Source organism: Marinobacterium jannaschii DSM 6295, assembly GCF_000620085.1.
GTDB classification, from domain to species: Bacteria; Pseudomonadota; Gammaproteobacteria; order Pseudomonadales; family Balneatricaceae; genus Pontibacterium; species Pontibacterium jannaschii.
On record NZ_JHVJ01000010.1, the window covers coordinates 229,482 to 285,522 of the forward strand.

General features: G+C 57.7%; 54 protein-coding genes and 1 pseudogene (1 of these 55 running past the window's edge). 26 read left to right on the forward strand and 29 right to left on the reverse strand.

Features of this window, described 5'->3' with window-relative positions; genetic code table 11:
- Positions 1-108 precede the first annotated feature (108 nt).
- The 3 genes from dinB to Q354_RS0108935 all read left to right on the forward strand — a co-directional run bounded on the left by dinB (position 109) and on the right by Q354_RS0108935 (position 3,422).
- Positions 109-1,164 (forward strand): DNA polymerase IV, encoded by a 1,056-nt coding sequence (gene dinB / locus Q354_RS0108925; RefSeq protein WP_027857304.1) that lies wholly within the window; start codon positions 109-111, stop codon positions 1,162-1,164.
- Between the two features lie 27 nt (positions 1,165-1,191).
- A complete protein-coding gene (locus tag Q354_RS0108930) occupies positions 1,192-1,746 on the forward strand; it encodes a nucleoside deaminase (protein ID WP_027857305.1) in 555 nt (184 codons plus the stop codon).
- A 119-nt stretch (positions 1,747-1,865) separates the two neighbouring features.
- A complete protein-coding gene (locus Q354_RS0108935) occupies positions 1,866-3,422 on the forward strand; it encodes a SulP family inorganic anion transporter (protein ID WP_027857306.1) in 1,557 nt (518 codons plus the stop codon).
- An 83-nt stretch (positions 3,423-3,505) separates the two neighbouring features.
- Here Q354_RS0108935 and Q354_RS25145 read toward each other — a convergent pair whose 3' ends face one another.
- Complete coding sequence (locus tag Q354_RS25145) at positions 3,506-4,663, reverse strand: HD domain-containing protein (RefSeq protein ID WP_051559999.1); 1,158 nt, start codon at positions 4,661-4,663, stop codon at positions 3,506-3,508.
- Positions 4,664-4,806: 143 nt separating this feature from the next.
- Between Q354_RS25145 and Q354_RS0108945 the strand changes: the two genes are divergently transcribed.
- Positions 4,807-5,034 (forward strand): DUF2164 domain-containing protein, encoded by a 228-nt coding sequence (locus Q354_RS0108945; RefSeq protein WP_036229096.1) that lies wholly within the window; start codon positions 4,807-4,809, stop codon positions 5,032-5,034.
- 30 nt (positions 5,035-5,064) lie between these two features.
- Here Q354_RS0108945 and Q354_RS0108950 read toward each other — a convergent pair whose 3' ends face one another.
- Positions 5,065-6,150, reverse strand: a complete 1,086-nt coding sequence (locus Q354_RS0108950; RefSeq protein WP_027857308.1) for a ferredoxin--NADP reductase — start codon at positions 6,148-6,150, stop codon at positions 5,065-5,067.
- Positions 6,151-6,314: 164 nt separating this feature from the next.
- Between Q354_RS0108950 and Q354_RS0108955 the strand changes: the two genes are divergently transcribed.
- Positions 6,315-6,545 carry a YdcH family protein gene (locus tag Q354_RS0108955; protein ID WP_027857309.1) on the forward strand — a complete coding sequence of 77 codons (231 nt, stop codon included), beginning with the start codon at positions 6,315-6,317 and terminating at the stop codon, positions 6,543-6,545.
- 88 nt (positions 6,546-6,633) lie between these two features.
- Here Q354_RS0108955 and Q354_RS0108960 read toward each other — a convergent pair whose 3' ends face one another.
- A complete protein-coding gene (locus tag Q354_RS0108960) occupies positions 6,634-8,157 on the reverse strand; it encodes an aldehyde dehydrogenase (protein ID WP_156948276.1) in 1,524 nt (507 codons plus the stop codon).
- A 138-nt stretch (positions 8,158-8,295) separates the two neighbouring features.
- Positions 8,296-9,261, reverse strand: a complete 966-nt coding sequence (locus Q354_RS0108965) for an NAD(P)-dependent oxidoreductase (RefSeq protein WP_027857311.1) — start codon at positions 9,259-9,261, stop codon at positions 8,296-8,298.
- A gap of 226 nt (positions 9,262-9,487) precedes the next feature.
- On the opposite strand from Q354_RS0108965, the gene Q354_RS0108970 reads away from it, so the two are divergent.
- The gene (locus Q354_RS0108970) at positions 9,488-10,393 is read left to right on the forward strand and encodes a LysR substrate-binding domain-containing protein (protein ID WP_027857312.1); all 906 of its coding nucleotides are present in this window, start codon (positions 9,488-9,490) and stop codon (positions 10,391-10,393) included.
- A 101-nt stretch (positions 10,394-10,494) separates the two neighbouring features.
- Here the strand turns inward: Q354_RS0108970 and Q354_RS0108975 are convergent, their stop codons facing one another.
- Positions 10,495-11,949 carry a two-component system sensor histidine kinase NtrB gene (locus Q354_RS0108975; protein ID WP_027857313.1) on the reverse strand — a complete coding sequence of 485 codons (1,455 nt, stop codon included), beginning with the start codon at positions 11,947-11,949 and terminating at the stop codon, positions 10,495-10,497.
- 260 nt (positions 11,950-12,209) lie between these two features.
- On the opposite strand from Q354_RS0108975, the gene Q354_RS25150 reads away from it, so the two are divergent.
- Entirely contained in the window at positions 12,210-12,647 is a 438-nt protein-coding gene (locus Q354_RS25150; RefSeq protein WP_051560000.1) for a GNAT family N-acetyltransferase, read from the forward strand.
- On the opposite strand, the gene Q354_RS0108985 is transcribed toward Q354_RS25150, so the two are convergent.
- The 5 genes from Q354_RS0108985 to Q354_RS27320 all read right to left on the reverse strand — a co-directional run bounded on the left by Q354_RS0108985 (position 12,637) and on the right by Q354_RS27320 (position 18,916).
- Positions 12,637-13,338: a glutamine amidotransferase-related protein gene (locus Q354_RS0108985; RefSeq protein WP_027857314.1), complete on the reverse strand. Its 702-nt coding sequence runs from the start codon at positions 13,336-13,338 to the stop codon at positions 12,637-12,639. The two genes, Q354_RS25150 and Q354_RS0108985, sit on opposite strands and share 11 nt — an antisense overlap.
- Before the next feature lie 28 nt (positions 13,339-13,366).
- The gene (locus Q354_RS0108990) at positions 13,367-14,536 is read right to left on the reverse strand and encodes an iron-containing alcohol dehydrogenase (protein WP_027857315.1); all 1,170 of its coding nucleotides are present in this window, start codon (positions 14,534-14,536) and stop codon (positions 13,367-13,369) included.
- Complete coding sequence (locus Q354_RS25155) at positions 14,533-15,948, reverse strand: aldehyde dehydrogenase family protein (protein WP_051560001.1); 1,416 nt, start codon at positions 15,946-15,948, stop codon at positions 14,533-14,535. Before Q354_RS25155 ends, Q354_RS0108990 begins: the two co-directional genes overlap by 4 nt.
- 20 nt (positions 15,949-15,968) lie before the next feature.
- Complete coding sequence (locus Q354_RS0109000; RefSeq protein ID WP_027857316.1) at positions 15,969-17,348, reverse strand: glutamine synthetase family protein; 1,380 nt, start codon at positions 17,346-17,348, stop codon at positions 15,969-15,971.
- Positions 17,349-17,632: 284 nt separating this feature from the next.
- The gene (locus Q354_RS27320) at positions 17,633-18,916 is read right to left on the reverse strand and encodes an NYN domain-containing protein (protein ID WP_027857317.1); all 1,284 of its coding nucleotides are present in this window, start codon (positions 18,914-18,916) and stop codon (positions 17,633-17,635) included.
- A 450-nt stretch (positions 18,917-19,366) separates the two neighbouring features.
- Between Q354_RS27320 and Q354_RS0109015 the strand changes: the two genes are divergently transcribed.
- The gene (locus tag Q354_RS0109015; protein WP_027857319.1) at positions 19,367-20,956 is read left to right on the forward strand and encodes an ABC-F family ATPase; all 1,590 of its coding nucleotides are present in this window, start codon (positions 19,367-19,369) and stop codon (positions 20,954-20,956) included.
- 100 nt (positions 20,957-21,056) lie between these two features.
- Positions 21,057-21,581 (forward strand): RNA methyltransferase, encoded by a 525-nt coding sequence (locus Q354_RS0109020; RefSeq protein WP_027857320.1) that lies wholly within the window; start codon positions 21,057-21,059, stop codon positions 21,579-21,581.
- Positions 21,582-21,591: 10 nt separating this feature from the next.
- On the opposite strand, the gene Q354_RS0109025 is transcribed toward Q354_RS0109020, so the two are convergent.
- Positions 21,592-22,506, reverse strand: a complete 915-nt coding sequence (locus tag Q354_RS0109025; RefSeq protein WP_051560002.1) for an NHL repeat-containing protein — start codon at positions 22,504-22,506, stop codon at positions 21,592-21,594.
- A 113-nt stretch (positions 22,507-22,619) separates the two neighbouring features.
- Between Q354_RS0109025 and Q354_RS25165 the strand changes: the two genes are divergently transcribed.
- Positions 22,620-23,390 (forward strand): helix-turn-helix domain-containing protein, encoded by a 771-nt coding sequence (locus Q354_RS25165; protein ID WP_036229099.1) that lies wholly within the window; start codon positions 22,620-22,622, stop codon positions 23,388-23,390.
- Here Q354_RS25165 and Q354_RS0109035 read toward each other — a convergent pair.
- Positions 23,372-23,938: a helix-turn-helix domain-containing protein gene (locus Q354_RS0109035; protein ID WP_027857322.1), complete on the reverse strand. Its 567-nt coding sequence runs from the start codon at positions 23,936-23,938 to the stop codon at positions 23,372-23,374. The genes Q354_RS25165 and Q354_RS0109035 overlap by 19 nt on opposite strands.
- Before the next feature lie 167 nt (positions 23,939-24,105).
- Here Q354_RS0109035 and Q354_RS25170 point away from each other — a divergent pair, with 167 nt between their 5' ends.
- Complete coding sequence (locus Q354_RS25170) at positions 24,106-25,299, forward strand: benzoate/H(+) symporter BenE family transporter (RefSeq protein ID WP_051560003.1); 1,194 nt, start codon at positions 24,106-24,108, stop codon at positions 25,297-25,299.
- Positions 25,300-25,351: 52 nt separating this feature from the next.
- On the opposite strand, the gene Q354_RS0109045 is transcribed toward Q354_RS25170, so the two are convergent.
- The 4 genes from Q354_RS0109045 to thiB all read right to left on the reverse strand — a co-directional run bounded on the left by Q354_RS0109045 (position 25,352) and on the right by thiB (position 29,007).
- On the reverse strand, positions 25,352-25,624 hold the full coding sequence (locus Q354_RS0109045) for a PilZ domain-containing protein (protein ID WP_027857323.1): 273 nt from the start codon (positions 25,622-25,624) through the stop codon (positions 25,352-25,354).
- Positions 25,625-25,862: 238 nt separating this feature from the next.
- Positions 25,863-26,459 carry an ATP-binding cassette domain-containing protein gene (locus Q354_RS0109050; RefSeq protein ID WP_027857324.1) on the reverse strand — a complete coding sequence of 199 codons (597 nt, stop codon included), beginning with the start codon at positions 26,457-26,459 and terminating at the stop codon, positions 25,863-25,865.
- Positions 26,452-27,999: an ABC transporter permease subunit gene (locus tag Q354_RS0109055; RefSeq protein ID WP_036229103.1), complete on the reverse strand. Its 1,548-nt coding sequence runs from the start codon at positions 27,997-27,999 to the stop codon at positions 26,452-26,454. Before Q354_RS0109055 ends, Q354_RS0109050 begins: the two co-directional genes overlap by 8 nt.
- A gap of 18 nt (positions 28,000-28,017) precedes the next feature.
- Complete coding sequence (gene thiB / locus Q354_RS0109060) at positions 28,018-29,007, reverse strand: thiamine ABC transporter substrate binding subunit (protein WP_027857326.1); 990 nt, start codon at positions 29,005-29,007, stop codon at positions 28,018-28,020.
- Positions 29,008-29,171: 164 nt separating this feature from the next.
- On the opposite strand from thiB, the gene Q354_RS0109065 reads away from it, so the two are divergent.
- Positions 29,172-30,035, forward strand: coding sequence for a phosphotransferase (locus Q354_RS0109065; protein WP_027857327.1), 864 nt, complete (start codon positions 29,172-29,174; stop codon positions 30,033-30,035).
- Positions 30,036-30,089: 54 nt separating this feature from the next.
- Here Q354_RS0109065 and Q354_RS0109070 read toward each other — a convergent pair whose 3' ends face one another.
- Together Q354_RS0109070 and Q354_RS0109075 are read right to left on the reverse strand one after the other, a co-directional pair.
- A complete protein-coding gene (locus Q354_RS0109070) occupies positions 30,090-31,541 on the reverse strand; it encodes a sensor histidine kinase (RefSeq protein ID WP_027857328.1) in 1,452 nt (483 codons plus the stop codon).
- Entirely contained in the window at positions 31,538-32,227 is a 690-nt protein-coding gene (locus Q354_RS0109075) for a response regulator transcription factor (RefSeq protein ID WP_027857329.1), read from the reverse strand. Before Q354_RS0109075 ends, Q354_RS0109070 begins: the two co-directional genes overlap by 4 nt.
- A gap of 170 nt (positions 32,228-32,397) precedes the next feature.
- Here Q354_RS0109075 and Q354_RS0109080 point away from each other — a divergent pair, with 170 nt between their 5' ends.
- The 6 genes from Q354_RS0109080 to Q354_RS0109105 are packed head-to-tail and all read left to right on the forward strand — an operon-like array spanning position 32,398 to position 39,486.
- Positions 32,398-33,393: an AAA family ATPase gene (locus Q354_RS0109080; protein ID WP_051560004.1), complete on the forward strand. Its 996-nt coding sequence runs from the start codon at positions 32,398-32,400 to the stop codon at positions 33,391-33,393.
- A 12-nt stretch (positions 33,394-33,405) separates the two neighbouring features.
- Positions 33,406-34,332, forward strand: a complete 927-nt coding sequence (locus Q354_RS25175; protein WP_051560005.1) for a DUF58 domain-containing protein — start codon at positions 33,406-33,408, stop codon at positions 34,330-34,332.
- Positions 34,332-34,814 (forward strand): DUF4381 domain-containing protein, encoded by a 483-nt coding sequence (locus Q354_RS0109090; RefSeq protein ID WP_027857331.1) that lies wholly within the window; start codon positions 34,332-34,334, stop codon positions 34,812-34,814. Before Q354_RS25175 ends, Q354_RS0109090 begins: the two co-directional genes overlap by 1 nt.
- Positions 34,807-35,790, forward strand: a complete 984-nt coding sequence (locus Q354_RS0109095) for a vWA domain-containing protein (RefSeq protein WP_027857332.1) — start codon at positions 34,807-34,809, stop codon at positions 35,788-35,790. The genes Q354_RS0109090 and Q354_RS0109095 overlap by 8 nt, the downstream gene beginning before the upstream one ends.
- Position 35,791: 1 nt before the next feature.
- A complete protein-coding gene (locus Q354_RS25180; RefSeq protein WP_051560006.1) occupies positions 35,792-37,723 on the forward strand; it encodes a VWA domain-containing protein in 1,932 nt (643 codons plus the stop codon).
- Entirely contained in the window at positions 37,717-39,486 is a 1,770-nt protein-coding gene (locus tag Q354_RS0109105; RefSeq protein ID WP_027857333.1) for a BatD family protein, read from the forward strand. The genes Q354_RS25180 and Q354_RS0109105 overlap by 7 nt, the downstream gene beginning before the upstream one ends.
- Before the next feature lie 242 nt (positions 39,487-39,728).
- Here the strand turns inward: Q354_RS0109105 and Q354_RS0109110 are convergent, their stop codons facing one another.
- From Q354_RS0109110 to Q354_RS0109140, 7 genes and pseudogenes are all read right to left on the reverse strand, one after another.
- On the reverse strand, positions 39,729-40,493 hold the full coding sequence (locus Q354_RS0109110; RefSeq protein WP_027857334.1) for an amino acid ABC transporter ATP-binding protein: 765 nt from the start codon (positions 40,491-40,493) through the stop codon (positions 39,729-39,731).
- A gap of 18 nt (positions 40,494-40,511) precedes the next feature.
- Positions 40,512-41,611 (reverse strand): annotated as a pseudogene (locus Q354_RS25185) (amino acid ABC transporter permease).
- Positions 41,612-41,621: 10 nt separating this feature from the next.
- Complete coding sequence (locus Q354_RS0109120) at positions 41,622-42,824, reverse strand: amino acid ABC transporter permease (protein ID WP_051560007.1); 1,203 nt, start codon at positions 42,822-42,824, stop codon at positions 41,622-41,624.
- A gap of 127 nt (positions 42,825-42,951) precedes the next feature.
- Positions 42,952-43,965 (reverse strand): amino acid ABC transporter substrate-binding protein, encoded by a 1,014-nt coding sequence (locus Q354_RS0109125; protein ID WP_027857336.1) that lies wholly within the window; start codon positions 43,963-43,965, stop codon positions 42,952-42,954.
- A 799-nt stretch (positions 43,966-44,764) separates the two neighbouring features.
- Positions 44,765-45,673, reverse strand: a complete 909-nt coding sequence (locus tag Q354_RS0109130; RefSeq protein WP_027857337.1) for a carbon-nitrogen hydrolase family protein — start codon at positions 45,671-45,673, stop codon at positions 44,765-44,767.
- Complete coding sequence (locus tag Q354_RS0109135) at positions 45,673-46,257, reverse strand: GNAT family N-acetyltransferase (RefSeq protein ID WP_027857338.1); 585 nt, start codon at positions 46,255-46,257, stop codon at positions 45,673-45,675. Before Q354_RS0109135 ends, Q354_RS0109130 begins: the two co-directional genes overlap by 1 nt.
- A gap of 123 nt (positions 46,258-46,380) precedes the next feature.
- Positions 46,381-46,722: a HopJ type III effector protein gene (locus Q354_RS0109140; protein ID WP_051560008.1), complete on the reverse strand. Its 342-nt coding sequence runs from the start codon at positions 46,720-46,722 to the stop codon at positions 46,381-46,383.
- Positions 46,723-46,895: 173 nt separating this feature from the next.
- Here Q354_RS0109140 and Q354_RS0109145 point away from each other — a divergent pair, with 173 nt between their 5' ends.
- Positions 46,896-47,138 (forward strand): hypothetical protein, encoded by a 243-nt coding sequence (locus Q354_RS0109145; RefSeq protein WP_027857340.1) that lies wholly within the window; start codon positions 46,896-46,898, stop codon positions 47,136-47,138.
- 40 nt (positions 47,139-47,178) lie between these two features.
- Positions 47,179-47,484 carry a DUF6482 family protein gene (locus Q354_RS0109150; RefSeq protein ID WP_027857341.1) on the forward strand — a complete coding sequence of 102 codons (306 nt, stop codon included), beginning with the start codon at positions 47,179-47,181 and terminating at the stop codon, positions 47,482-47,484.
- A 33-nt stretch (positions 47,485-47,517) separates the two neighbouring features.
- On the opposite strand, the gene Q354_RS0109155 is transcribed toward Q354_RS0109150, so the two are convergent.
- Positions 47,518-48,417 (reverse strand): DMT family transporter, encoded by a 900-nt coding sequence (locus Q354_RS0109155; protein ID WP_051560009.1) that lies wholly within the window; start codon positions 48,415-48,417, stop codon positions 47,518-47,520.
- Between the two features lie 155 nt (positions 48,418-48,572).
- Between Q354_RS0109155 and Q354_RS0109160 the strand changes: the two genes are divergently transcribed.
- From Q354_RS0109160 to Q354_RS0109175, 4 genes are all read left to right on the forward strand, one after another.
- The gene (locus Q354_RS0109160) at positions 48,573-49,109 is read left to right on the forward strand and encodes a hypothetical protein (protein ID WP_027857343.1); all 537 of its coding nucleotides are present in this window, start codon (positions 48,573-48,575) and stop codon (positions 49,107-49,109) included.
- Between the two features lie 122 nt (positions 49,110-49,231).
- The gene (locus Q354_RS0109165) at positions 49,232-50,008 is read left to right on the forward strand and encodes a response regulator (RefSeq protein ID WP_027857344.1); all 777 of its coding nucleotides are present in this window, start codon (positions 49,232-49,234) and stop codon (positions 50,006-50,008) included.
- Positions 50,009-50,179: 171 nt separating this feature from the next.
- Positions 50,180-50,854: a metallophosphoesterase gene (locus Q354_RS25190; RefSeq protein WP_036229107.1), complete on the forward strand. Its 675-nt coding sequence runs from the start codon at positions 50,180-50,182 to the stop codon at positions 50,852-50,854.
- Between the two features lie 285 nt (positions 50,855-51,139).
- The gene (locus Q354_RS0109175) at positions 51,140-51,580 is read left to right on the forward strand and encodes a DUF3010 family protein (protein ID WP_027857345.1); all 441 of its coding nucleotides are present in this window, start codon (positions 51,140-51,142) and stop codon (positions 51,578-51,580) included.
- 19 nt (positions 51,581-51,599) lie between these two features.
- Here the strand turns inward: Q354_RS0109175 and Q354_RS0109180 are convergent, their stop codons facing one another.
- Complete coding sequence (locus Q354_RS0109180) at positions 51,600-52,142, reverse strand: TRAP transporter small permease (protein WP_036229110.1); 543 nt, start codon at positions 52,140-52,142, stop codon at positions 51,600-51,602.
- A gap of 180 nt (positions 52,143-52,322) precedes the next feature.
- Here Q354_RS0109180 and Q354_RS0109185 point away from each other — a divergent pair, with 180 nt between their 5' ends.
- Entirely contained in the window at positions 52,323-53,192 is an 870-nt protein-coding gene (locus tag Q354_RS0109185; protein ID WP_027857347.1) for a LysR family transcriptional regulator, read from the forward strand.
- Between the two features lie 122 nt (positions 53,193-53,314).
- Here Q354_RS0109185 and Q354_RS25195 read toward each other — a convergent pair whose 3' ends face one another.
- The gene (locus tag Q354_RS25195; protein ID WP_051560010.1) at positions 53,315-54,238 is read right to left on the reverse strand and encodes a DMT family transporter; all 924 of its coding nucleotides are present in this window, start codon (positions 54,236-54,238) and stop codon (positions 53,315-53,317) included.
- Positions 54,239-54,396: 158 nt separating this feature from the next.
- Here Q354_RS25195 and Q354_RS27325 point away from each other — a divergent pair, with 158 nt between their 5' ends.
- The gene (locus tag Q354_RS27325; RefSeq protein WP_027857348.1) at positions 54,397-55,329 is read left to right on the forward strand and encodes a LysR substrate-binding domain-containing protein; all 933 of its coding nucleotides are present in this window, start codon (positions 54,397-54,399) and stop codon (positions 55,327-55,329) included.
- A 131-nt stretch (positions 55,330-55,460) separates the two neighbouring features.
- Here Q354_RS27325 and Q354_RS0109200 read toward each other — a convergent pair whose 3' ends face one another.
- On the reverse strand, positions 55,461-56,041 hold the 3' portion of the coding sequence (locus Q354_RS0109200) for an SDR family oxidoreductase (protein WP_027857349.1). 190 nt of this gene lie beyond the right edge of the window; 581 of the gene's 771 nt are visible here — the last part of the coding sequence; its start codon lies beyond the right edge, outside the window; it ends in the stop codon at positions 55,461-55,463.

The following is a 56,041-nucleotide window of genomic DNA, read 5'->3' on the forward strand; positions in this document are numbered from 1 at the left end:
AGAAGCGCTTGCCTGGCCGCCCGCTGTACCCGGATGGGCACTCAATGATCTGGAAAAAGGCGTTATTTATCGCTAATATCTGGATAAATATCCAGTAGTTGAGTGACTATGCAACGCAAGATCATCCACTGCGATTGCGACTGTTTTTACGCCGCGGTCGAGATGCGCGACAACCCGGCGCTGGCCAGTGTGCCGCTCGCAATCGGTGGCAGCTCGGAGCGGCGCGGAGTGATTGCCACCTGCAACTATGCCGCCCGGGAGTATGGTGTACGCTCGGCTATGGCAACGGCCCATGCTCTGAAACTCTGTCCTGACCTGAAAGTGATCTCGGGCAATATGGAGACATATCGCCAGGTCTCAAAACAGATTATGGCGATATACGCCGACTATACCGACCTGATCGAACCACTGTCGCTGGATGAAGCTTATCTGGATGTCTCCGCTTCCACGCTGCATCAGGGGAGTGCGACCCTGATTGCCGAAGAGATCCGCCAGCGGGTCAGGCAGGAGGTGGGGATTACCGTCTCGGCCGGTGTGGCACCGGTAAAATTTCTGGCAAAAGTAGCCAGTGACTGGAACAAACCTGATGGTCTCTTTGTCATAAGGCCCCGGGAAGTCGCTGATTTTGTTGAGACATTGCCGGTTAAGCGTCTGTTTGGGGTGGGTGAGAAGACCGCCGCAAAACTGCAGCGACTGGGCGTTGAGAGTTGTGGTGACCTGCATCGCTTTACCCTGGCGCAGCTGGTGGAGCATTTCGGCCGTTTCGGTCAGCGCTTGTACGAGTTGTGCCGAGGCCAGGATGAGCGGCCGGTACGGGTGTCACGGGAACGAAAATCAATCAGTGTAGAACATACCTTTTCCCGCGACCTGCCCGGCCTGGAACCCTGCCTGGAACAGCTGCCCGGTATGTTGCAGGAACTGGAGCAGCGCTATCAGCGTCACCGCGACCAGCGTAGCGTGATTGGTGCGGTAGTGAAGATCAAGTTTGCTGACTTTAGCCAGACCACGGTGGAGCAATGCCACGATGCGCCGTTGCCGCCGCTGTTTGCTGCTCTGATGCAGCAGGGCTTTGCCCGTGGTAACAAGCCGGTACGGTTGCTGGGAGTGGGTTACCGGCTGGGCGAAAAAAGACAGCAGCAGGGAGTGCAACTAAGCTTGTTGTAGGCAGGCGGTGTTTTAGGGGATTGGGTAATGGAAGATCTGGAACAGCTGCAAGACCGGTTTCACAGTATGAAACCGAACGAGGACTATCATGACGAGGCCGGTGCCCGGCGGGCTTGCCTGCTGGCATTGCAGGCGCTGCGTGAGGGCAGCTACGGTGTCGGCGCGGTGATTGTCGATGCGGATAACACTATTCTGGCCGAGGGTTACAACCGGGTATTCAGTAACGGCTTCCATACCGCCCGGCATGCCGAGATGGAAGCGCTGGATGAGCTGGAACGCAACTGCCCCTATATCAGCGATCGCAGCAGCCTGAAGTTGCTGGTGACTCTGGAACCCTGCCCGATGTGCTTCAGCCGCTCGCTTATGAGCGGCATCGGCGAGGTGCGTTTTCTCTGTGCCGACCCCGATGGCGGTATGGCCAACCGTTGTGGCCATCTGCCGCCGACATGGCGCAACCTCGCCCAGCTGCAGCAACAGCGTGTAGCCCATTGCAGCGAACCGCTGAAATGCCTTGCCCGGGATCTTGCCCAGGCTAACCTGCCTCAGCTAAGACAGCAGCTTATGTTGCATATTCGCGGCTGATCACGCTCTATTCAGGCCATTTACACCAGTTTTCCTCTCTGTCGCGTTGCGGCGACAACTGTCTCTGTTATACTTCCCCGCTTTTCTATGCTGGCAAAATCCCGCGCTTAGAGGACGTAATGTTCCAGACAATTCTAACGAAATCCAACAGCCTCAAGGCTGATGTTCTTTCCGGGCTTACGGTCGCTCTGGCACTGGTGCCGGAAGCCGTAGCCTTCGCTTTTGTAGCTGGTGTCGAGCCGCTGGTCGGCCTCTACGCCGCATTTATGGTGGGCCTGATCACGGCAACGATCGGCGGCCGTCCGGGGATGATCTCCGGTGCAACCGGTGCCCTGGCCGTGGTGATGGTCAGCCTGGTTGCCATGCACGGGGTCGAATACCTGTTCGCCACCGTGGTGCTGATGGGGATATTCCAGATTCTGGCCGGGGTGTTCCGGCTGGGTAAGTTTATCCGTATGGTGCCCCATCCGGTGATGCTGGGATTCGTGAACGGTCTGGCGATTGTGATCTTCCTGGCACAGCTGAAACAGTTCCAGTTTAAGGATGAGATTACCGGTGAAATGGCCTGGCTGCAGGGTAACCAGCTCTTTATGATGCTGGGACTGATCGCCCTGACGATGGCGATTATCCACTTCCTGCCGAAGCTGACCAAGGCGCTGCCGTCCTCTCTGGTCGCCATTGTGACCGTGGCTGCGCTGGTGATCGGCCTCGACCTGGATGCCCGCAACGTGCAGGACGTCCTGCGTGATATGACCGGCGACCCGATGGCGACTATCGCCGGTGGCCTGCCGCAGTTCCATATCCCGATGGTGCCGCTGAACTTTGAAACCCTGCAGGTTATCGTGCCGTATGCACTGATTCTGGCGGCGATCGGCCTGATCGAGTCCCTGCTGACCCTGACGCTGATCGACGAGATTACCGAGACCCGTGGTCGTGGTAACAAGGAATGTGTGGGCCAGGGTGTTGCCAACGTTGCGACTGGTTTCTTCGGTGGCATGGGTGGCTGCGCGATGATCGGTCAGAGTATGATCAACATCAACTCCGGCGGTACCGGCCGTGCGTCCGGTATCTCGGCGGCATTGTTCCTGCTGGCTTTTATCCTGTTCGGCTCCAGCCTGATCGAGATGATTCCGGTCGCAGCGCTGGTGGGCGTGATGTTTATCGTCGTGCTGGGTACCTTCGAATGGGCCAGTTTCCGCCTGCTGGGCAAGATCCCGTTGTCTGACACTATTGTGGGTATCACCGTTGCGGTGGTGACTGTGCTGACCGACCTGGCGATTGCGGTGATTGTCGGTGTGATTATCTCGGCGCTGGTGTTTGCGTGGAAACATGCCAGCCACATGCTGATCGAGGTGAAAGAGGATAACGGTACCAAGATCTACCTGCCAAAAGGCCCGCTGTTCTTCGGTTCTATCCAGACTTTCCGTGACAGCTTCAACCCGCGTGAAGATGCGGATGTGGTGATTATCGACTTCGCAGAGTGTCGCGTGATGGACCATTCCGGTCTGGAGGCGATCGACGCCCTGGCTGATCGCTATGAAAAAGCGGGTAAAGAACTGCATATCCGTCACCTCAGCTCCGAGTGCCGCCGCCTGCTGGATCGTGCAGGCAACCTGGTCGAGGTGAATATGATGGAAGATCCTAGCTATAAAGTTGCGGATGACCGTCTTGCCTGATTGCAGACAGGCTGACTGAAAACGCCGGTGGGGGAGTCCTCACCGGCGTTTTTGTTTGTATCAATTGCGGGCAGCCCCGCCGCCTACTGGAGACTGGCAGGGAAAGTTTTGAACGGATAATCGCAGGCCGGTGGGAAGCGCGTTTCAAGTGTCGCCGCGATATGACTGAAGACATCGTGAATGGCATCAAAGGCATCGACCACGGCCGGATCGAAGTGCCGGCAGCGGCCTTCAACGATAATCCGGTGCGCCTGCTCATGATCCAGGCCTGATTTGTAGGGACGTTGTGAGATCACAGCATCGTAGACATCGGCGACGGCCATAATCCGCGCCACCAGCGGAATTTCCGATCCAGTCAGGCCCTGAGGGTAGCCTTTGCCATCCCAGCGTTCATGATGGCTCAGGGTGATCTGTTTGGCGATGCTCAGGAAGCGGGCGGCGTATTCGCCGGGTTCCCGCTCCAGTAGCCGCTCGGCAGACCGTACCGCGTTGTAGCCAAACAGCGCGTGATTCTTCATCTCGGCGTACTCGGTGCTGCTGAGTGGTCCCGGTTTTTGCAGTATATGGTCGGCAATCCCCACTTTACCGATATCGTGCAGGGCCGCTGACTTATAGATCAGTTCGATGACGCGGTCATCGTTCAGCTCCTCTTCGAACTCCGGCAGAAAGCGCAGGTACTCAGCCAGTGCCTTGACGTACTGCTGGGTACGCAGGATATGGTCACCGGTCGATTGATCCCGCATCCGGGCCATCGCCGCCAGGCAGAGGATGGCTGCGTCCTGTACGGTTGCCAGCTCATCGCAGAAGGTATCACATTGCTGATCGAGTAACTGATCCTGCTGATTGGCTTTCAGGCTGAGCTGCGCCAGATTGAGGTGTGTTTGAATCTTGCTGTTCAGCACCGGCTGGGTCAGAGGGGTGCAGAGGTAATCGCAGAAGCCCAGCTGCAGTATATGATCACGAAAATCCCCATCGTTGTGGTTACCCAGTACAATACAGGGGATCTGCCGTGAGGCGGCCTGTTGCAGCAGCCCGCAGAGCTGGGCAGAGGCCAGCATCTGCACCACGCTGTAGTTAACAAACAGCAGGTTGTAGTCGGCCAGGGAACAAGGTTCCGGCAGCTGTTCTGCGGTGTTCAAGCGGTATTCAGTCAACTGATGCTTGGCTGCCAGCAGTGTTGTAAAGTCCGGCGGGGATTGCTGCTTCAGATCCCGATTCAGATAAAGTACCTTAGCTTCCATAACGCCTCCACTGCGTACAACTGATCAGCTGATATGGCGTTTAGTCTGTTGCTGATCGTTCGCTTAGTCAATAGCGTTACACGGATTGTGGCAGTTAAATTACGGCCCTTATCTGTTTTAAAAAATCAAAAGAGTGTTTGAAAATGAAGATTTCAGCGGATGAAAAGGCGCGGATTATCCCGCGTATTCAGGACTATTGCAGCCGGGAGCTGGAGACTGAGCTGGGTGGCTTTGAGGCCGAATTCCTGCTCGATTTCTTTATCAAAGAGGTGGGTGATCAGGTCTATAACCAGGCACTCAATGATGTGATCGCCAGTCTTGATCTGCAGTTGGATGCGATGAAAGATAACCTCTACGCGCTGGAAAAGTAGAAGCCCGGGAGGGCCTCCCGGTATGCATCATCAGCCTGGCTCGCTTTCGACTTCGATGCTCAGCTGGGGACTGGCGGCCCAGCACTGACAGAGCAGGATCTCCCCCCGGCTGATCTGCTCCTGCTGCAGCGCCGACAGATCGCCGCGTTCCACCTCACCGTTCAACAGTCGGGCGCGGCAGCAGCCACAGGCTCCGCTCTGACAGGAGTAGGGCACATCAACCTGGTCACGCAGGGCGGCGTCCAGCAGCGATTCGTTGGGTTTGACCTCCAGCCGGAGCTGACGACCGTCGAGCTTCAGGGCGAGGTTTGCCGCCTGTCCTGAGTCGTTACCGTTACCCATGCCCGGGATAAAGTGCTCGCTCAGGATCTCTGCGGGTTCAGCCCCGAGGCTGAGCAGGGCCCGGCGGCAGTTGTTCATCATTTCGTCCGGGCCGCAGATCATATAGCAGCTTTCTACACCGCCCGGGCTGTTGCGGCGCATAAAGTTCATCACCGCCTGCATATCGATCCGGCCGCGGAGTCCCTGCCAGCGCCGGCAGCGTTTTAATACCCGGCTGAGGGGATTGCTGATCGGCTGACTCAGGCTGTGACTGATGACCAGGCGCGAGCCGTAGCGCTGTTCCAGCTCGGTCAGCTGGTCGAGCTGGATAATCTGGCGCTGGTCGCGGCTGCCGTACAGCAGAAACAGGCGACTGCCGGGTTCGCGCTGCAGCACAGTGCGAATGACCGACAGCAGCGGGCTGATGCCGCTGCCTGCAGCGAACAGATAGTAGTGACGTGATGTGGCCCGGCTGGGCGGCGGCGTGAATCCGCCCATCGGCGATGATACCTGCAGCCTGGCGCCTGTACGCAGTTTTCGGCACAGCCAGCGCGATGCCTCTCCGCCCGGGACCTCCTTCACCGTCAGCTGCAGACTGCCGAACTGGTCCGGACTGCTGCTGATCGAGTAACTGCGCTGCAGCTCCTTGCCATCGATGTTCAGCTTCAGGGTGACGAACTGGCCGGGCACAAAGCGAAACTGTTCGCGCAACGATGCCGGACGCTCCAGCTCGATACAGATACTGTTGGCTGTGGTGCGGTGAAGTCGTTGTACTTCTAGCGGATATAATTGCATGTAACCATCCCTGTCTGTGACGATCTGTTTCTGCGCCGCCGGGCGCTGTGGCGGCGTCTGGTCCGGCTGGCTACACTTTAACTGTGGGCGTCTGATCAATGTAGCTGAATTTGCTATCAGTTACCGCTTTAACTGATGGCCAACCATCTTCGATGGAGAGCCCTATGTCAGATCTGAATCACAGCCTCTATGCCGACTTTCCGGAACACCGCGAACGCATCCATCAGCTGAAACAGGAGAATGAAGAATTTGCCCGTCTTGCCGCCGAGTATCACAAGATCGATCACAATGTGCGTGGACTGGAAAACGCTCATGTGCCGACCACCGATCAGCGCTATGAGGAGCTCAAACTGCGTCGTGTACAGCTAAAGGACACCTTGTTCCGGATGATATAGGAGAGTGTGGTAACCACTCAACCTGATGATTCAACCGCCCACTTTGCAGTGGGCGGCGCTGTTTCTGGGGTTTTCTTTTCGCGGGGGATCAGTCCAGCTTGAGCCAGGCCGATTTACTCTGGGTGTAGCCCAGCAGGCAGTCGAATGACTTATCGCGGGTGTTGCCGGACTGCTTATAACCGCCGAATGGCTGGGTCATATCGCCGTCGCCGAAACAGTTCAGCCACACCACGCCGGCCTCCAGCGCGCGGGTCATGCGGTGGGCGCGGTTCAGGTCGGAGGTCCAGACACTGGCGGCCAGGCCGTAGATGGAGTCGTTGGCGATCTGCAGTGCTTCGGCTTCATCGCGGAATGTCATTACGGCTGCCACCGGGCCAAAGACCTCATCGCGGGCGATACTCATATCCGAGCTGACGCCGGTGAACAGGGTCGGGCTGACAAAGGCGCCCTGATCCATGCCGACCGGTGCGGCACCACCGCAAGCCAGTTGCGCACCTTCGCTGCAGGCGCGGTCGATATGACCCAGTACCCGCTGCTGGTGGATGCGGCTGACTAGGGGGCCCAGGCTGGTGGCCGGGTCCAGCGGGTCGCCCGGCTGGTAGGCCTGCTGGCCACGCTCGACCAGGCGGCTGACGAATGCGTCATGGATCGATTCATGCACCAGCAGGCGGGAACCGGCATTGCAGACCTGTCCGGCGTTATCGAAAATTCCGCCATAGGCGTAATCGACCGCCGTATCCAGGTCGTTCAGGTCGGGCATAAAGATCTGCGGGCTCTTGCCACCGGTTTCCAGTGCCACCCGTTTCAGGTTGGACTGACCGGCGTAGATCATGATCTGTTTACCGACAGCGGTCGAGCCGGTGAAACTGATCTTGGCCACGTCCATATGCTGAGCCAGCGCCTTACCGGCCACCGGGCCTTCGCCATTCACCACATTGAAGACGCCCGGTGGGCCCCCGGCCTCAACAAACAGCTGGGCCATGCGCAGGCAGCTCAGCGGGGCTTCCAGTGCAGGCTTCAGTACCACGCAGTTTCCGGCGGCCAGGGCCGGGGCGACTTTCCAGGCGGCCATTAGTAGTGGGTAGTTCCAGGGTGAGATCGCGCCGACCACGCCCAGTGGCTCGCGCTCGATCATATGCAATGCGCCGCGGTCGGTATTGGTCACCGAACCCTGCAGCTTGTCGATGCACTCGGCAAAGTAGCGGTAGGTGGAGACCACTTCCGGCAGGTCGATATTGAGGGCGTCACCGATTGGCTTACCCATATCGAGGCTTTCCAGCAGAGCCAGTTCGGCGCTGTTGTCTTCGATCAGCTGGGCCATCCGGGTGAGGATGGTGATCCGCTCGCGCGGTGCCATAAAGCGCCAGCGGCCGTCCTGCCAGGCAGCTTTGGCACTGGCGACGGCGCGGTTGATATCGGCTTCGCCGCCACAGGCGACCTGTGCGATCACTTCGCCGTTGGCAGGGTTAATCGTGTCGGCCAGGCTACCGTCGAGGGCGTCGATAAAGTCACCGTCGATAAACAGGCCGGTTTGCGGTGCGAGCGCCGCCGCCAGGCCCTGCCAGTCGCTGTGCTGCAGGCTGGTGATGTCACTGATATCAGATAATGCCATAACTGACTCCGCTGATTGGAACCCCTGAACAGGGCTGTCAGGGTCCGGAGGCTCTGACCGGTCTGAGTGCCTGAAGGCTTTGTTCACGGGTTCCTTGAATTAAAAAGGGCGGCCGGCTTCGGCCCGGCCGAGCAAAAATCAGGCCGCGTCGCGACCCTTTGGGGTGATCTCAGCGCCTGGCTCTTCCGGCTCGTCGTCGACCATTTCAGCCGGGAAGCCTTTGGCCAGAACCTGCACGTCGCAGGCGTCTTCCAGGCGCTTGATGATATTCGGCGACCATTCGCGGGCGCCGTAGCGGTGCTGGCCGTCTTTAAAGATATTCAGTACCAGAGGCGAGATCTCCAGCGGTACTTCAAGGCTCTGGCCGAGGCTGTCGAACAGGCCGACATCCTTGATCACCAGATCCATGGTGAAGTTAATATCGCGGCTGCCGTTGAGGATCACCTGGGATTCGGTTTCGTGGACGAAGGAGTTGCCGGAGGAGATGCGGATCGCCTCATAGGCAGTGGCCATATCCATACCGGCTTTCTTCGAGACGGTCAGCGCTTCTGCCAGCGAGCAGAGGTTAACGGTGGCCAGGTAGTTGGTAACGACTTTCAGCACCGATGCCGAACCGATCGGGCCGGTGTGCAGTACCCGGCGACCCAGGGTCGTCAGGATTGGCAGTACACGCTCGAATGTCTCGCGTTCGCCGCCGGCCAGAATGGCGATATTGCCGGTGGCGGCGCGATGGCAACCCCCGGAGACCGGGCTGTCCATGGCGCTGGCGCCGGTAGCGGCAACTTTCTCGGCCAGACGGCGTACTTCACCCTCGTCGGTGGTGCTCATCTCCAGCCAGACTTTGCCCGGCTGCATCGCTTCCAGGATGCCCGCCTCGCCTTCCATCACCTCGGCGCAGATTGCCGGGGAGGGCAGGCAGGTAATCACAACATCGACTTTTTCGGCCAGCTCGCGGGCCGAGTCGGCCCAGTCCGCGCCAGCGTCAAGGAAGGGCTGGGCAAGTTCGAGGTTGAGGTCGCGTACCGTGAGGTTATAACCGTTTCTCAGCAGGCTGCCTGCCAGTTTTCCGCCGACGTTGCCAAGACCAATAAATCCGACTTTCATAACAAACCCTCGTAATTATTTTTATCGCCGTTGTTAAATGAATCTCTCCGCAGCGGGAGGTTGAAAAACAGGCTATTCCTGTATCGAAACCGCAACCATTGATGTTTTTTTTCAGAAACGGTAAAAAAAATTGACCAAACGACAGGGCTCATAATTTTCTTTACCAGTGCCGGGCGGTTGTGCTGTGATGCGGGACGAGCCAGTAAATTCAGCTGAGAGGACGCCGATGGCGGGATCAGTAGATTTCCGGAAACTACCGCCGTTAAAGGCATTGAAAGGATTTGAGGCGGTGGCGCGGTTGTTAAGTGTGCGTCGGGCGGCGGAAGAACTTAACCTGACCCATCCGGCCGTCAGCCATCAGGTTCAGCAGCTGGAGCAAGACCTGGGCGTTAAGCTGTTTGCCCGTCAGGGACGTAATATCGTCCTGACCGATGAGGGCGAGCGTTATTACATCTGCGTGCAGGGCGCGCTGGAGCAGCTGGTGCTGGGTTCGGATGCGATGCGTCGGCAGTCGCAGCAGCCGGCATTGCGGGTGCAATCCTACATCACCTTCTCGGTGCGCTGGCTGGCGCACCGCCTGACCCGCTTCCGCAGCCAGTATCCGCATATAGAGCTGCATCTGATGACATCCGGTAATGGCTGGGAGTTTGATGAGGCCCATGCCGATATCGGCATTATCTACCACCGGGGAACGCTGCCCGAGCACCTGTACTGGGTTAAGCTGTTTGACTCCGAACTGTTCCCGGTCTGCAGTCCCTCCCTGCTGGAGGGCTGTGAGGAGCCGCTGACGCCGCAGCAGCTGACAGGCTATCCGCTGTTGTCGGTTTATACCGAAGAAAAACACTGGAACTGGCAACGCTGGTTCAGTGCCTGTGGGGTCACAGAGCGTCAGGCGATCACACCGGTAATGGTGGATACGCTGGTGGTGGCGCTGGAGATGGCGATTAACGGCGAGGGCATAGCGCTGGTCAATGGTCCGCTGGTAAACGATGACCTGGCATCCGGGCGACTGGTCCGGCCATTTGATCTGGCAGTTGAGGGTGAAGGAAGCTGGGGGCTGGTGTGCCGTCGTGAGCTGTTACAAAACCCTCAGGTGCAAACCTTTATCGGCTGGCTACAGCAGCAGCTTTGAGTGACGATCGCATCTGGAATGATGCCTGAATGATCTGACCGAGCAGAAAAAAGGCGCAGATCCTGCGGGATCAGCGCCTTTTTGTTTTTTCGGCTATCGGCCTATTTCAGTTCCAGCTGCAGATGGAAGGTGCTGCCTACGTCCGGATCGGACGTGACGGCGATATGGCCCTGGTGCTGTTCGGTCATGATGTAGTGACAGAAAGAGAGACGCTTACCGGCATCGTAGGTTTCGACGCCATCCGGGCTGCTGAAGAACGGCTCGAACAGGTACATCTGTTCATCCGGTGTCAGGCCTTTGCCGTTGTGCTGGATCTTGATCGCCAGTGCGTCGTAGCACTCGGCGATCTGGATACGGATCAGCGGACGTCTGCCCAGCTCGTCGTTCTGGGCAATGGCTTCACAGGAATGACGCAGGATACTGAGGAATACCTGCTGCAGTTCGGTGACGTAGCAGGGAATCGACGGCAGGTCGTCCTGATAGTGGCGTTCGATCTCAATATCTTTAAAACGCAGGCCGGAGGGGGAGGAGAGCACGCTGTTGGCGTGTTCCAGGGTGTGATCCATCAGGTCAACGATATCGGTGGACTGTTTCTCATCGCTGCGACCGCGGGAGAAGTGCAGCAGGTTGGCAACGATTTTCGCCACATCCTGGCCTTTCTCCGCTGCATCGGACAGCAGGTTGCCCAGTTTGGTCATCTCCTCAGAGTCGCCATTGTTTCCGGACAGCAGACTGCCTTTGGTCAGCATGGTCTGGAAGACCTGCAGGTCAAACAGGATCGCCTGCAGCGGTGCGCTGATATCGTGCGCCATCGAGGCGGCCAGCTCACTCATGGAGGACATCTTGTCGCTGTTGATTAGTAGGTTTTCCGTCTGGGTCTGTTTCGATACGTCATCGATCAATACCACCACGCCGTTCTCATCCTGCTCGCGTAGCGGATAGACCGTAATCTCGAAGTGATAGAGGCCATGCTGGCTGTGGCGGATCGAAATCGGCTCTTTGCTGGCCAGTACTTGCTTGATCTTATCCTGGGAGATCGTAACCGTTGGTAATACTTTCCACAGGTTTTTGCCGATGGCGTCGTCTGCCTTGATATTGGAGATCTCTTCGGCACGCTTGTTCCACTGTGTGATCGCGCCCTGCTCATTGAGGCCGATCAGCATCAGCGGCATCGACTTCAGGATATCCCTGATGTAGTTCTCAGAACTGCGCAGGCGGTTAGTAGTGATAACGTGCTGGGCGATCTCTTTCTCCAGCAACTGGTTGGATTCCTGCAGCAGTTTGTTGGAGCGGTCCAGTGTCTCGGTGCGCTCCTGTACCCGCTCTTCAAGCTGGCCGCGGATCTCGGTCAGCTCCGCATTGGCTTTATGTGCCTTGCGGCGGGTAAAGAACAGGTTGATCACTACCAGTGACAGGATGATGATCAGGGTGCCGCTGGTCCAGTTGGCCAGGTGTTGCCAGTTGGTTTTGCCGTGTTCATCCTTAAACAGATTGATTCCGGCGTAGAGCAGGTCGCTCTGGAGCAAAGCAAAGCAGGCAAATAGGTATTTGGTCATTACGATTTTTCGATCATCCGGAGAGTCGTTATCTGTCGGCGCGGTGCAATATGCCCGTTTCCGGGCGACTGCGTTAATCCCTTGGGGACAGAGCCACAGAACCACAAATATGGGCCTTAGTATGCTTTATTCATCACCAGATTACTAACGCTGACAGGGGCGTTATGGCATGGAATTTCAGTAATTTGGGCGCTGTGGATAATGAAACGGTTAATTACGATAGCGGTGACAGATACTTTTGAACCTGAGGGCTTTCATGGATGAAACTCGAACTGATTAAAGTTATGGAATTGGGCGCTGAAGAGAGGCTGGTAAAGCATAATATGGCCGAAGATTACAGACGCCATAATATCGTCTGGGATGATGCTGGTTTTCGCCAGTGCTGGACCGAGACCGAAAACTATGGCTTGCGCTGGAGCGGTTTTGAGGTTGGTTTGTTGAGTCTGGATGAGGATGCCCAGGCGCTTTACATTCGTAACCTGCAAATTGTCGAACCCTTTCAGGGGGAGGGCTTCGGGGCTGCGGCTTTAGACGTATCTCTGAAACTGGCAAGACAGCGCAATAAGCAATGGTTGCGGTTAAGGGCTTTTACCGACAGCCGGGCTTTGTCGCTGTATCGGCGGTTTGGGTTTGAGGCGGTAAAGACAGAAGGTGCCTTCACCGCCCTGCAGTGTCGGGTCGACCCGCTTAAGCGCTGAAGAAATTGATAATCCACTGAGCGCATTTAAGATTGTCCGGCTCCGCCTGCAACGAGTGCAGCGCTTCGCGGATGCGGCTGGCCGGGATACGGTCAGCCCGGGCCTGACACAGTGCAGCAGAGTAGGCAGGGCTGAATTCCGGGTGGCCCTGGATACCGAGCATGTGCTCGCCAACCTGCAGCATAAAATGCGGACAGAACTGGCTGGAGGCCAGCACCCGGCTGTTGTCGGGCAGGCCAGTGACCTGGTCCTGATGGCTGACAATCAGGTCCAGCTCGGGCTGAAAGGGTTCCATCCAGTGGGTCTGCAGGTCGATCTGATTGAATGAGACGCCGATGCCCCAGCCGCGCTCGGAGCGTTCCACCTTGCCGCCGAAGGCTTTGGCGATCAGCTGGTGGCCGTAGCAGATCCCGACAAACTTCCTGCCCGCCCTGTCCAGCTGACGCAGGTAGGCTTCCAGTTCCAGGCTCCAGGGCAGTTCCTCGTAGACGCTGGCCCGGCTGCCGGTGGATATATAGCCGTCACATTCGGCCGGGTCGGCCGGATACTCGCCACTGCGCACATCATAAATCGCGAAACTCAGATCCGTGCGAACCTGTCGCAACAGCCGCTGCAGCTTTTGCGGATAATTCTCAAAACCTCCCTGCACGGTATCGGGGATATCATCACATTGCAGAATTCCGATCTTCATAGTGCTGCGGTTCTCCGGCGCTTCGGTATTAGAGAACGCCCAGTATAGCGTTGCGGCAGATAGAGCTGTACTGCTGTGCCGAAAAGCTCACTGGATTACCGGCCGCGCTGGGGTCGAGCACGGCCATACGGCCGATCCGGTCGGGGTCGTAGCGATCGATACCGATCTCACTCAGCGAATGGGGAATGCCGACCGTGGTTCTCAGATCGATGATCCAGCTGAGAAAGCAGTCGAAGCTGCGCTGCTCCAGCCCCAGGTAATCACAGCAGCGCAGGGTAATGGGAGTAATGGCGCCGCGGTTGGCATAAAGCACGTAGGGCATCAGGATGGCGTTCAGCAGGCCGTGATGCGCGTTGTAGATGCCGCCAATGGTATGGGCCAGCGCGTGCATCGCCCCCAGGCCTTTCTGGAAGGCGGTTGCGCCCATCGTTGAGGCGACCAGCATCTGTAGGCGGGCTTCCAGATTGCCGCCATCTTCCACCGCTTTGGGCAGGTTTTCACGGATCAGTCGGATCGCCTCCAGCGCGATGCCATCGGCCATCGGGTGAAAGCCCGGGGCGCAGAGGGCTTCGAGGTTGTGGGAGAGGGCGTCCATGCCGGTGGCGGCTGTTAACGCGGTGGGCAGGCTGACCGTCAGTTGCGGGTCGAGAATCACCCGTTTTGGCAGCATATCCGGATGGAAGATGATGCGCTTAACCTGTCGCTGCTGATCGGTGATCACCGCTGCCCGGCCAACCTCTGAGCCGGTGCCCGCCGTGGTGGGGATGGCGATAACCGGGGCAATCGCAGCGGCGTCGGCATAGGTCCAGTTTTCGCCGCTGTCTTCAAACTGCCACAACGGCAGCGACTGGCCACTCATCAGGGCGACCGCCTTGGCGCAATCCAGGGCCGAGCCGCCACCGATGGCGATGATGCCGTCATACTGGCCGAAGCGATAAGCCGCCACCCCGTCCGATACGTTCTGCTCGGTTGGATTGCTGTCTACTTTACTGAACAGGCCACAGTGCAGGTTGTGGCAGATACAGTGTTTTATGGCGCAGGCTACCATCTCGCTGGTAGCCAGTGCCGGATCGGTGACCAGCATAGGGGCATGTATTCCCAGTTGTTTGCAGCAGCTGGCCAGATGCTGGATAGCGCCGCAGCCCACGAGAATTTCGCTGGGATAATGCCACTGTGCCCGAAGCGTGTTCTGGCTCATGGTTCGTTCTCCGGGGTTACCCTCGGTGGGCCATTGAGGTTATAGGATTGGGGGCGGGTCAGTTGCTGGTAACCCAGTGATGACAGGCTGCAGCCGCGGCCTGAACCTTTGGTACCGCTCCAGGCCAGGGCCGGGTCCAGATAATCACAGCGGATCAGAAACAGTGTGCCGCAGTGCAGCCGGTTGCCGATGTTCACGGCGCTGTCGATATCGCGGCTGTAGAGCGCGGCTGTCAGGCCATAGTCGCTGTCGTTCATCAGCCGGATCGCTTCGTCGTCATCGGCAACCTGCATGATCCCAAGCAGTGGTCCGAAGGTTTCCTCGGTCATCAGTGTCATGCTGTGATCGGCATGGGCAATTAGTTGCGGTGCCAGATAGGCGCTGCCGGGCTGGTCGGCGCTAAACCTAGCGCTATCTAGCAACGCAACGCCGCCTTTCGCCAGAGCATCGGCGGCCTGTGCCCGCACCCGCTGCGCGGCCCGGGCGTTCACCATCGGTCCGAGTACGGTATCCGGGTGATCAGGCCGCCCCGGCTGATAGTGATAGGCGGCTGCAACGGCGCGGTCGATAAAGGCCTGACAGATATCTTTATGCAGGTAAAGGCGCTCAATGGCGCAGCAGGACTGTCCACTGTTATAAAAAGCGCCTTCCAGCACAGAGGCCACCGCCAGATCCAGATCGGCATCAGGCCGCACATAGGCCGGGTCTTTACCGCCCAGCTCCAGCGTCAGGCTCTTGAACTGGCCGGCCAGTGCGTGCTCGATCGCATCACCGCCGGCATTGGAGCCGGTGAAGCTGATATGGTCGATACGTGAATCTGCCGCCAGTGCCAGGCTCTGCTGATGGTCCAGATAGAGGTACTGGAACACCCCGTCCGGTAATCCGGCCTGACGGAAAGCGCCGGCCAGGCGTTCGGCGCACAGGGGCGTTTGGGAAGAGGGCTTCAGCAGCACGGTATTGCCCGCCATCAGGGCCGGTATCAGGGTGTTGACGGTGGTCAGGTAGGGGTAGTTCCAGGGCGCGATCAGCAGGCAGTTGCCCAGTGGCCGGTGCCTGATGTAGCGCCGCTGCTGCGGCGAATCTGCCAGCTCTGTCGGTGCCAGGGCCTGTTCGGCGATACTGATCATATAGCGTGCCCGTTCGATAAAGCCGGAGACTTCGCCTGCCCCCTGGCTTATCGGGCGTCCCATCATCCAGCAAAGCTCGCGGGCAATATCGGCTGACGCGGCGCTGACAGAGTCCAGCATCTTCAGGCAATAGGCCGCCCGCTGTGGCAGTGCCAGCTGCTGCCATTCGGCCTGGGCATCGCAGGCGCGCTGAAGTGCTTGCTCGATCTCTGTGTCATTGGCGTATTCCCGGCAGAGGAATACCGAGTTATCGACCGGGGAGAGGGTTTCAAATCTGGTCTGCATCCGCGTACTCCTTGATCCCGTCAGATAATTTCAAAGTAACGTTGCAGTTCCCAGTCAGTAATATGCTGACGAAATGCCTGCCATTCCCACTCCCGGGTGTTGGCGTAGTGTTCGATAAACGGGTCCCCGAACAGCAGGCGGGCGGTTTCTGACTGGCGCAGCGCCGTAGTCGCCTCGATCAGCGTCGTTGGCAGCGCCAGGTGTGCCGGGTGCTGCTGGTCATAGGCGTTGCCGCTGACCATCGCGGCCGGCTGCAGTTTCTGTTCGATACCGTAAAGCCCGGCTGCCAGGGTCGCGGCCAGCACGATATAGGGGTTGGCATCGGCGGACCCCAGGCGGAACTCGACGCGCTGGGCCTTTGGCTGTCCGGGAATCACCCGCAGGGCTGTAGTACGGTTTTCTATCCCCCAGGTGGCGTCAGTCGGCGCCCAGTAACCCGGGACCATGCGTGAGTAGGCGTTGACGGTTTGTGCCATCATCGCCAGCAGTTCCGGCATCAGTTGCTGTTGTCCGGCAACAAAGTGACGCTGTATCTCACTCATGCCATAAGGCTGGTCGGCGGCGTGGAAGCTATGCGCTGCGCTGTGCTTATCCTGCAGGGAGAGGTGGATATGGCCGGACTGGCCAGGATATTCGTTGGACCAGCGGGCCATGAAGGTGGCCATCATCTGCTGGCGCTGGGCCCATACCTTGATAAAAGTTTTGAATAACGCCGCCTTGTCTGCCGCGTTCAGTGCACTGTCCACATTAATGGCGGCTTCGAGCACTCCGGGGCCGGTTTCGGTGTGGATACCCTCAATAGGGAAATCCATCGCTTCGGCCAGTTGCAGAATCTGTTGATAGAGCTCGGCATGGCTTGAGCTGCGCAACAGCGAGTAGCCGAAATAGCCGGGTGTGATCGGTTTCAGGTTCCGAAAGCCTTTTTCCCTGACGGAGTCGGGTGTTTCGGCAAACAGGAAAAACTCATATTCAAAGGCGGCATGAACCCTGAAACCCATGTCGTCGGCGTGTTGCAGGACCCGCTTAAGCAGATTGCGGGGACAAAACTGGGCAGCTTCTGCGTCGAACTCGCAGAGAAAAAGCAGCATGTCGCCTTCCAGCGGCAGGTTGCGACAGCTGTCGGCAACAATCCTGACCGGTGCATCGGGGTAGCCTGTATGCCAGCCGGTGTATTCCACCTGCGGGTTCTCGTAGAGCTGGTCGTTGCTGTCCCAACCCAGAACTACATCACAGAAGGAGAAACCGTTGTCGAGGGAGGAGAAAAACTTCTCCCTACTCATATACTTACCGCGCAGTACACCGTCGATATCGTGCAGGCCGACCTTGATATGACTCAGGCCCCGGGCCTCGACCAGTCGTTTGGCATCCGCCACCGTTTTTACATCGCGGGCATCCATCATCTGTAAACCCTCTCTGCGTGACCTGTAACAAAAACTGAACAGTTGTCTCCCTTAAAGCTAGTTCAGCTTTTGCCTTAAGGTGTGATTGATTTACGACAACCGTGCGACCTGTGCTGTTGGAATGTCGGAAAGGTGAAGTGCTGCTGATCGTTCAGGGGGCTTTGCTAAGCGGATGGATGCAGAATGTCGGGAGCGGCTGGTGGGATTGGTTGTGCGTAAAAAGGCTGCCATCGGGCAGCCTTCAGATGCGGGTTACGGCCTGCCGGAGCAGGCCTGCAGCGGATTCAGGCTTTGCAGCCAAACCACTGCGCCAGCAGTTCAATATCGTCCTGAGACAGGTTGATCTGCGCGCGGTCGCCGAAGTTAAGTGTTATATCGAGGAAGTTGCGTGCCAGTATCTCCGCTTTTTCCTCGCCATTGCTGCCCAGATAGTGGCCAAAGGAGGAGTAGCCCCAGAGAATGAAGTTGATCGTCTGGCGGGCGATGACAATATTGTTGTCACGGCACTGGTCCCGTACCGTTTTACTGACCCGGGAGAGGTTGAAGCCGTTCTGGTTGACCTCATCGGCGATGCTCTGGAAGACAAAACGATAATCATCCGGCAGCAGGTAAGGGGTATCCAGAATCTCATGCAGCTTGGTCGCCAGCGGTTCCAAAGTCGGGTACATGGTTCTGAAAATACTGCGGGTATCCTCAAACTCACTCTGTACCGGGCTTGGTTTCGGGTGGCGCTGAGGATCGTAGATCTGGCCGTTCTCAATTTTCAGGCCATCGAGATCGAGGCTCTGGACGAAGCGGGTGAAGTTCTCGTGACCGCACCAGTCCGGGGCCAGTCCCATATCGCGAATGGATGTCTGGGTCGCCAGGTTTCCGACCAGCAACGGACCGGCGGCATTTTCCACATGCTCTTTGATCAGTTCGGCGCAGTGCCCGGCAATCTCGGTAACATCGATCTGGGTGAACAGGTCTTTTAGCTCTTCGATGGTCTCTTCAGCCGCATCCTTGACCGCCGGCGCGGGTTTAGCGCTGGTAATAGCAGGATGGATCTGCTGGTTCAGCAGTACCTCATCGAAGAACTGTTCCAGGTTATAGACCTTATCGGCGCAGGAACGGTAGGCCGCAGAGGCGAATCCGGCAATCAGCAGGCAGGTACGCTTATCGAAGGTACGCAGGCGCTGCAGCATGGGACGGAAATCGGCGTCGGCGGACATGATGATAAACTCATCGTAATCGACGGCATGGCTGATCAGGTCGACCATATCCAGCACCATATGGATATCGGCGCTGGTTTTCCCCTGGTTGGTCACCGGCGGGCAGTCTATGACATCAAAGCCGGAACGGGTGAAGTAGGGGGAGTAGTCGCCGAAACACTTGGGGTTCAGGTAGACCTTGCGAACCAGTATCCGGCGGCGGCTGTCAGCTTCTTTACCTGAATATTCAGGAATGGCCCGCTCCAGCCAGTCGATCAGTTTAGAGGGGTTTTGTGCAAAGTCCTGAGCATAGTCAGAACCCTGGCTCTGCAGGCTGAGAAAGATATTGTCGAAATCGACAAAAAGGGCGCTTTTCATTCAGTGCCATCCTTAGGAATCATTATCCCTAATTGTTTTGCCATCTGTCCCCTATGAGATTCATACGGGTGGCGGGAATGGAATTGTCTCTGATCCTTGTCCGCTGATAGATATCAGGATTGAAAACCTGAAAAGATCAGTGGCAATCGTCGATCAGATACAAATGATAAAATCCGGGATTTGTAACTGCGTTACTGTAACCAATGTCATTGGCGAATGACTCAGCTAAGCTTCTGATTTTTAAATTATTTACTGATTGATCATTTTTCCTTCCGGGATCGCTTACCCTCAGCTGCAGGGCTGCCCCGGGCAGTTTCAGGGCCTGATCGCTTTCCCCGTTCATATGAAGTTGGCATAATGCGCCGTTTATTTATTCTGAAGGCATTTTGGCAAGGTTCGCCGTTGCTGAAATGTCCGCTTTAAACGCTTACTAACTTCCGGATCACGACATTGCTTACAACCGCGAATATCACCATGCAATTTGGCGCCAAGCCGCTGTTTGAAAACGTTTCAGTCAAGTTTGGCGAAGGCAATCGCTACGGTCTGATCGGTGCCAACGGTTGTGGCAAGTCCACCTTTATGAAGATCCTTGGCGGTGATCTGGAAGCATCGGCGGGCAATGTCTCTAAGGATCCGAATGAGCGGATCGGTAAACTGAAGCAGGACCAGTTCGCCTACGAAGAGTACAGCGTGATCGACACGGTAATCATGGGTCATGAAGAGCTGTGGAAGATCAAGGCCGAGCGTGATGCGATCTATTCCAATCCGAATATGACCGAAGAGGACGGTATCCGCGCCGCCGAGCTGGAAGGTGAGTTTGCCGAGATGGATGGCTACACGGCTGAATCCCGTGCCGGTGAATTGCTGCTGGGCGTGGGTATTCCGCTGGAGCAGCACTTTGGCCCGATGAGCGAAGTGGCACCGGGCTGGAAACTGCGTGTACTGCTGGCCCAGGTACTGTTCTCCGATCCGGATATCATGCTGCTCGACGAGCCGACCAACAACCTGGATATCAATACGATCCGCTGGCTGGAAGGGGTGCTGAACGAACGTAACTGCACCATGATCATCATCTCCCATGACCGTCACTTCCTGAACAGCGTCTGCACCCATATGGCAGATCTGGACTACGGTGAGCTGCGGGTATACCCGGGCTCCTACGATGAGTACATGACCGCCTCCACCCAGGCCCGTGAACGCCTGCTGTCTGACAATGCCAAGAAAAAGGCTCAGATCGCTGACCTGAAATCCTTTGTAAGCCGCTTCTCCGCCAACGCCTCCAAGTCGAAGCAGGCGACCTCCCGTGCCAAGCAGATCGATAAGATCCAGCTGGAAGAGGTGAAGCCTTCCAGTCGTCAGAACCCGTTCATCCGTTTTGAACAGACCAAAAAGCTGCACCGTCTGGCGCTGGAAGTGGAAGGCGTGGCGAAGTCCTTTGATGAAACGCTGTTCTCCGGCCTCGACCTGATGCTGGAAGTCGGTGAGCGCGTTGCCGTTATCGGGCCAAACGGCATCGGCAAATCCACCCTGCTGAAATGTCTGGTCGGTGATCTGGAGCCGACGGCAGGTGAGATTAAGTGGTCTGAGAACTCAGAGTTTGGCTACTACGCTCAGGATCACGCGGCTGACTTTGAAGAAGATAAGACGCTGCTGGACTGGATGTGGCAGTGGGGCAAAGAGGACGATGATGAGCAGGTGATCCGCGGTACTCTGGGACGCTTACTGTTCTCGCAGAAAGAGATCAATAAATCGGTCAAAGTGATCTCCGGTGGTGAACAGGGGCGTATGCTGTTCGGTAAGATGATGCTGCAGCGTCCGAATATCCTGATTATGGATGAGCCGACCAACCACCTGGATATGGAATCGATCGAATCTCTTAACCTGGCGCTGGAAAACTATGAGGGCACGCTGATCTTCGTCAGCCATGACCGTGAGTTCGTTTCCTCGCTGGCAACCCGAATCATCGAGCTGACTCCGACCGGCATCGTCGACTTCCGTGGCAGCTACGACGACTACCTGCGCAGCCAGGGCGTGAACTGATCTGCCCCGGACTGACCTGATTTAAAAGGGCCTGAAATCAGGCCCCTTTATGTTGTACCAAGCAAGCTCACCCGTTGTTGAAATCTGACAGGCCGCACTTATGACCAAGACCCCCGCCGTCAGTATCGGACTGACCAACCCGAAAAGCCCGACCAATGTCGGCGCCGTCATGCGTGCCGCCGGCTGTTACCGGGTCGACTCGGTATTCTATACCGGCGAGCGCTATGACCGGGCCGCTCGCTTCCATACCGATACCAAGAGCGTCAGCCGGGAGATCCCGCTGACCGGCGTTAACTGCCTGCTGGATCAGATCCCCGAAGGGATGCAGGTGGTCTGTGTCGACCTGATCGAGGGGGCCGTGCCGCTGCCTGAGTTTCAGCATCCGCAACAGGCGATCTACATCTTCGGGCCGGAAGACGGCACCATCAGCCAGCAGGTCATCGACCGGGCCGATGCCGTGGTTTATGTCCCAACAGTGGGTTGCATGAACCTGGCTGCCAGCGTCAATGTGCTGCTGTATGACCGCCTTGCCAAGTCCGCTGACTGTGTTGCCGGTGATGAACTGATCCGCCAAAGCCGCGATGCCAATAACAAGGTGCAGGTCCGGGAATCGGGCGGGGCCTGAATACCAGGCCTCACTCCTTGTCGGTCTGCCAGGCGACGACCCGGTTATCCATCATCATCGGCGCAAACAGGGTCGTGCCGGATAGGCCGATATCGGCCAGGCCGGCGCCGGGGGCGATCAGTCTGTGGCGCTCCTTACCCCTTAGGCGGAACAGCTCACCGCTGATCCAGTCGCTGATATAGAGACTGTCCTTCCGCGCGACAATACCGTCCAGATTACCCAGCTGATAACCGCTGGCTACCGGAGTCAGTGCCTGGTTGTCGATATCCAGCCGATAGAGGCTGCCGGGCGTTTGGGTAGTGAAGTCCTGCCGCAGCGGAGAGCCCCAGCCCGCCACCAGCATCGCCCCCTTATGCCAGAGTAAGCCATTCGGATGCGGCACCTGTGCCGAGCGGAACCAGCTCTCCAGCCGGTCTTGCCGAATCCGATAGATCGCGCCGCCAAGCAGGTCGGACACGTAGACGGTGCCATCCGGGGAGGCGGTGATATCATTCAGCATCTGGGCATCAGGCGCTGTGAGCTGGCGGATAACCTTGCCGCTGGCAATATCCACGATATGCACCCGCTGCATATCGGCGATATAGAGTTGCCCGTTTACGATCGCCATCCCCTTGGGCGCATCCAGCCCCTCTATCCAGTACTGTTCCGTCAGCTCTCCATCCACCGTAGCCCGGCTGATATAGCCCTTGCCATTCAGCTCGATGGGATTGCCGTTGATGTTGCTGATATAGATCACCTGACCGGCCGGACCTGCCACTACCGATTCGGGTTGATGCAGGTTATCGATCTGCCACAGCTTCTCGGCTGCCAGCGCTGTGGCCGCGTTCAGCATCAGTGCTCCGCCGAGCATCAGGTTTCTAAGTTTTGGCAGATTGAGTTTTGACAGAGAGGGATGCGGTAAGCCGTTTGTAAGCGAGGTATACATGGGAAACTCCTTTCGTTAATTCAGGAGTAGGGTATTATTTTGATTCTTACGGGCAATTAATTTCAATTCAGGGATCATATATTGATACCCTGTTGGTGGGGAGGGATCAGGGGATGGAAGGGCAGCGACAGCGTTCGGGCTTGTTTTCGGTGCTGAAACGGGTACTGAAGGCACAGGGAATTCAGTATCGCCAGCTGGCGGATATGATGGGGGTCTCGGAACCTACCGTTAAGCGGATCTTTCAGGATCAGGACTGTAAGCTGAGTCGCCTGATGGAAATATGTGAGCTGATTGGTCTGAGTATTACAGAACTGGTGGAGCTGGATCGTGCGGCGATGGCCGAGGTATCGGAGCTACCCCTATCCACCGAGAAGAAGCTGGCGTCCGACCCGGCGTTGACCGCTTACTTCATGCTGCTGATGACCCGCTTTACTCCGCAGGAGATCGCCTATCACAATCAGCTTGATGCCACAGATGGCTACCGCTACCTGCGTGAACTGGAAAAGCTGGAACTGATCCGGCTGGGGCGTAATGACCAGGTGCATTTCCTGGTATCCCGGCCCCTGCGCTGGCGGATAGGCGGACCTTTGCATCAGATGCTGGTGCAGGTGAACCAGCGCTTTGTCGGCGAGGTACTGGACCGTCACCCGCGCCAGACATCACCTTTCTATTCCACTAGTCGCCTGCTTAGTCCCCAGAGTATTACCCGCCTGCAGGAAGAGGTGGATAGCCTCTATCAGAGCTTCCAGAAGCAGGCGACGCTGGACCAGCTCTACTATCCGCTGGAACAACTGCAGCCGTTCAAGCTGGTGACGACGATGGCACCCTTCGATGTACGGCGCTATTTCTCGGTGCCGCCATTTGATCAGCGATCGCGGTCATAGTGGATCACATCATGAATTACCGCCGGCTCAGAATGCAGATTGCGGTAGCCGTGGGGTTTATCACCGGCAAAGCGCACTGCGGCACCTTTCTCCAGCGTGATCCATGCGCCATCGATCAGCAGCTCCATAACACCGCTGATAACCACGACGTGCTCCGTCACTCCCGGCTCATGGGGTTCTGAATAGCGCTCATAGCCTGGTAGCAGGGTCAGCTCAAACATCTCAAAGCCAAAGCGATCGTCGTGGGGAAACAGCGGCGCGACCAGCATCTGGTCAGGAGAAGGCTGGCTGCGCAGGGCGGTCGCACTGCGGATAACCGTTTCCTGTGCCCTATCCGGGGCAATCTCCAGAAAACTGGAGAGGGAGGTGTTAAAACCGCCGGCAATCTTCCAGAGGGTAGCGATGGTCGGACTCGACTCGCCACGTTCGATCTGGCCCAGCATCGCCTTACTGACGCCGGTTTCCTTTGCGGTTCTGTCCAGGCTCCAGCCCTGTTCGGCACGGAGTGATTTCAATGTCTTGGCAATCTGCTGGTTAGGTTCCTGCATCTATAACTCTCGATCCGTTGTCCAGGCAGCAAAAAAAACATTTGTGCGTTATAACGTCCAAATGCTATCTTGAGGTTGCTTGTGCGCTATAGCGCACGCTTAGTTATCTGAATTCAGTCCGCTAGTTTAACCTACTTTTGCCGCCTGCCTGGTGCTGGGAGAGTGAGATGAAGAAACTGCTGAACCTTTCCTGCCTGTCGGCAGGCTTCGTCGCCGTGCTGGTGGGGTACACCAGTTCGGCAGTGATTGTGTTTCAGGCCGCGGCTGCGGCCGGAGCCAGCGAGGCGCAGATCAGTTCCTGGTTGTGGGCACTGGGTATCGGTATGGGCCTGAGCAGTATCGGCCTGTCACTGCGCTATGGCTCGCCGGTGCTGACCGCCTGGTCGACACCGGGGGCGGCCTTGCTGGTGACCGGATTGTCCGGTGTGTCGATCAATGAGGCGATTGGGGTCTTTATCTTCAGTTCGCTGCTGATCACCTTCTGTGGCCTGACGGGCTGGTTCGAGAAGCTGATGCAGTGGGTGCCCGGTTCGCTGGCCGCTGCGATGCTGGCGGGGGTGTTGTTTGCCTTTGGCCTGAACCTGTTTCAGTCCCTGCAGAGCCAGCTGCTGATGGTGTCGCTGATGTTGCTGGTCTACCTGCTGGCGCGGCAGATAGTGCCACGTTATGTGATTCCTCTGGCGCTGGTTGCCGGTATCGGGGTCGTGGCTTCGCAGGGGCAGCTACAGCTAGGAGGTGTGCAGTGGCAGCTGGCAAGCCCGGTATTGGTGTCGCCGGAGTTTTCCCTGTCGGCACTGATCGGCGTCGGAATCCCGCTGTTTATTGTCACCATGGCCTCCCAGAATGTGCCGGGGCTGGCGGTGCTGCGTGCCAACGGCTATCAGGTTCCGGCCTCGCCACTGATCAGCTGGACCGGCCTGACCGGGGTGCTGCTGGCACCTTTTGGCGGCTTTTCCTTTAATCTGGCGGCAATCACGGCGGCGATCTGTATGGGGCGCGAAGCGGATCCCGACCCGGCACGGCGCTACCTCGCGTCGGTCTGGGCCGGTATCTTCTACCTGATTACCGGGCTGTTCGGCGCCACTGTGGTGGCCGTATTCAGTGCCTTTCCGGCTGAGCTGGTGATGGCTATCGCCGGGCTGGCGCTGCTGGGCACCATCGGCAACAGTCTGGCTTCAGCCCTGTCCGAACTTGAGAACCGTGAAGCGGCACTGATCACCTTTCTGGTCACCGCTTCAGGTATCTCGCTGCTTGGGGTTGGCAGTGCATTCTGGGGACTGCTGTTGGGCCTGATCGCCTATCACCTTAAGGCGCGGCCCAGCACCACCCTTGCCGGTAAAACGAACCAGGCGTCGGGCTGAGGGCAAGTCCCTGCAGCGGCCTTCGACAGTGGCCCGGCCTGCAGTCGAGGCCTTACTCCAGCTCAACAAACTCCAGTGCAATTCCGCTGCTCTCTACCCGTATCACCCGCATGGTGAGTGACGGCAAGCTGTTGTCCCAGCTGGAACCGATGATCTCGGCTTCCAGTAGCATACCGGTAGAGAAATCGGAGGCGGTGATCTGGTGCACGAAGACACCACTGTCTGACATGTTCAGTACTTTTCCGCTCAGGCGACCAAAGTGATGATTCCAGAGCAGGATGTGATAAGCGGGTATAAAGCGCGGGTGTAGTCTGCGTTCTTCCATTGCTGTCCCCATCGGCACTGCCGTGTGGTGGCGCAGGGATAAGCGGTAAGAGGTTTCCCTGTGCCTCTTTTTTAACGGGTACTACATTGGCGGTAAAACGTTCGCTTCCGGAACGTCCTGAGAAGATCAGTATAGGTAACAGGGCCGGTTATTGAATGCGGTCTCACTAAGTATGAAGAAAAATCCGGTTTCACGCAGATGCAAAACGAGGCGGGGAGAACGGGACTGCCGCTGCGGGCTACAGCACAAGTGCCCGGTCGGCGAGGCGGGTCACATCTTCCTGCTGATGGGTGACCAGTAACAGGGTCTTGTCAGACTGGCGGGCGATGGCTGCCACCCAGTCGCTGGCGATGCCCCGGGTCTGCTGATCCAGTTCGGCAAAGGGTTCATCCAGCAGTACGATCGGTTCTGGCCGCAGCAGGGTACGGATGATAGCGATGCGCTGGCGCTGGCCTCCCGACAGGGTGGCGGGTTTCTTATGCAGCAGGTCGGATACGCCCAGGCTGCTGGCGGCATCTTCAATCGCCCGCAAGGGGGGCGGGCCATCAAAGCCCAGCTTCAGGTTATCCAGCGCGCTGATATGTTCAAACAGGTTATTGTCCTGAAACAGCATCGAGACAGGGCGTTGCTCCGGGGGACGTGTCAGCAGGTCCTGGCCCTGCCATCTCAGGCTGCCTCCGGTCGGTGTCACGAAACCGGCAATCACCCCCAGCAGGGTGGATTTACCGACTCCGCTGCAGCCTTGTATCGCCAGGATTTCACCGGCTTCAACCTGTACCTGGTAGCGCAGAGTCTGCTGGTCACGCTTTACTGTTAGCTGATCGATTTCAAGCATCCTGTTTTACCCTTTCCAGTAGTCCAACCAGCGCCGCACAGATCAGCAGCAACAACAGTGAGGCGATAGAGGCCTCGGTAATCCGATAGCTGCCGGCATAGCTGTAGATCAGCAGCGGCAGGGTCTGCCAGTCATCGCCACCAAAGATTGAGATGATCGCCACATCCCCCAGTGCCAGTAACAGAATCAGGGCAAAAGTGGCGGTGAAGGCGGCGCGGATAAAGGGCCATTCGATCCTCAGTTGCTGCAGCCGGCTCAGTTTCAGGGACTGGCTCAGTTGCTGGTACTGGGCGTCATACTGCAACAGGCGGGGTTTCAGTTGCTGTATCGCAAAGGGGATGATGACCGCCATATTAAGCAGCGCGACAAAGGCTATCCCCCAGCGATCCAGGTCGATGCGCTGTAGCAGGAAGATATACAGGCCGACCGAGATCACCATCGCCGGGGCAACCAGGGCATGGGTTGATAGCCACTCCAGCAGCAGTCGCCGTCTGGCTTTGCGCTGCCGATGGCTGTGACGGATCGGAAACAGCATCAGGTAAGCCAGCACCATGGCGGCCAGCGCAGCGGCAAGCGCCAGTGACAGGCTGGTGAGTGTCGGCGCTAGCAGTGCCATCCAGTCAAAGCGCAACAGATCTGCCTGAAACAGTGCCGGTAGCAGCGCCAGTACCGGCAGCAGCAGGCAACCCCAGGCGATCAGGTAGATGGCGCGATGGATCTGGCGCATCCAGACCGCCGTGGGGGGCGTGTTACCCCTGACCATACTGTCTGCGGTCAGCCAGCGGCTGCTGCCGGCGCGGTTCAGCAGCAGGAACAGTCCGCCGGCGATCAGTAACTGGGTCCAGGCCAGTGTCAGCGCTTCAGCCATATTGAAGTCGTACTTCAGCGCCTGGTAGATCGCCACCTCCAGCGTGGTTGCTCCCGGGCCACCGCCCAGGGCGAGTACCACAGCAAAGCTATTGAAGCAGAGTACGAAGATAAAGCCGCTGAGCAACAGCAGCGAGGGCTTTAATACCGGCCACTCCACCAGCCTCAGACGCTGCCAGGGGGAAAGCTTCAGTTGCCGCGCCAGCACCCAACTGCGGTCCGGAATATGTTGCAGCTGTTGCAGCAGGACCCGTACTGCATAGGGCAGGTTGAGATAGATATGGGCGATCAGGATGCCGTTCAGGCCATAGAGGTTCCAGTTATCGCCCAGCAGCGGTGTCAGGTAACCGTTGCGGCCCAGCAGCGCCACCAGTCCGGTGATCAGCACCAGCGTCGGCATCACAAACCCCAGCAGGCAGAGGCTGAGAAAGCTGCGGCGGGCGGGCAATTCCGGCAGATAATACAGCGCCCGGGCCAGCGGCCACGCCAGCAACAGTGAGAGCAGGGTGCTGAGCGCCGCCTGCTTCAGTGAGAACAGCAGTACCGAATGAAAGTAGCGGTCGGACAGCAGCGCCCAGTCGACGGCGGCATCGCTAAAGCCGATCAGCCCGGCAAAGGCCAGCAGCGTAATCAGGCTGCTAAGCAGCAGCGCGGCGTATCCGGCAATAAGCATCCCTGGCAGAGGTCTCTCTTAGCGTGCGGCGGCGTTACGCCACTCGCGCAGCCATTTTTTACGCTGGCTGGCCACTTCCTGATTGCTGAAACCGATCCGCTTGGGAGCGATCAGCTGATCGAAGGCCTGCGGCAGCTCGACATTATCGGTTACCGGCAGCATCCAGTTGGTGACCGGGATAATAGTCTGGGCTTCGCTGGAGGTAAGGAAGTGCAGGAAGTCACGGGCCAGGGCCGGGTTATCACTGGTACGGGTGACGGCGGCAACCTCTATCTGAGCCACATGTCCTTCGCTGAACAAGGCCGCCTTATACTGCTGTTTACCTTCGGCCACTATATGGTAGGCGGGGGAGGTGCTGTAGCTGAGCACATAGTCTGCGCTGCCCTGCAGGAACATGCTGTAGGCTTCCCACCAGCCCTTGGTGACGGTCACTGTATGGCTGGCCAGCTGCTGCCAGGCCTGCTCCGACTGGTCGCCATAGACCGCCTTCATCCACATCATCAGTCCCTGTCCCGGCGTACTGGTGCGGGGGTCCTGATAGAGCACACTGGCATCAGATTTCACCAGCTGATCCAGCGAGCTGACCGGCTGGCTGATTTTACTGCTGTCGTAGACAAAGGCGAAGTAGCCGTAGTCGAAGGGTGCAAAGTCACTGTCGGTCCACTTCAGTTCCGCCTTCAGGCCGGACAGATCCTGCTGATGCGGCGCGATTAGCCCGGTCGCGCGGGTCTCTTCAATCAGCGCGTCATCGATGCCGAGGATAACATCGGCTTTGTTCTTACTTTTTTCGATGCGCAGACGGTTCAGGATGCTGACACCATCTTCGGCGGCGATAAACTCAAGATTGCACTGACAGCGGGCTTCAAATGCCTGTTCCAGCTTTGGCCCGGGGCCCCACTCAGAAACGAATGAATCGTAGGTATATACCGTCAGATCTGCCTGCTTGTCTGCAGCAATGACGGAAGCAGAAAGTAGCGAAGTCAGCAACAGCGCGAAAAATCGGGACATGAACGGGCCTTGGCGATGGAGGAATTGAATCGGGTTTCGGGTAGACACTGTCCTTGTGTTACCGCAATATTGCGGGATTATAGGGAACCCACCATCAACTCGCTAGCATTCTTAGTGGATTGCGGCGGGGGACATCCAGCGCGAGTACGGGACCGGACATAAAGATGAATGACAGGCTGCTTTCAGAGCTGAATCAATTCCTGAACGATGGAAACTGTAACCCTGACTGGCAGTCGCTGGAGGCGGGCAGCAGTAACCGGCTGTACAGTGCCAGCAGCGGCGGACGGCGTTATATTGCGCGCATCAATGCCAATGAAGATCTGGCTTTTGGTGTCAGCCGGGAGCGTGAAGCGCGCATTCTGGAGCTGACCCGCGATATGAGCTGGATGCCAACGGTGGTCCGCAACGACTGGCAGGCCGGCTGGTGCCTGATGCAATGGCATGGCGTGCCGCCGAAGCCGCCGCTGGCAAATCCCCTGCGTCAGCAACTGCTGGATGCGGTGGATCGCTGGCAGAAACTGCCGATGCCCGACGAAGCGGTGCTGAAGACCGATTACCAGGGCCTGTTTGAAAGCTACAGGCCCCAGCTGCAGGGCTTGCCGATCGGCAACCTGCTGGTACAGCTGGTCGATCTGGTGCAGCTACTGATCCACCGTTTGCCGGCGGTGACACCCTGCCTGACCCACCATGACCTGCATCTGGGCAATACCTGCGTCGACCAGCAGAGCCTGATCGTGATCGACTGGGAGTACGCCGGTATCGGTAATCCTTGGTTTGATGCGGCAGCACTGGCCGATAAGTTCTCAGTCAATGAAAGACAGATCGGTCGCCTGCATGCGTTCAGCCGGTTGTCGCAGTCAGAGATCAGTCGCGGCCTGAAACAGGCGCGCTGGCTGGCCGCAACGCTGGAGTGCCTCTGGTACTGGGCGCGCGGACTGAGTGGCAGCAAGATGACCACGGCCGAGCTGATGCGCACCAGCCTGCAGCTGCTGAAAACCCGCCCGGTCGATCCTGACCGGCGTTTCTAACGAGTACGCCGGCTAACTACAATAGCTGGGCACTGCTGTCCTCAAAGTTCCGGGTTACGCCTGATGGTTGTCCGCTGCTGCTGACCTTGACTCGCTGCTGTGGTTGGGGTCCTCTGCTGGCTTGGGTGCCGGAATCTCCTCACAGATCGCCGAGAAATCACAGCGTACGCTGAGGCCGCTGTTGCAGTTGTCGAGTGAGATGACAATATCGTGCAGGCGAAACACTGCTTCGACCAGGCTGAGGCCGAGGCCGTTGCCCTGGGTGGTGCGGCTTTTTTCCGCGCGATAGAAGCGCTGGAATACCTTCTTCTGTTCAGAAGCCGGGATGCCCGGGCCGCTGTCACAGATTTCGGCGATCGGTTTTTCATCCTGCAGCGACAGGGTCAGGCTGATCTTGCCGCCCGGGGGCGAGTATTTGATGGCGTTATCCAGCAGGTTGGCAAAGGCCTGAAACAGCAGATTGCGATCGCCTTCGATACAGAGGTCCGGCTGCAGGCTCACCACCAGTTGCTGCTGTTTCTCTTCCGCCAGCGGTTCGTACAGCTCAACCACATCACTGAGGAGCTGATCGATCCAGATATCGATAAAGGCTTCCCGCTCCTGGCCGGATTCGATCTTGCCGATGCGCAGCAGGGCGTTGAAGGTGCTGAGCATACCATCAGCCTCATCCACCGCGCGTTCCAGCAGGGCACGGCGATCTGCCTCGGCGGTACTCTCTTCCAGTCCGGTTTCGAGGGTGTGGCGCAGGCGGCTCAGCGGGGTGCGCATATCATGGGCGATACTGTCGGAGATGCGCCGCATCCCCTCCATCAGGTCGCTGATGCGGTCGAGCATCTCATTCAGGGTGTGGGCGAGGCGGTCCAGCTCGTCGTTACTGCCATTGATCGGCATGCGTTGCTGCAGGTCGCCCGCCATAATCTGCTTACAGGTACGGTTAAGGTTATCAACCCGGCGCATCATCTTACGGCTGAGCAGCAGGCCGCCGACCAGTCCCAGTGTGATTGTCAGCGCCAGTCCGTAGCAGAGGGCATCAAACACCATCTTCTGGGTTTTCCGCAGGTTTTCGATATCCCGCCCGACCAGCAGATGGAATCCGTTCTGTAATACGAACAGCTTGGCGCGGGCGGCGTGGGATTTATCGTCCAGCACCAGGTCGCTGCTCAGCTCCAGCTCGACCCAGCCCTGATCTGGCATCGCTTCCGGCCAGTGTCTCAGATTGCCGAGAATAGGCTTCATCTCCCGGTCTGTGAGGAGATAGATCGAGGCACTGGTGGGATTTTGCTGCAGCCGTTTCTGAATCAGGTCGAGCAGGCCGGCCGTGCCGGTCATCTGGTAGCGCTCGGCCAGTGCCTGTACCTCCATCTCGACCGTTTCCCTGGACTGGCGCTCCATCATCCCGGCCGTCGACCAGTAGAGGAATGCCAGCAGGATGCCCACGGAGGCGGCAAACAGCGTCATATAGAGCAGGGCGAACTTGAAGCTGGTGGAGCGCAGCAGGCGATTCATGTCCCGGCCACTTTAAGCGTATAGCCGGCGCCGCGGATAGTGTGTAACAGTTTGGGTTCGAAGTGCTTATCGATCTTGGCGCGCAGACGGCTGATATGTACGTCGATTACATTGGTCTGAGGGTCAAAGTGATAATCCCAGACATGTTCCAGCAGCATATTGCGGGTGACAACCTGGCCCTGATTCTGTAGCAGGAACTCCAGCAGCTTCAGTTCTCTTCCCTTGATATCCAGCGGTTCACCTGCTCGCGTTACTTCCCGCGTCAGCAGGTTCAGTTCAAGATCTGACAGCTGTAACCGGGTGACTTCCGTCGTCGCAGAGGCCGTCTGCTGACGGCGGGCCTGAGCCTCAACCCGGGCACTCAGTTCGGCCAGGGCGAAGGGCTTGGTCAGGTAATCGTCGGCACCGGCCTGCAGGCCTTCGACCCGGTTATCCACATCCGCCAGCGCGCTGAGAATGATCACCGGTAACTGGCAGTCGCTGCGACGCAGCTCGCGAATCACCTCAATGCCATCCATTTGTGGCAACATACGATCCACGATCAGCAGATCCGGAGTATCTTCCAGCGCCTGAAACAGGCCGTCACGACCATTATCGCAGTGATTCAGCTGGTGGCCCTGATCGCTCAGTCCCTTGATAATAAATTCAGCAGTGGACGGATCGTCCTCAATCAATAAAATTCTCATACCTGATCATCGGCGACGCTGTGCCTTAGTCGATATCAGCAGACTGTCAGCAGTCAGAAGATCCGGCACAGAAGTTAAAAAGTTGTAATGCAACTGATAGTTATATGTCTGGTCGGAGCAGACATAGTTCAACTCAACATGAAAGAAATTTGATTAACAGGGAGACAGGAATGACCGCAGAGGTAGCCGCAGCCAGCGCCAATCAGATTAAGCTCGGAATGTTACGCGATGCGCTGAGGAAAACGGTAGTCGGGCAGGATGAATTGATCGAGCAATTGCTGATCGCCCTGCTGACCGACGGTCATGTCCTGCTGGAAGGCCCACCGGGGCTGGCAAAGACGCGAATCATTCATGCCCTGAGCGAACTGCTGGAAGGTGAATACCACCGTGCCCAGTTCACACCGGACCTGCTACCCAGCGATATCACCGGGACCGAGATCTTTAATGCCCAGACCGGCGCCTTCCAGTTCCGTCGTGGGCCGCTGTTCTGCAATCTGCTGCTGGCGGATGAGATCAACCGGGCACCGGCTAAGGTGCAGTCAGCCCTGCTGGAGGCGATGGCCGAACGTCAGGTGACCGTAGCGGGCAAGACCTATCCGCTGTCCCGTTTCTTTATGGTGCTGGCGACCCAGAATCCGCTGGAGCAGGAGGGCACCTACCCACTGCCCGAGGCCCAGCTCGACCGTTTTATGCTGCATATCCGGGTGGATTATCCACAGCACGAGCAGGAGAAAGAGATCCTGCGCCTGGTGCGCAATGAACACACCGCCAGCCTGAGCGGCAAGGACGATACGCCGGCCATGGTGCTGAGTGAGTCGGCGCTGTTTGAAGCCCGCCGCGAAGTGATGAACACCTTTATGGCGGAAAACCTGGAGGATTATCTGGTCGCGCTGGTGATGGCGACCCGTAATCCTGCCGCCTACGGCGAAGATCTGCACGGAACACTGACCTTTGGTGCCAGCCCGCGTGCCACCATCGCCCTCGACCGGGCCGTACGTGCCAAGGCCTGGCTGAACGGCCGCGACTTCGTGACCCCGGATGATATCCAGGAGATCGCCCCCAGCGTACTGCGCCACCGCATCGGCCTTAGTTACGTGGCCGAAGCCAATGGCCTGGATAAGGACCGGCTTATCGCCGAGCTGATCGCCCGCGTGGCGGTGCCCTAGAGGAGACCGGCGATGATACTGGCAGATAACAGCCCGCGACCGGTGCCTGCTGCACGTCATTTTGTCACCCTGGATGAACTGATCAGCCTGCGCCACTGGCCACCGGCCCGGGGTAAAAGCCGTGAACGGATGGCGATTCGCGATGGCCATCACCTCAGCCATATCCGTGGCCGGGGGATGGAGTACGACGATGTCCGTGAGTACCAGCCCGGCGATGATATCCGTCATCTCGACTGGCGACTGATGGCGCGTACCGGCGAGGCCCATACCAAGCTCTATCGCGAAGAGCGAGAGCGGCCGGTATTTGTGCTGACTGACCTGCGCACGCCGATGCACTTTGCCACCCGTGGCCACTTTAAGTCGGTTCTGGCCGCCTATGGCGCGGCGCTGGCGCTTTGGACCACGCTGGCCAACGGTGACCGGGTCGGCGGCCAGTTGCTGGGGAGCGATGCCAGCAACCTGTTTCGTCCTTCCGGTAACCGCCAGCAGGTGATGGGGCTGGTCGCTGCACTAGCGAACGCTACGGCGGCGCAGGCACCGCGTTCTGACAACGGATCGCTGGGGGATGCGCTGGCGGCGGCCGAGCGTTATCTCAGCAGCGGCACGCTGCTTTATCTTTTCAGTGATTTCCATGATGTGGACGCCGCCGTGCAACAGCACCTGATGCGGCTGGCACAGCGCTGTGAACTGAAACTGGTACTGATATCGGACCCGCTGGAGCAACAGCTGCCCCAGGGCAAGCGCTATCGGTTTTTTGGCCGTGACCGGGAATTGACGGTGGATGCCGATGCCGATCAGCAACAGCGTTATCAGGCACAGTTCGGCCGGCGCCTGGCGCTGCTGGAACAGCTACACAAATTGCGTGGGGTCGAGTTTGCCCACTGGCATACCGATCAGCATCCGCTGTTCCGGCCGCCATCCGCCGGAGGAGATCGCTGATGGATTTTTCAGAGATTCCTCTTAAACCGATGCTGCAACCGGAGGCGATCGGCTGGTGGCCGCCGGCACCGGGCTGGTGGTTATTGCTGGTACTGGTTGTGGTGGGCGCACTGTTGTTATGGCGCGGGTTGCAGCGGCGCAGGCGAGATCCGCGGCGTCATGCGCTGCAGGAGCTGGAGCAGATCCGTCAGCGCTTCGAGGCTCAGGGTGATGCCCGCGCCGCGCTGGTTGACTGCAATGCACTGCTAAAGCGCAGTGCCCTGACGCTGTTCAGGCGTCAGCAGGTGGCATCCCTGTCAGGCCAGCGCTGGCTGCAATTCCTGCTGGATAATGCCCGTGGCTGCGACGCTTCTCAGCTGCAACGGGTAGTGGACGGCCCCTACCGGGCCAGTGTTGATGCCGATCTTGATATCGCGGCGCTGTTCGGCAGTTGCCGCCAGTGGATAAAGACCGCAGGAAAAGGAAAGCAGAAGGATGTTTGAGTTTGCCTGGCCCTGGCTATTTCTGATTTTACCCCTGCCCTGGCTGGTACGGCGCTATGGACGCCCGATGAGCATTTCGCGCCAGAGTGGGCTGGAAGTTCCGTTTATTGCCGCGATGGAGCAGGCAACAGGGCATAGTCGTGGCACGGCCCTGAGCGGCAGCCTGCCGCTGTTAGTGCTGGCGTCACTCAGCTGGTGCCTGCTGGTCAGTGCCGCAGCCCGTCCCCAGTGGCTGGGGGAGCCGGTGCCGCAACAGCTCGAAGGGCGCGATATGGTGCTGGCGATCGACCTTTCGGAAAGTATGCTCGAGAAGGATTTCGTGCTGGGCGATCAGCTGATCAACCGGCTGCTGGCGACCAAGGTAGTGGCCGGTGACTTTATCGAGCGTCGCCAGGGCGATCGTATCGGCCTGATCCTGTTCGGCGAGCAGGCCTATATGCAGGCACCGCTGACTCACGACCGCACTACCGTCAAGCAACTGCTGGAAGAAGCCCAGATCGGCCTGGCAGGCAAGGCGACGGCGATAGGGGATGCGATCGGCCTGGCGGTGAAGCGTTTCCGTGAGATGGATAGCCAGCAACGTATCCTGATACTGATGACTGACGGTACCAATACCGCCGGTGCGCTGGAACCGGAAAAAGCCACCGAGCTGGCCGCTGCCGAGGGACTCAGGGTGTATACCATCGGTATTGGTGCCGAGCGGCAGCAGCGCGGCTTGCTGGGCAGCCTGTTCAGTGCCGGCAGCGAGATCGACGAAGCAAGCCTGAGAGCAATCGCCGAGACCACCGGTGGTCGCTATTTCCGCGCCCGGGATCTGGATCAGCTGGCCGAGATCTATCAGCTTCTGGATGAGCTGGAGCCGGTACAGCAGGATGCCGACTACTTCCGCCCGGTCAGCTCACTCTACCAGTGGCCGCTGCTGGCGGCGGCCCTGTTGCTGGCCGTGATCGCCCTGCTGCAGCAGAGGAGGGTCTGAGATGTGGCATCAATTCCTCAGCCAGTTCCATTTTCAGCAACCGCTGTGGCTGCTACTGGTGTTGCCCCTGGCCGGACTGAGCTATCTCGGCTGGCGTGGTACCCGGGGACGCAGCCACTGGAGTGAGGTCTGCGATCCGGAACTGTTACCGTTGCTGGTCAGGGAGGGACGGGCCAGTTCCCGTACGGGACTGGTACTGGCCATGCTGGTCAGCCTGCTGCTGGCGTTGGCCGCGGCACAACCGGTCTGGCAGAAGCAGCCCCGGCCGGCATTTAAGCAGGGCGGGGCGGTCGTTATCGCGCTGGACCTGTCGGCGTCGATGAATGCGACCGATATCAAGCCCAGCCGGTTGCAGCGTGCACGCTTTAAGATTGAAGACCTGCTGAGCCGCATGGGTGACAGCCAGGTCGCGCTGCTGGTCTATGCCGGGGACGCCTTTGCCGTGACGCCGCTGACAGAGGACAGCGATACGGTGCGTGCCCAGTTGCCTGCGATGGTACCGGAGATAATGCCGGCCCAGGGCAGCCGCGCCGACCGTGCCCTGCAGCTGGCGGCCGGAATGCTGCAACAGGCCGGGGTGCAGGGCGGCGATATCCTGCTGGTGAGTGATGAAGTCGAGCCGGCCCAGATCGCATCCAGCCTCAGTCGCCTGAGGGAACAGGGGATTAAGACCTCGATACTGGCAGTGGGAACCGAGCAGGGGGCACCGATCCCGACCGCTGCAGGTCCGCTGAAAGACCGGCAGGGACAAGTGATTCTGGCGAAAACCTCGCGGGCGCAAATGCTGGAAGCCGCCAGCCTCGGCGGCGGTGACGCGGTATTTATGAGCCACGATGACAGGGATCTGGTACGCCTGATCGGTGGCTTCGATCGCGGTGATAAGTTACGTGAGCACACGGTGACTGAAGTCGAGCACTGGGTTGCAGAGGGCCCCTGGTTGGTGTTGCTGGCGCTGCCGCTGATCTTACCCCTGTTTCGACGGGGACTGTTGCAGCTGATGTTGCCGGCGCTGCTGCTGATCGGCTTCGGCACGGCTCCGGTCGCCGAGGCGGCGCCGGCAGAGCGCGTCACGGACAGCGCTGCCGCCTCCGGGCTTTGGCAGCAACTGTGGCAAACCGACGACCAGCGCGCGGCCCGGCAGTATGCCGCCGGTGATACCTCTGCTGCAGCGCAGACCTTCTCGGACCCGCGCTGGAAGCAACTGGCACAGTATGAGAGCGGCGATTTCGACGCGGCGCTGGCGGCGCTGGCGGCACCGGAAACGGCGGCTGACTGGTATAACCGTGGCAATGTGCTGGCGCGAAAGGGCGAGCTGGACAGCGCTATCGCCGCCTATGACCAGGCACTGGCGCTGCAGCCGGATCTGGCAGACGCAGAGCACAACCGGTCCCTGCTGCAGCAGCTTAAAAATCAGCAGCAGTCACAGCAGTCGGATAAATCCGATCAGGGCCAGTCCGGGCAGGACAAACCGAATCAGGAACAGGCCAGTCACGAGCCGCAGGCCTCAGATCAGAACCGCGCAGAGCAACAGAATTCAGGCCCGAACGAACAGGAGTCACAGCAGCAGGCCGCCAAGGGCGATAACAAGGATGGGGATTCACAAACCCCGGCGCAGGCGTCGGGGCAGTCAGGAGAGCCCGGAGCCTCAGCGCAAAACCCGTCCGCCCGGTCTGCGGAAGAACAGCAGCAGAAACAGCAAGCCGCCGAGCAGCTGAAACAGGCGATCGATCAGCAACTGGATCGCCAGCAAGAGCAGCAGACGTCGGGCTCGCAACTTGCCGACCGCGAATCCCGGCCGGTGGATGAAGCCGAGCAGGCGCGCCAGCAACTGTTAAACCGTATCGTCGATGATCCGGCCGGCCTCTGGCGGCGCAAATTTATCTATCAGTATCGTCAGCGTAGTGATCAGCCATCGGAGGAGAAGCAATGGTAACGCGTAGTCACTGGCTTGGGCTGCTGTTGCTGGCCTGTAGCTTCGGCCTGCAGGCGGCAGTGGACAGCCATATTAATCGCAGTAGCGTCAGTCAGGGTGAATCGATCCGATTCACTATCGATATGTCCGATATTGATGGCGATAACATCAACCTGAATCCATTGCAGAAAGACTTTGAGATTCTCGGCCGCAGCCAGCAATCCCGCACCGTCATCACCAATGGTTCTTTGCAAAGCACCAATGAACTGGTGTTGAGCCTGTTGCCACGTCGCACTGGTGTGCTGACGATTCCGGCGCTGGAGATCGATGGCGAGCAGACCCAAAGCCACCAGATCGAGGTAACGGCAGTGGCTCAGCCTGCTGCGGCAGAGGGAGGGCTGGAGATGAGCGCGACCCTCTCCAGCGAAACGCCGCTGGTGCAGCAGCCGCTGATTTACAGGATGCAGCTGAAAGTAGGGCGGGCGGTGTTCAATGCCTCACTGCAGCCACCGGCGATCGCGGCGGGTAAAGCACTGGTCGAGTCGTTGGGCGAGCAGGAACAGTTTAAGCAGCGGATTAATGGCCGTGAAATCACCGTGGTGGAACAGGCCTGGCTGATCACGCCGGAACAGAGCGGCGAGCTGGAGATCAGTCCGGCAAGCATGGTGGCGCAGGTGCGCACCGGCCGTCGCAATCGTGACGCCTTTGGCAGTTCGCTGTTCAGCGATCCCTATGAAACCCGGCGGGTACAGATCAGTGCCGATGGTTTCAGCCTGCAGGTGGCGCCAATCCCGGCCGACTACAGCGCCCGGTACTGGTTACCGGCGGGGTCTTTGAACCTGAAAGAGCAGTGGAGCAGCGATCAGTTCAGGGCCGGTGAGCCACTGACCCGCAGCATCACCCTGACGGTGGAGGGGCTGGCGGTGAATCAACTGCCGGAGCTGACCCTGCCCGAAAGCGATGGCCTGAAACAGTATGCGGCTAATCCGGTGACTGATCAGGGCTATCAGGATGGAGTGCTGAGATCCTCCCTGACACAGGAGGTTACGCTGATTCCGGGACGGGCGGGTGAGATGACGCTGCCTGCGGTAGAGATCCCCTGGTGGAACACCCGCAGCGGCCGTATCGAAGTGGCCCGCCTGCCTGCCCGGACGCTGGATGTCGCCGCAGCGGAGGGGGAGGTGGCGACCGTGCCGCAACCGCAGTCTCAACCGCAGCAGCAGCGTCAGGCGCAGTCTCCAGTGCCAGCCGTGACAGCAGCCGATACCGCCACCGATATCGCCACTGATACAACGGAGCAGCCGTCTGTTGCCGCGGCCGCAGAGACAGAGGCTGCTGTGGTGGCCGGAGCCGATCCGGTGGCCAGCCTGTGGATCGCCCTGGCCGGCGCGCTGGCAGGCAGCGCGCTGACCCTGCTGGGGCTTTGGGGCTGGCGCCGCTGGCGTCGGGAAGGCACTGCGAGCGTTGCCGCTTCTGTTCCATCTTCCCGGCCGTCACCGCAGGCCGTGATTAAGGCGTGTCAAAGCGATAATGCGGCTGCCGCCCGGGAGGCCTTGCTGCAATGGGCGCAGGGCTACTGGCCGGAGGTCAATAACCTGCATCAGCTGTCGGCCCGGGTGAGTCCCGAATTACAGCGGGCGATCGCCGAATTAAATCGCAGCAGCTACAGCCGTTCACCCCGGGCCTGGCAGGGTGAGCGCCTGATCAGTGCAATAAAGGCGTTTGATCCGGAAAAACAGAATGGGGCGCTGAAGGACAGCGCTCTGGAACCGTTGTATCGATAGCCAGCGACGGCGTTTTCTTGTCGCCTAACGCTCAGGGCTTGCTGCTCTTAGGTAGGGTCATCACGAAACCCGGATGTCTGGCCGCGGGGAGCGATAATTAGCCGGGACGACGGGCTCGCGATGTCAAAAGAAGCCACCGCTGACAAGCTGAACGTCTGTCAGTGGTGGCCGAGGGTAAAGCTTGCAATGAGAGGGCAATGGGTGACAGTTGTCACCCGGGTCGAACGTTTCGAGCTTAGGTATCAGTGCTGCAGTATCTGCGACAGGAACAGCTGAGTTCGCTCATGCTGCGGGTTGTCGAAGAATTCGTGAGGATTGTTTTCCTCGATGATCTGGCCGCCATCCATAAAGATCACGCGGTCTGCCACGGTTTTGGCGAAGCCCATTTCGTGGGTTACGCAGAGCATGGTCATCCCTTCCTGCGCCAGTTCGACCATGACGTCCAGTACCTCTTTGATCATCTCAGGGTCGAGGGCCGAGGTCGGTTCGTCAAACAGCATCACGTCCGGGTTCATGCAGAGCGAGCGGGCGATTGCCACTCGCTGCTGCTGACCACCGGAGAGCTGGCCCGGGTATTTCAGGGCCTGATCGGGGATGCGCACACGCTCCAGAAACTTCATCGCGGTTGCTTCGGCTTCCTTGCGCGGTACTTTCTTCACCCAGATCGGTGCCAGGGCGCAGTTCTCCAGCACCGTCAGGTGCGGGAACAGGTTGAAGTGCTGGAACACCATGCCGACATCGCGGCGGATCGCCTCGATCTTCTTCAGGTCTTCGGTCAGCTGGGTGCCGTTCACCAGAATCTCGCCCTGCTGGTGTTCTTCCAGACGGTTGATGCAGCGGATCATGGTGGACTTACCGGACCCGGACGGACCACAGATAACGATTCGCTCGCCTTTCTTAACACTGAGGTTGATGTTTTTCAGGACATGAAACTCGCCGTACCACTTATTGAGGTTACGCAGTTCCACCATGGTTTCCTGTGCAATTGCTTCGTTGGAATCAGACATCAATTCGCTCTCCAATAATCAGGTACGGCTGCCGTGGCCAGTGTGTAAGAGTTTTTCCAGGTGCAGGCTGTAGCGTGACATGCCAAAACAGAACACCCAGAACATCAGTGCAACGAAGATATAACCTTCGGTGGAGTAACCCAGCCACTCCGGATCGTTCAGTGCTGCCTGCACAATGGCCAGCAGGTCGAACAGACCGATAATCAGTACCAGGGAGGTATCTTTAAACAGTGCGATAAAGGTGTTCACAATGCCCGGAATCATCAGCTTCAGTGCCTGAGGCAGGATGATCAGTACCATCTTCTTCCAATAGCCGAGGCCCAGGGCATCGGCCGCTTCATACTGGCCCTTAGGGATCGCCTGCAGGCCGCCACGCACCACCTCCGCCATATAGGCCGACTGGAACATGACGATACCGATCAGGGCGCGCAGCAGTTTGTCGAAGGAGATCTCCTCCGGCACAAACAGCGGCAGCATGACCGAGGCCATAAACAGCACGGTAATCAGCGGAACGCCACGCCAGAACTCGATGTAGATGATCGACAACGAACGTACGATCGGCATATCCGAGCGGCGGCCCAGTGCCAGCGCGACACCGAATGGCAGCGAGGCCACGATACCGACCACGGCGAGGATCAGGGTCAGGCTCATGCCACCCCATTTGTGTGTTTCCACCTCGACCAGGCCGAAGGCACCGCCGTAGAGCAGGAAGAACGCGACCACCGGGAACACGAACAGCGTCAGTGCCGCCACGAGGCCCTTGTATGGCAGGTTCTTAATCACCAGCCAGGCGACCAGACCGACAAACATGAAGAAGGTCAGGTCGATACGCAGGTCTCTTCCAGCGGATAGAAGCCGTACAGGAACTGGTCCAGACGGTTGGTCACGAACACCCAGCAGGCGCCGCCATTGGTGCAGGCCTCGCGGCTGTCGCCCCACCAGTCCGCATCAATCAGTGCCCACTGCAGGGCCGGGATCAGCGTCAGCCACAGGATGTAGCCGATCACCAGCGTGGCGATGGAGTTCCATGGTCCGTTAAACAAATTCTTGCGCATCCAGCCGACGATCCCGACCGTACTGGCCGGTGGTGGCAGCGCAGGTTGTGCTTCATATTTCATAACTGCCTCCCTAGCGTTCGATCAGCGCTGTGCGGTTGTTGTACCAGTTCATGAACATGGATGTGAGCAAGCTCAGTGTCAGGTAGACGGCCATGGTCATAAAGATTACCTCGATCGCCTGACCGGTCTGGTTCAGCGTGGTGCCGGCAAAGACGGATACCAGATCCGGATAGCCGATCGCCGTGGCCAGCGAGGAGTTCTTGGTGAGGTTAAGGTACTGACTGGTCAGTGGCGGAATGATCACGCGCAATGCCTGGGGAATGATGATCAGGCGTAGTGTACGTCCCACCGGCATGCCCAGTGCGGACGCGGCTTCCAGCTGGCCTTTAGGCACGGCCATGATACCGGCACGTACGATCTCGGCGATAAAGGCGGCTGTATAGATGGTCAGAGCCAGCCACAGCGCCATCAGCTCGGGAATGATGGTCATACCGCCGCGGAAGTTAAAACCTTTCAGGGCCGGGTATTCCATCTCGATCGGCATGCCCATCACAAAGAACACCGCCAGCGGCAGGGCCAGAATCAGGCCAAGCCCGGCTTTGCCGGTCGGGAAATCCTGCCCGGTATCATCGCGGCGCTTATCAGCCCAGCGCTTCACCAGAATGGTGGCGATGATGCCGACGATAAAGGTGCCGGTCACCACACCAAAGCCGTCCTGTGCGATGGGTTCTGGCAGGTAAAGGCCGCGTACGTTGAGGAAGCCACCGAATGCTTCCAGACTCTGGCGCGGTGACGGCAGGGCCCTCAGCACGGCGAAGTACCAGAAGAAGATCTGCAGCAGCAGCGGGATATTACGGAATATCTCGATGTAGGTCGCAGCCAGGCGGCTGATCAGCCAGTTGTCGGACAGACGGGCAACACCGAGGATAAAGCCGAGGAAAGTCGCCGCCACGATGCCCAGTACGGACACCAGTACTGTATTCAGCAAGCCGACAATAAAGGTTGTGCCGTAACTGTCGACTTCGCTGTAAGGGATCAGTGACTGAATGATGCCAAAACCGGCTTCGACGCCGAGAAAATCAAATCCGGTGGTAATACCGCGCTGTTCAAGGTTGTGCAGCGTGTTTGAAATAATTTCAGAGAGAAAAAGACCCAGCGTTAAGATCAGTATTCCCTGAAACAGCAGTGCCCGCTTAGCGGGATCGTTCCAGAACTTGGTGCCTTGGTCCGCGGACTTTGGCGTCTGTTCCGGATCTGAAATGCCGGATGACATATCAATCTCCACAGCAATAGAACATAGGGAAAAGGGTACAGAGCCGTTGCAACTAAACGGCTCTGTGAAAGGTGCCTATAGGGGAGGCACCTGTGAGCACATCAGAAAGAATTGTTATCAGAATTGATTAGCGCATTGGTGGCGCGTACTGCAGGCCGCCGTCGCTCCACAGAGCGTTGATGCCACGGGAAACCTTCAGCGGAGAGCCAGCGCCTACGTTACGGTCGAATGCTTCGCCGTAGTTACCAACCTGCTTAACCACCTGGTAGCCCCAGTCATCATTCAGACCCAGGCCTTTACCGCGAGGACCTTCCAGGCCCAGCAGGCGGCGTACGTTCGGGTTCTTGGAGTCTTTTTTCATGCCGTCGACATTGGCCGAGGTGATGCCCATCTCTTCCGCGTTCAGCATGGCAAACAGGGACCATTTCACGACGTTGAACCACTGGTCGTCACCCTGGGCGACCACAGGACCCAGCGGCTCCTTAGAGATCACTTCCGGCAGCACCATGGCACCGTTCGGGTTGGACAGCTTGATACGCAGGGCGTACAGCTGAGACTGGTCGGAGGTCAGAACGTCACAGCGACCGGCATCGAAGCCTTTAACGGTCTGGTCGGAGGTATCGAATACCACCGGGGTGTAGCTCATGCCGTTAAGGCGGAAATAGTCAGCCAGGTTCAGCTCGGTAGTGGTACCGGCCTGGATACATACCGCCGCACCGTCTAGCTCTTTGGCGCTTTTCACGCCCAGCTCTTTGCTGACCATGAAGCCCTGGCCGTCGTAGTAGTTGACGCCGGCGAAGTTGAGGCCCAGCTGGCTGTCACGGGTCTGGGTCCAGGTGGTGTTACGGGACAGTACATCGATTTCACCGGACTGAAGTGCGGTAAAGCGCTCTTTAGCGGTCAGCGGAATGTATTTAACTTTGGTGGCATCACCCAGCGCAGCGGCCGCAACCGCACGGCAGACGTCTACATCGAGGCCAGTCCAGTTGCCTTTGTCATCCGGGTTAGAGAAGCCTGGCAGACCTGTGCTGACGCCACACTGCAAGAAGCCGCGCTCCTTAACGGAGTCCAGGGTAGCCGCGCTAACGGAAGCGGCAATGGAGGTAGCAACTACAGCAGTAGCAACGAGCGTTTTCTTCATCATCAGAAGTTTCCTCTTCTCTTTCGAGAGATTTTATTGTTGTTCGATTTGGTTACTTCAAGTTTATTCAGATCGCTTTTAATCCAGGAGAGCCTTCCCTCTGTATTTCCGGCGAACTGAGCAATCCTGCTAATTGTGATGAGAGCAATTCCTGTACCAGAAATCTGCAATAACAGACATCCGGATTGTTGAATAAGTCTTTACGACAGCTGCTTTTTAAACAAGCGGAAATAGTACTTAGCGGTTTTGCGTACTAATCCGTAATTGGTCTACGTACTAGTACGTACTCGTGCAGCTTGTGGAATTTGATTGCTGTAGGGTTTCTCTGACAATGTGCCCATATAAGGGGCATTATCGAAGCGTTTTGCTGCTTTTTAGGGCTGGCTATCGATCTGGAATTGTGGCGCGGTAGACGGCCAATACAGGGGGCGACAGTGCAGAAATGGCCAGATCTGATCTGTTTTTAGCCACTGAGGTGGGTTTATGATGGTTTAGCAAAACTAAACGAAACTGATTTGTGAAATTAATCTCAGGCTTTTACGGCGATTGTTGCGGAATTAAATACTCGTAAAGATAAAGACGCTTTTATTGTAAGGATTTAGGTGCCGCTATGCTCAGTCCCGTATCCGGCTGCGACTGGAAAGAGGCGGGATTTCTCCCCCGGATGCGTTTAAATCACGGCCAGTATCCGGGTAATCCGTTGTACAGATGGTGCTGAAACTATGAGGCCTTGATTTAAGTGTCGGCGAATAAGTTCGGGATTTCTATGCAGAAAAACACGGCTTATTCGCCGGCTCAATTATGCGCTGCCTGCGACCGCCGGTTTTAATTCAGCCCGGCCATCAAACTGCTCTGGCCAGTCGCGACGTGTCAGTACCTGTCCCTGTTCTCTGACGCTGCGCAGCTCGGCCAGATTCAGCTCGGTCATCAGCCAGTGGCTTTCGTTGCTGTGCTCCAGCGGGCTTTCAGCGAGTACGCCGTCACTTGGCATTCCGTAGTCCGGTGGCACAAATACCCCGGCGCGGCCGATATTTTCATCGACAGCCGGTGACCATTCGGCCAGGCCTGTGGTGGGAGACTGGACCATGGCGATCTGGTTTTCCAACGCCCGGGCCTGACATCCCCTGCGCACCCGGTAATAGCCGGCCCGGGTATCGGTGCAACTGGGCGAGAGAATCAGGTCGGCCCCCGCTTCAGTCAGCTGACGGGCAAAGTGCGGGAACTCATTGTCGTAACAGATCTGAATGCCGAGACGGCCAAAGGGAAGGTCAAACAACTGCAATCCCTGGCCGGAATCTATATGCCACTGCTCCCGTTCAAAGCGGGTCATAATCAGCTTGTCCTGAGTGCCCAGCAACCCCTGAGGGCCAAACATCCAGCTGCGGTTACGGAAGCGACCATCGCTGTCCAGCACCGGAGCGGTGCCGGGGCAAAACCAGATCTGGTGCTCTTGCGCCAGTGACTCACACAGTTGCAGCCATCTATCGATCAACGGCTGCATCTGACGGATCGACAGGTGCAGGTCGCTGCGCACAGCGGTCGGCAGCTGACCGGTCAGGGTCATCGCCGAGTACTCCGGCAGAAGCAGCAGGTTTGCGTCGTCAGCCGTTGCCCGGCCGACCAGTTGGCGCAGATGTGCTTCATAATCTGACCAGTGCTCGAACAGTTCGATTGCGTATTGAGCGGCGGCGATACGTATTTTTTCCATCAGATTGCCTTTATCCAGAATGACATCGGCTTAGCCGACTCTTCGCTTTCACCGATCTCCTGCCAGCTATACTCTGTGCGAAGTTCGGGATGGTGGACATAGCCACGGTTGCGCCAGAACTGATTCAGCGGGGAATAGTCAGCCGGGCGCAGCGGGTGATTGTCCGGGCGTTCGATGGCGCAAAAGCAACATAGCTCAAAGCGCTGCAGTAGGCGGGCATAGCGTTCCCGTTCCTGAAAGAAGCGTACGCCGATGCCCCGGCCGCGATACTCGGGTAACAGGACTGATTCACCGAAGTAGAACACCTTTTCCGGGTCGATCCCCTGTTGCAGAAATGGCTGCTTAAATTCACTGGTTTCATCGGCCATCGGAATCCCGGTGGCTGCGCCTACTACCTTGTCTTTATCCAGTGCCAGTACAAACAAGCTGTCTGCCGAAGCCGCATAGGTCTTCAGGTACTGCCGTTCGTAGGCCAGAGACCCCTCGTACAGGTAGGGATACTCGTGAAATACCCGGATTCGCAACTGAGCCAGGTTGTCGATGTAGGGGCCAATCGCCGCGCCGGTGAGAATCCTGTATTGCATCTGCAGACTCCGGGTAAAAAGGGCAATTTTAACGGCCAGGCAAGGGGCCAAAAAGGGGGGCGGGCGTATCTGGCAGGCGGACTGTCGCAAAAGCGACAGTCCCAACGCTATAGGTGCGTGGCTTTACCTGGCGGTCAGGGCGGCGGAATCGAAAGCAATACCATCCCAGCCGGTGTTAATAAAGTTGCGGATATTACCGTGGTCATTGCCTTCTGGCGTATTCAGCACGTCCTGATAGAAACGGCCAAAGCAGGCGAGGGTCTTGTCTTTATTCAGGTTGTTGAGCTGGGCAAATGCAAAGATCTTACAGCTGCCTTCATTCTGGCCCGCTTCATTGCGCAGGTCACCATTCTGAAATCCGGTTTGGCTATAAACGTAATGATCGCTGATGACCTGCATGCAATCTTCAAAATCCAGCGTGCTGTCAGAACCAATCCCTTCCAGAAATGCTGCCAGAGAGGTCATTGTGTACTCCAGTAAATTATTGTGTTTAAACGGGTTGCACAGTGTAGCGGCCTGAAGCGGACAAGGGAATCTGCTGCTGCCGTCCTGGCTGCGTGGAATCGGCCAAATGTATTAGCGCGTAGCAAAAAGCTCTTCTATGCTTTTTCCTGATGTGAATACAGAGGTAAGACATTATGACTGTTCCGCTCACCGAGATCAGAGCGCACCGCAGTTATGTGCAATGCGTATTTGCCCGGGTGGCGGCACCGGAAAGAGTGATATTGGAAGTGGAAACCTGTGATGGTAATCGCTTTACGGTCTCGGATGATCAGGGCGAGCGACTGGTGTATGGCAGCCTTCAGGAGGCATCAGAGCAGATCTGGGATCTGGGCAGGGTAAAGGTGATAGAGGGTGACGCCGAGCCTGGCGAAGGCTAGGGTGCAGTCGGATGTCACAGATGCAGAAGAAAAATAATCAATGGAACTGAAATTTATGACGGTAACCTTGGAAGCGATTTTGTGGGGCTATTGTGATGCCTCCCGGTTGGTTGTGCTGGCGCTGGAATCCGGCAGCTATCAGGTAGCAGTAGAGAATGAAGAGCAGAAACGTTTCCGGGTTGTTGACGGAGAGGGCGAACCCCTCAGCTTTAGTTGTCAGAGTGATGTCGTCAGGCAGTTTCAGGGCCTGGCTATCCTCGATATTCTGACCGAAAGCTATCCGGACCCCGGTGGCCTGATGTCGCAAGCGGCCGGAGATACGGCGACAGAGGTTATTTCGGCCTGAAACGGCTTGTCAGCCGCTGCAGACCGGGATCTGCTAGCGGTTAGCCAGCAATATGCCGCCGATAATCAATGACAGACTGGTGACATGTACCAGCGTGATCGACTCGCCCAGAAACAGCCACGCCGAAAAACTGGCAAATAGCGGTACCAGGTAGTACAGCAGCCCCGGCTTGGTCGGCCCCAGTATCGCCACGGCGTTGTTCCACAGGTGGTAGGAGATCAGTGAAGCACCGAGGCCGATATAGAGAATGGCGGCCGAGGTGTTTTCGGTAAAGTGCACCGCCTCCTGAGTGAAGTGCTCCCAGATATAAAAAGGCGTCAGGTACAGCAGCCCCAGCAAAAAGCTGGCAAACAGCAGGGTCGATCCGGTGATTTCAGCGGGCTTGATGCGGATCAACATGGTATAGACCGCGAAACAGATCGCCGAGATCAGTACCCAGAGATCACCCCGGGCGAAATTCAGATGCAACAGGGTCTCGACCGATCCGCCTGTCACCAGCACCACCACGCCGCTGGCGGTCACCAGGGTGCCGAGTGCCTTGCGCGGGGTGATCTTCTCGCCAAAACAGAATCGCGCCAGCAGGATCATAAACATCGGTGCTGATATCGCCATCAGCGACAGGTTAATCGCCGTGGTGGTATGGCCACCGATATAGATCAGGGTGTTAAAGACGCTGACACCCGTGATCGCCACGGCTGACAGATAGAGAAAATGCTTGCGCATAATCTGCAACCGTCCCGCCATGCCGCCAATCACAAATGGCAGAAGCCCCAGAAACGCCACGACCCAGCGCCAGAAAGCCAGCCCGATCGGTGGAATCTGGTCACTCAGCCCCTTGGCTATAATAAAGTTACCCGACCAGATAAGTGTTGCACCTATAGCGAACAGGTAGCCTTTCAGCAGGTGGTTATCGCGAGGTTGTGGTTGCGTCATGGAGCAGATGTTTCCGTATTGAGTGGCGGTTTGCCGTTGGAGCTGATGACGGGCTGAGCCCGGGCCGGGGCGGAGATTTTACGATTAAACGGGGCGTATTGCTCGCTGTTTCTGACTCCGCCGTCAGCTTCTTTCCGGTGTATGCGGAGTTCACCATGAAACGATTCTATTTTGTCAGTGATAATCTGAGCGAACTGGAAGCCGCTGAACGGGAGCTGGAAGCATCCGGTATTCCCCATCAGCAGATCCATCACCTGGATGCTGCCGAGATCTTCCATGAGAAGCAGCAGATGGAGCACGGAGCCATGTGGCAGCAGAAGGAAGTGGTGCGGGGCACGCTGCGCGGTGGCCTGATCGGTCTGGTGCTTAGCCTGTTGCTGCTCTGGCTGTGCTGGTGGGGTGGTGCCGTGGAGCAGCTCGGCTGGAGTCCGTTTCTGCTGATTGCGCTGGCGGTGCTGGTCTTTTCCGTCTGGGAAGGGAGTTTTATCGGCCTGAAACGTGTACGGACAAAGTTTAATGCCTTTCTTAAAGTGGTGCGTCACGGCCGGCATGCCATCGCGGTCGAGATCTATGGCAAGCAGGAAGCGGTACTGCGCAGGGTGACCCGTACCCACGCCCATATCTATCTGGCGGGATTTGGTGCCGCTTTTAATCACCGGACTCTGGTGCCCGGCATCCGGGAGCCTGATTAGCGCTGCTTTGGCTCAGCTCAATGGCTTAGGTAATTGTGGGAAAATCTGATTAGGATTTTTTTGCTGCCGTGGTAAGCTGTTTTCAACTATCACTTAAGTATTTGAATTGACAGGGGCAGTTGATGGCAGCGCCGAGAGTATTGATAGTCGATGACGCCCGCTTTATACGTGAACATGTCACTAAAATCGTCACGACGGCCGTTCAGGGGGCAGAGGTACATGCCGCTGAAGATGGCGAAGCCGGACGAAAACTTCTCACCCAGAACCGTTATGACATCATCCTGTGCGACTGGGAGATGCCGGGCATGTCCGGCCTTGAACTACTGCAATGGACCCGTCAGCAGCCCGCTTACCAGAAAACACCCTATCTGATGGTAACCAGTCGGGGCGAGCGTGATTTTGTCCTTAAGGCCGTGCAGGCCGGGGTAAACGATTATATTGGTAAGCCCTTTGAAGCCCAGCAGCTGGTTGAGAAGATCAACAAATGGCTGGAGAAAGGCGGTGAAACTGACTCTACCGCACGCCGCCGCGCCGCTCAGATGCTGGCGAAGGAACCTGATGCCGCGAAAAAAACGGCCAAAAAGCCCAAGGGACTGGCGCAGTTGCGTATTGGTAGCGCCAGCTATAAATGTGCGGTAAAAGATCTCACCCTGCAGCAGGTCGAAGTCGCTATCAAGCGCGAGTCCAGCTTACCGGTGATTCTGGAGCAGGCGGTAGTGGATATTGAGCAGGTGGGTGGCAGCAGTGTTGCCCGTATGAACGGATTTATCCGCTCGATAGAAGCACATGAGCCGCGCCCGGATTGCAACTTTCTGAATATTAAAGTGTATTTTGCCGACAATGATCCGGAGAAGCTGGAACACCTGTCCCGCTATATAGAGAAAATGCGCGCTCGCTAAGCCCCTCTGGTTGCTAAATTACCGTCACAGCCCTGATGCCTTCTGCCATCAGGGCTGATCTTCCCCGGCGGTGACTCTTATCCGTCCCCAACCCTTCTATGCTTAACTCTCGCCGCAGGCAGCCGACTAAACTATAGGGAGTATATTCAGGCAGCACAGGTCTATATACACATGATGCTACTGCAGGCCGAATCCAACAGCTATGGACGGGACTTTGTGGTCGGAGATATCCACGGTTATTACCAGCTCTTAATCCGGGAGCTGGAAAGGGTGGACTTTGACCGCAAACATGACCGTCTGTTTGCCGTCGGAGATCTGATCGACCGGGGCCCGGATTCGCTGGCCTGCATCAGCCTGCTGGGTGAAGACTGGTTTTATGCCGTGCGCGGAAACCATGAGCAGATGATGATCAATGCCTTAAGCCGGGATGACGAAGTCCTCTACCAGCTGTGGCTGTTTAACGGCGGCGGCTGGAGCAGTGAGTGGGACCGGGCTACCCTGAAAGCGCTGGCCGAGCGGCTGGATGAGCTACTGCCGCTGGCCATCGAGGTCGATACGCCCTGGGGCCGCCTGGGTATCGTTCACGCCGAACCGGGGAGTGAGTGGGGAGCGGATAATTTTGCCGATACCCAGCGACTGCTCTGGTCACGGGAGGGGGTCTGGCAGGAGAAAACCACCAGCTGCCGGAACATTGATCTGGTAGTGGTCGGGCATACCCCTGTTGAGCGCCCTGTGCTGCTGGGGAATGTGTTGCATATCGATACCGGTGCCTTCTGTACCGGTAAGCTGACCCTGATGCCGCTGGAATCGGTTTTTCAGCTGCGCAGCCTGTCGTCGGCAAAATAATATTCATACGGAGAATCCGTATAGCGCGCCACTTGGCCGAATCGTAAATTATGTCGGCCAGCCAGCGCTATTGCTGCCGTTGCTATGGCGGCGGGAAGAATGCAATCCTCTCTGAACCCGGTGCTCACGCAACGGCTGGAAGCGGGAACGCTGCATTACCGGAGAGGTTAAATACAGCAACCTCATGCAGATAAGCGCCGTCCGCTCAGGGAAAGTGCAGTATTCGGTCGCGGCAGACCATAGCCTCCCGTATAATGGCGCGCTTGGTTATAAATGGGTGGCAAAATGAAAGTTTGTGGTGTTGAACTAAAAGGTAACGATGCCGTTATCACGCTGTTGAATTTTGAGTTCGGTCTGTTTGATCTGCCAGACTGCCGTGTAAGGAAGCTGAGCATCAACGATGCCGACAGCGTAGAGCAGTTGCGGGATTTTCAGTTTACCTTCGCAAAACTGATGCAGGACTACAAAATTGACCGGGTTGTTATCCGCAAGCGTGCCCACAAAGGTAAGTTTGCCGGTGGCGCAGTAGGCTTCAAGCTAGAAGCGGCTATTCAGCTGGTGGAAGGTGTACAGGTCGACCTGATGTCACCAACCGATGTCAAAGACCAGCTGAAACATACCCCGCTGCCAGTGAACTTTAAGGGCACTGGCCTGAAGCAGTTCCAGGAGAACGCTTTCACCACCGGATACGCCTACCTTTGCCGCAACGACAAAGCGGCAGAGTAAGCGGACTGCAGCCCGCCGATCATTTTTGTTGGCGGGCTTTCTCTTCAGAAATAATCTTATCCATCTCCTCTGATTCCGGATCCTGGACATCAACTCCCTTCACTATCCGCACATAGTTCACCTGTAGAATCCTGATCGACATCAGCAGGAAGGCGAACGGCAGGATCATATAGATATACTTCATCGGAATGCCCAGCGTCTGCGACTTCCAGAACAGGTTCATCCGGTTAAAAACAAAGTCGTAACTCAGCCAGATAAAGCTGCAGTTAAATGCCAGCCAGATCAGGTCGGTGATTACCTCCAGCGCAATAAAGGCCTTGGGCGGCAGCCACTTCAGCTGAAAAGTCACCCGGTTATGAGCTGACAGCTTGGCTGCATAACTGGCCCCCAGATAGACAAACCAGACGAACATGTATACTGACAGCTCCTCCGTCCAGCTGAACGAGTAGCCGAACAGCTGTCGTGACACTATCTGCATAAACAGCAGCAATACAAAGCCTGCCAGCAGGGCGCGACACAGGTAACTTTCCAGATTATTAAACAGCTTGAGAAGCCAGCGCATAAGGATCACCTCCGTTGCCGCCTCACTTCAGTGTAGTTAAAGGCGACCGGGATGCTGGTGGGAATGAGGCAGCCAGGATGTAGGCACGCAAATTTTCGATAGGGGCTGGATAGGCATAGCAGATAGCAATTGAAAGTCGTAAGCTCCAAGGGAATCAAAGTGATCAGGTAGGAATCCGGTATGAAACGGTTGGACTTCAGTCAGTTGGCGACCTTTGTGGCGATAGTCGATGCCGGCAGTATAACCAAGGCTGCCGCATCGCTGCACCGCACTCAGGCCGCTATCAGTATCCAGCTAAAAAAGCTGGAAGAGACAACCGGCAAGCAGCTGCTTAACCGTTCCTACAATAAGATAAGTCTGACCCGGGAGGGTGAAGTCTTATTGTCCTATGCCCGTAAGATCCTCAGCCTGGCCGAAGAGGCCTATCACGCCATCAGTGATGACGAGATACAGGGGGTGGTGCGCTTTGGTGTCCCTGACGGCTATGCCCGCGCCTTTATGCAGGATGTAATTCGTACCTTTATTCAGCGCTTCCCGAAAATTCGCCTGCAGATCAAGAATGACCCCAGTCCCAAGCTATTCCAAAGCCTGCATGAAGGTGACCTGGACCTGATTCTGGTAACCCGTTCATCCCGGGAAGCCGGTGGCGACATATTGCGTAAGGAGAAGATCGTCTGGGTGGCCGCCGCTGATTACGAGCTGGATCCGGCCGCGCCGATACCGCTGGCGCTCTACCAGCCTGGCTGTGATTACCGGCGTCGCATCGTTGATGGCCTGAACCAGCTGGGGCAGGAGTGGTATCTGGCCTTCGAGTGCCAGGGGGTGACAGGTTTCGATATTGCGATCAGCAATGGTCTGGCCGTCTCCGCCGTCGCAGGCTCATTGGTTAAGGATGAATGGCAGGTGCTGGACTTTCCACAGATGTTGCCGGAGCTGGGTGAGATCGAAGTTGAGATGCACCGTAGCCCGGGGGAATCCAGTGAAGCCGTCAACTGTTTCGCCCATGAGCTGGAGCTGCATATCTCAAATCGGAAGAACGCCGAGCCTTAAGGTCCATCCGCGGGCTATCAGGTCCTGAGCATCCGTTGGCAACCTCAAGAGAGCTGACCCGGGGCAAGCCTGAAGGGGCGCTATCCGGCCCCTGGTCGACCCTGGCTGGCGTGAGACCCGCGCTAGGAGGGTGCTTGGTTATCCAGCGGCTGGCCTGTCACAGTCGTCGACTCATTACTGGTGATAACCTCGGCCAGGCAGGCCGTGACAATCAAAAGGGCACCGCACCATTCCATCAGTGTCATGCGCTCTTCTGGCAGCAGTAACGAAGCCGAAAGCACCGCAATCAATACCTCCGACATCATCAGCAGGCTGGCCCGGCCGGGATAGATGAATTTCTGTGCCCAGAATATGGCGAAAAGGGTCGGCAGCAGCATGCCGACCGATACCAGCGTGCTGACCGGAAGCAGTGGCAGGGATTGCTCCAGCGTGAGTAGCGATCCTGGCTGGGCCATATAGCCGATCAGTATGGCGCCGAGCGCGGTAAAGCTGAACTGGCACAGGGTGATTCCAGGCAGGGGAACCCGGTCATAACGTTTGATCATGGCGCTGCCGATCGCCCAGAAGATTCCGGAGAGCAGGGCAAGCAGGTCGCCGATGTTCAGTTGCACCGAGCCATGACCTGATAGCAATAAGCTCATGCCGGTAAAGCCGCCGATGATGGCTAACCAGCGTAACCAGCCCGCTCGTTCTTTCAGCCAGAACACCTCGATCAGCGTTGCCCAGGCTGGGGTCAGATAAAACAGCAGCGTCGCCCGCACCACGGAGGAAAACAGCACTCCGGAGGAATAGAGTGCGATGCCCATGCCGGTAAAGAAACCGATCGCCAGTGCGGTCCTCATATAGCCCCGGTGATCACGCCAGCGCAGTAGCACCAGCATCAGTAAGGGTAGGATGGCAGGCAGGGCAAGCAGGGCCACGGCGCTGGTGCCGGCCAGGCCCTGTTCCTCCAGATAGCGGAGGGGGATCCAATAGGTTCCCCAAACGGCAGCCGAGAAAAAGACGACAGCCGATGCGGTTCTGGCACTGGGAGCTGTTAGCAACATTCTTTATCGCCTTAATAGTGGTGGATTTATAAATTATTAATAAACATGCCCGCAGCTTTTGCTGTTGGGTTAGTCATAAATCCGGATTCTATAGCCCTTAAGGTGGCGGCGGAATTCACTTAATATGGCGTCACTATTTATATTTTCTAACTATTTCTATGAGCCAGTCACTGCCGTCACTAAACGCACTCAGAGCCTTCGAAGCCGTAGCCCGGCACCTTAATTACCATGCCGCCGCGGAGGAGCTTCGGGTGACGCCGGCTGCCGTTAAGCAGCTGGTGGCGCGGCTGGAAGCCTCCATCGGAGCGCCGTTGCTGAAACGTCAGGGCAGGGGATTGATATTGACGGCCACCGGTGAGGCGGGGCTCGACGATCTGCGCCTGGCGATGAAGAGCATGAAGTCCTCCGTCACTAAGATGAGGGAGTATCAGGGCTCAAGACAGCTGATCATTACGGTCGAGCCCTCTTTTTCCAGTGCCTGGCTGGTACCGAAGCTGGCCCAGTTCAGGGCGCGGCATCCGGATATCAGCGTACTGATCGATTCATCGGCACAACTGGTCGAGCTGGAAAAGAGTAATGTCGATATCGCTATCCGCTACGGTGTGCAGGGTGATGGACGCTTGCAGCATTTTCGGCTGTTTGATGATGTGATCATTCCGGCCTGCAGTCCCGCTGTTGCGGCTGAAATCGCCAGCGAGGAGGGACTTGCATCCCTGCTGACGACCGCCCTGATCCACTGGGATACCACGCAACTTGAGGCAGCAAAAACCAGCCGGCAATGGTTTGTCTGGGAGAACTGGCTGGCGCACTTCAATACGCAAGGTCTCGCATCCAATCAGGGCCTTCATTTCAGCGAGTACAGTCAGGCGCTGCAGGCCGCGATTGCCGGTCAGGGGGTTATCCTGGTCAGTGAGCCAATCGTCAGTGGCTTGTTCCAGTCCGGGTTGCTGACCCGGCCCTTTCAGGAGAGGGCAATGCCGGAGATTGGCTACGATCTGGTGGTGACGGAGGAGGCGCTGCAAAGGTCCGAAGTCCTGGCCTTTGCCGAGTGGATCCAGGCGGTTGCCAGGGAAGAGGTGCGGGGGCATTAAGGCGACGTTGTTTGCCGGTGTTTTCGTTGCTGGGTGCCCGAGAGTCTCGCAGTCAAGGAAACTCCCGGGGGCCTGAATAGCGCATTGCTAAAGGGTACGGCTGACCTGCCCGGCAGCCGTGCCTGCGTGAATCAGGTTCTGGGATAGAGGGTTTCGGTAAAGCCGTCGACGCCGACGATCTGGCCGGAGACATGGCGGCCGTAGTCGGAGCTGAGGAAGCAGATCATATCGGCGATCTCTTCCGGATCGACATAGCACTGCATCGAGGTGCCGATGGCATAGAGGCGGCGTACCTCCTGTGGATCGATATCCTCTGCCTCGGCATGGGCCTGGATCACCCGCTCCATACGGTCACCGTTCACGTTGCCCGGCACTATGCCGTTGACGCGGATATTGTCGGGCCCCAGCTCCATCGCCATCGACTTGGTAAAGCCGCTGACCGCCCATTTTGCCGCCACATAAGGGCTGCGATTAGGAAAACCAAGGATACCGGCAGCGGAGACCAGATTGATAATGACGCCGCTCTGCTGTGCCTTAAATACCGGAACGACGCGGCGGGTGCAGTAAAACTGAGAATCGATACAGACACTCATACACTGCTGCCACTCCTCATTGCTGACCTCTTCAACCGGTTTGGTCGGTCCGCCGATACCGGCATTGTTAACCATAATGTCCAGCCCGCCAGGCAGGATCTGGTCGAACATGGCATCCA

Bases quoted from the DNA above. Each gene is read 5' to 3' on its own strand.
- dinB (WP_027857304.1), top strand. From the start codon at position 109: ATGCAACGCAAGATCATCCACTGCGATTGCGACTGTTTTTACGCCGCG.
- Q354_RS0108930 (WP_027857305.1), top strand. From the start codon at position 1,192: ATGGAAGATCTGGAACAGCTGCAAGACCGGTTTCACAGTATGAAACCG.
- Q354_RS0108935 (WP_027857306.1), top strand. From the start codon at position 1,866: ATGTTCCAGACAATTCTAACGAAATCCAACAGCCTCAAGGCTGATGTT.
- Q354_RS25145 (WP_051559999.1), bottom strand. From the start codon at position 4,663: ATGGAAGCTAAGGTACTTTATCTGAATCGGGATCTGAAGCAGCAATCC.
- Q354_RS0108945 (WP_036229096.1), top strand. From the start codon at position 4,807: ATGAAGATTTCAGCGGATGAAAAGGCGCGGATTATCCCGCGTATTCAG.
- Q354_RS0108950 (WP_027857308.1), bottom strand. From the start codon at position 6,150: ATGCAATTATATCCGCTAGAAGTACAACGACTTCACCGCACCACAGCC.
- Q354_RS0108955 (WP_027857309.1), top strand. From the start codon at position 6,315: ATGTCAGATCTGAATCACAGCCTCTATGCCGACTTTCCGGAACACCGC.
- Q354_RS0108960 (WP_156948276.1), bottom strand. From the start codon at position 8,157: ATGGCATTATCTGATATCAGTGACATCACCAGCCTGCAGCACAGCGAC.
- Q354_RS0108965 (WP_027857311.1), bottom strand. From the start codon at position 9,261: ATGAAAGTCGGATTTATTGGTCTTGGCAACGTCGGCGGAAAACTGGCA.
- Q354_RS0108970 (WP_027857312.1), top strand. From the start codon at position 9,488: ATGGCGGGATCAGTAGATTTCCGGAAACTACCGCCGTTAAAGGCATTG.
- Q354_RS0108975 (WP_027857313.1), bottom strand. From the start codon at position 11,949: ATGACCAAATACCTATTTGCCTGCTTTGCTTTGCTCCAGAGCGACCTG.
- Q354_RS25150 (WP_051560000.1), top strand. From the start codon at position 12,210: ATGAAACTCGAACTGATTAAAGTTATGGAATTGGGCGCTGAAGAGAGG.
- Q354_RS0108985 (WP_027857314.1), bottom strand. From the start codon at position 13,338: ATGAAGATCGGAATTCTGCAATGTGATGATATCCCCGATACCGTGCAG.
- Q354_RS0108990 (WP_027857315.1), bottom strand. From the start codon at position 14,536: ATGAGCCAGAACACGCTTCGGGCACAGTGGCATTATCCCAGCGAAATT.
- Q354_RS25155 (WP_051560001.1), bottom strand. From the start codon at position 15,948: ATGCAGACCAGATTTGAAACCCTCTCCCCGGTCGATAACTCGGTATTC.
- Q354_RS0109000 (WP_027857316.1), bottom strand. From the start codon at position 17,348: ATGATGGATGCCCGCGATGTAAAAACGGTGGCGGATGCCAAACGACTG.
- Q354_RS27320 (WP_027857317.1), bottom strand. From the start codon at position 18,916: ATGAAAAGCGCCCTTTTTGTCGATTTCGACAATATCTTTCTCAGCCTG.
- Q354_RS0109020 (WP_027857320.1), top strand. From the start codon at position 21,057: ATGACCAAGACCCCCGCCGTCAGTATCGGACTGACCAACCCGAAAAGC.
- Q354_RS0109025 (WP_051560002.1), bottom strand. From the start codon at position 22,506: ATGTATACCTCGCTTACAAACGGCTTACCGCATCCCTCTCTGTCAAAA.
- Q354_RS25165 (WP_036229099.1), top strand. From the start codon at position 22,620: ATGGAAGGGCAGCGACAGCGTTCGGGCTTGTTTTCGGTGCTGAAACGG.
- Q354_RS0109035 (WP_027857322.1), bottom strand. From the start codon at position 23,938: ATGCAGGAACCTAACCAGCAGATTGCCAAGACATTGAAATCACTCCGT.
- Q354_RS25170 (WP_051560003.1), top strand. From the start codon at position 24,106: ATGAAGAAACTGCTGAACCTTTCCTGCCTGTCGGCAGGCTTCGTCGCC.
- Q354_RS0109045 (WP_027857323.1), bottom strand. From the start codon at position 25,624: ATGGAAGAACGCAGACTACACCCGCGCTTTATACCCGCTTATCACATC.
- Q354_RS0109050 (WP_027857324.1), bottom strand. From the start codon at position 26,459: ATGCTTGAAATCGATCAGCTAACAGTAAAGCGTGACCAGCAGACTCTG.
- Q354_RS0109055 (WP_036229103.1), bottom strand. From the start codon at position 27,999: ATGCTTATTGCCGGATACGCCGCGCTGCTGCTTAGCAGCCTGATTACG.
- thiB (WP_027857326.1), bottom strand. From the start codon at position 29,007: ATGTCCCGATTTTTCGCGCTGTTGCTGACTTCGCTACTTTCTGCTTCC.
- Q354_RS0109065 (WP_027857327.1), top strand. From the start codon at position 29,172: ATGAATGACAGGCTGCTTTCAGAGCTGAATCAATTCCTGAACGATGGA.
- Q354_RS0109070 (WP_027857328.1), bottom strand. From the start codon at position 31,541: ATGAATCGCCTGCTGCGCTCCACCAGCTTCAAGTTCGCCCTGCTCTAT.
- Q354_RS0109075 (WP_027857329.1), bottom strand. From the start codon at position 32,227: ATGAGAATTTTATTGATTGAGGACGATCCGTCCACTGCTGAATTTATT.
- Q354_RS0109080 (WP_051560004.1), top strand. From the start codon at position 32,398: ATGACCGCAGAGGTAGCCGCAGCCAGCGCCAATCAGATTAAGCTCGGA.
- Q354_RS25175 (WP_051560005.1), top strand. From the start codon at position 33,406: ATGATACTGGCAGATAACAGCCCGCGACCGGTGCCTGCTGCACGTCAT.
- Q354_RS0109090 (WP_027857331.1), top strand. From the start codon at position 34,332: ATGGATTTTTCAGAGATTCCTCTTAAACCGATGCTGCAACCGGAGGCG.
- Q354_RS0109095 (WP_027857332.1), top strand. From the start codon at position 34,807: ATGTTTGAGTTTGCCTGGCCCTGGCTATTTCTGATTTTACCCCTGCCC.
- Q354_RS25180 (WP_051560006.1), top strand. From the start codon at position 35,792: ATGTGGCATCAATTCCTCAGCCAGTTCCATTTTCAGCAACCGCTGTGG.
- Q354_RS0109105 (WP_027857333.1), top strand. From the start codon at position 37,717: ATGGTAACGCGTAGTCACTGGCTTGGGCTGCTGTTGCTGGCCTGTAGC.
- Q354_RS0109110 (WP_027857334.1), bottom strand. From the start codon at position 40,493: ATGTCTGATTCCAACGAAGCAATTGCACAGGAAACCATGGTGGAACTG.
- Q354_RS0109120 (WP_051560007.1), bottom strand. From the start codon at position 42,824: ATGTCATCCGGCATTTCAGATCCGGAACAGACGCCAAAGTCCGCGGAC.
- Q354_RS0109125 (WP_027857336.1), bottom strand. From the start codon at position 43,965: ATGAAGAAAACGCTCGTTGCTACTGCTGTAGTTGCTACCTCCATTGCC.
- Q354_RS0109130 (WP_027857337.1), bottom strand. From the start codon at position 45,673: ATGGAAAAAATACGTATCGCCGCCGCTCAATACGCAATCGAACTGTTC.
- Q354_RS0109135 (WP_027857338.1), bottom strand. From the start codon at position 46,257: ATGCAATACAGGATTCTCACCGGCGCGGCGATTGGCCCCTACATCGAC.
- Q354_RS0109140 (WP_051560008.1), bottom strand. From the start codon at position 46,722: ATGACCTCTCTGGCAGCATTTCTGGAAGGGATTGGTTCTGACAGCACG.
- Q354_RS0109145 (WP_027857340.1), top strand. From the start codon at position 46,896: ATGACTGTTCCGCTCACCGAGATCAGAGCGCACCGCAGTTATGTGCAA.
- Q354_RS0109150 (WP_027857341.1), top strand. From the start codon at position 47,179: ATGGAACTGAAATTTATGACGGTAACCTTGGAAGCGATTTTGTGGGGC.
- Q354_RS0109155 (WP_051560009.1), bottom strand. From the start codon at position 48,417: ATGACGCAACCACAACCTCGCGATAACCACCTGCTGAAAGGCTACCTG.
- Q354_RS0109160 (WP_027857343.1), top strand. From the start codon at position 48,573: ATGAAACGATTCTATTTTGTCAGTGATAATCTGAGCGAACTGGAAGCC.
- Q354_RS0109165 (WP_027857344.1), top strand. From the start codon at position 49,232: ATGGCAGCGCCGAGAGTATTGATAGTCGATGACGCCCGCTTTATACGT.
- Q354_RS25190 (WP_036229107.1), top strand. From the start codon at position 50,180: ATGATGCTACTGCAGGCCGAATCCAACAGCTATGGACGGGACTTTGTG.
- Q354_RS0109175 (WP_027857345.1), top strand. From the start codon at position 51,140: ATGAAAGTTTGTGGTGTTGAACTAAAAGGTAACGATGCCGTTATCACG.
- Q354_RS0109180 (WP_036229110.1), bottom strand. From the start codon at position 52,142: ATGCGCTGGCTTCTCAAGCTGTTTAATAATCTGGAAAGTTACCTGTGT.
- Q354_RS0109185 (WP_027857347.1), top strand. From the start codon at position 52,323: ATGAAACGGTTGGACTTCAGTCAGTTGGCGACCTTTGTGGCGATAGTC.
- Q354_RS25195 (WP_051560010.1), bottom strand. From the start codon at position 54,238: ATGTTGCTAACAGCTCCCAGTGCCAGAACCGCATCGGCTGTCGTCTTT.
- Q354_RS27325 (WP_027857348.1), top strand. From the start codon at position 54,397: ATGAGCCAGTCACTGCCGTCACTAAACGCACTCAGAGCCTTCGAAGCC.